The sequence below is a fragment of the Polaromonas sp. P1_F4 genome (assembly GCF_056405675.1).
The window spans coordinates 166,416-224,086 of the sequence record NZ_JBFUBP010000007.1 but is presented as its reverse complement, the minus strand read 5'-3'; the positions used below and the strand labels follow the sequence as shown (position 1 = coordinate 224,086).

General features: G+C 61.0%; 46 protein-coding genes (2 of these 46 cut by a window edge). 28 read left to right on the top strand and 18 right to left on the bottom strand.

From position 1 onward, the window contains the following. The 5 genes from phnA to AC1DYQ_RS15835 all read left to right on the top strand — a co-directional run. Positions 1–387 carry the final stretch of a phosphonoacetate hydrolase gene (gene phnA / locus AC1DYQ_RS15855; protein ID WP_477687558.1) on the top strand. Its footprint begins 852 nt before the window's first position, so 387 of the gene's 1,239 nt are visible here — the last part of the coding sequence; its start codon lies beyond the left edge, outside the window; the stop codon is at positions 385–387. A 99-nt stretch (positions 388–486) separates the two neighbouring features. Beyond that, the gene (gene phnY, locus AC1DYQ_RS15850; protein WP_477687602.1) at positions 487–1,908 is read left to right on the top strand and encodes a phosphonoacetaldehyde dehydrogenase; all 1,422 of its coding nucleotides are present in this window, start codon (positions 487–489) and stop codon (positions 1,906–1,908) included. A 16-nt stretch (positions 1,909–1,924) separates the two neighbouring features. Next, positions 1,925–2,494: a phosphonate degradation HD-domain oxygenase gene (locus AC1DYQ_RS15845; protein ID WP_477687557.1), complete on the top strand. Its 570-nt coding sequence runs from the start codon at positions 1,925–1,927 to the stop codon at positions 2,492–2,494. After that, the gene (locus AC1DYQ_RS15840; RefSeq protein WP_477687556.1) at positions 2,484–3,341 is read left to right on the top strand and encodes an EamA family transporter; all 858 of its coding nucleotides are present in this window, start codon (positions 2,484–2,486) and stop codon (positions 3,339–3,341) included. Before AC1DYQ_RS15845 ends, AC1DYQ_RS15840 begins: the two co-directional genes overlap by 11 nt. 117 nt (positions 3,342–3,458) lie before the next feature. Then, a complete protein-coding gene (locus AC1DYQ_RS15835; RefSeq protein ID WP_477687555.1) occupies positions 3,459–5,873 on the top strand; it encodes a GcvT family protein in 2,415 nt (804 codons plus the stop codon). Positions 5,874–5,978: 105 nt separating this feature from the next. Here AC1DYQ_RS15835 and AC1DYQ_RS15830 read toward each other — a convergent pair whose 3' ends face one another. From AC1DYQ_RS15830 to AC1DYQ_RS15820, 3 genes are all read right to left on the bottom strand, one after another. Beyond that, positions 5,979–7,490, bottom strand: coding sequence for a sensor histidine kinase N-terminal domain-containing protein (locus tag AC1DYQ_RS15830; RefSeq protein ID WP_477687601.1), 1,512 nt, complete (start codon positions 7,488–7,490; stop codon positions 5,979–5,981). Positions 7,491–7,641: 151 nt separating this feature from the next. Then, positions 7,642–8,316, bottom strand: a complete 675-nt coding sequence (locus AC1DYQ_RS15825; protein ID WP_477670586.1) for a response regulator — start codon at positions 8,314–8,316, stop codon at positions 7,642–7,644. Positions 8,317–8,522: 206 nt separating this feature from the next. Next, positions 8,523–9,032: a MarR family winged helix-turn-helix transcriptional regulator gene (locus AC1DYQ_RS15820; RefSeq protein WP_477687554.1), complete on the bottom strand. Its 510-nt coding sequence runs from the start codon at positions 9,030–9,032 to the stop codon at positions 8,523–8,525. Between the two features lie 165 nt (positions 9,033–9,197). Here AC1DYQ_RS15820 and recA point away from each other — a divergent pair, with 165 nt between their 5' ends. Further along, on the top strand, positions 9,198–10,334 hold the full coding sequence (gene recA, locus AC1DYQ_RS15815) for a recombinase RecA (protein ID WP_477687553.1): 1,137 nt from the start codon (positions 9,198–9,200) through the stop codon (positions 10,332–10,334). 104 nt (positions 10,335–10,438) lie between these two features. Continuing rightward, positions 10,439–10,930, top strand: coding sequence for a recombination regulator RecX (recX, locus tag AC1DYQ_RS15810; protein ID WP_477687552.1), 492 nt, complete (start codon positions 10,439–10,441; stop codon positions 10,928–10,930). A gap of 2 nt (positions 10,931–10,932) precedes the next feature. Here recX and argC read toward each other — a convergent pair whose 3' ends face one another. Continuing rightward, positions 10,933–11,844: an N-acetyl-gamma-glutamyl-phosphate reductase gene (argC, locus tag AC1DYQ_RS15805; protein WP_477687551.1), complete on the bottom strand. Its 912-nt coding sequence runs from the start codon at positions 11,842–11,844 to the stop codon at positions 10,933–10,935. Between the two features lie 238 nt (positions 11,845–12,082). Between argC and sucC the strand changes: the two genes are divergently transcribed. From sucC to AC1DYQ_RS15745, 12 genes are all read left to right on the top strand, one after another. Next, complete coding sequence (gene sucC / locus AC1DYQ_RS15800; RefSeq protein WP_477687550.1) at positions 12,083–13,243, top strand: ADP-forming succinate--CoA ligase subunit beta; 1,161 nt, start codon at positions 12,083–12,085, stop codon at positions 13,241–13,243. Between the two features lie 16 nt (positions 13,244–13,259). After that, entirely contained in the window at positions 13,260–14,153 is an 894-nt protein-coding gene (gene sucD, locus AC1DYQ_RS15795) for a succinate--CoA ligase subunit alpha (protein ID WP_477687549.1), read from the top strand. A 146-nt stretch (positions 14,154–14,299) separates the two neighbouring features. Next, positions 14,300–15,001 carry a TerC family protein gene (locus AC1DYQ_RS15790; protein ID WP_457282071.1) on the top strand — a complete coding sequence of 234 codons (702 nt, stop codon included), beginning with the start codon at positions 14,300–14,302 and terminating at the stop codon, positions 14,999–15,001. A gap of 323 nt (positions 15,002–15,324) precedes the next feature. Beyond that, the gene (locus AC1DYQ_RS15785; protein ID WP_477687548.1) at positions 15,325–18,054 is read left to right on the top strand and encodes a CHASE2 domain-containing serine/threonine-protein kinase; all 2,730 of its coding nucleotides are present in this window, start codon (positions 15,325–15,327) and stop codon (positions 18,052–18,054) included. A 13-nt stretch (positions 18,055–18,067) separates the two neighbouring features. Continuing rightward, positions 18,068–18,853 (top strand): Stp1/IreP family PP2C-type Ser/Thr phosphatase, encoded by a 786-nt coding sequence (locus AC1DYQ_RS15780; protein WP_457282073.1) that lies wholly within the window; start codon positions 18,068–18,070, stop codon positions 18,851–18,853. 37 nt (positions 18,854–18,890) lie between these two features. After that, a complete protein-coding gene (locus AC1DYQ_RS15775) occupies positions 18,891–19,550 on the top strand; it encodes an FHA domain-containing protein (RefSeq protein WP_477687547.1) in 660 nt (219 codons plus the stop codon). A 59-nt stretch (positions 19,551–19,609) separates the two neighbouring features. Beyond that, entirely contained in the window at positions 19,610–21,859 is a 2,250-nt protein-coding gene (locus AC1DYQ_RS15770; RefSeq protein ID WP_477687546.1) for a CHASE2 domain-containing protein, read from the top strand. Positions 21,860–21,895: 36 nt separating this feature from the next. Then, a complete protein-coding gene (locus tag AC1DYQ_RS15765) occupies positions 21,896–22,687 on the top strand; it encodes a 3',5'-cyclic-nucleotide phosphodiesterase (protein WP_457282076.1) in 792 nt (263 codons plus the stop codon). Further along, positions 22,684–25,089 (top strand): GspE/PulE family protein, encoded by a 2,406-nt coding sequence (locus AC1DYQ_RS15760; protein ID WP_477687545.1) that lies wholly within the window; start codon positions 22,684–22,686, stop codon positions 25,087–25,089. Before AC1DYQ_RS15765 ends, AC1DYQ_RS15760 begins: the two co-directional genes overlap by 4 nt. A gap of 172 nt (positions 25,090–25,261) precedes the next feature. Beyond that, positions 25,262–25,741: a pilin gene (locus tag AC1DYQ_RS15755; protein WP_477687544.1), complete on the top strand. Its 480-nt coding sequence runs from the start codon at positions 25,262–25,264 to the stop codon at positions 25,739–25,741. Between the two features lie 268 nt (positions 25,742–26,009). Continuing rightward, positions 26,010–27,680, top strand: a complete 1,671-nt coding sequence (locus AC1DYQ_RS15750) for a PglL family O-oligosaccharyltransferase (RefSeq protein ID WP_477687543.1) — start codon at positions 26,010–26,012, stop codon at positions 27,678–27,680. Positions 27,681–27,832: 152 nt separating this feature from the next. Further along, a complete protein-coding gene (locus AC1DYQ_RS15745) occupies positions 27,833–29,269 on the top strand; it encodes a PglL family O-oligosaccharyltransferase (RefSeq protein WP_477687542.1) in 1,437 nt (478 codons plus the stop codon). Here AC1DYQ_RS15745 and moaC read toward each other — a convergent pair. Beyond that, positions 29,241–29,741: a cyclic pyranopterin monophosphate synthase MoaC gene (gene moaC, locus AC1DYQ_RS15740; protein ID WP_477687541.1), complete on the bottom strand. Its 501-nt coding sequence runs from the start codon at positions 29,739–29,741 to the stop codon at positions 29,241–29,243. The two genes, AC1DYQ_RS15745 and moaC, sit on opposite strands and share 29 nt — an antisense overlap. Positions 29,742–29,782: 41 nt before the next feature. Between moaC and tfpZ the strand changes: the two genes are divergently transcribed. Both tfpZ and AC1DYQ_RS15730 read left to right on the top strand, forming a co-directional pair. Then, entirely contained in the window at positions 29,783–30,559 is a 777-nt protein-coding gene (tfpZ, locus tag AC1DYQ_RS15735; protein ID WP_477687540.1) for a TfpX/TfpZ family type IV pilin accessory protein, read from the top strand. A 64-nt stretch (positions 30,560–30,623) separates the two neighbouring features. Next, positions 30,624–32,177, top strand: a complete 1,554-nt coding sequence (locus AC1DYQ_RS15730; RefSeq protein ID WP_477687600.1) for a M48 family metalloprotease — start codon at positions 30,624–30,626, stop codon at positions 32,175–32,177. Here AC1DYQ_RS15730 and AC1DYQ_RS15725 read toward each other — a convergent pair. From AC1DYQ_RS15725 to AC1DYQ_RS15715, 3 genes are all read right to left on the bottom strand, one after another. Next, positions 32,133–32,486: a phage holin family protein gene (locus tag AC1DYQ_RS15725; RefSeq protein ID WP_477687539.1), complete on the bottom strand. Its 354-nt coding sequence runs from the start codon at positions 32,484–32,486 to the stop codon at positions 32,133–32,135. The two genes, AC1DYQ_RS15730 and AC1DYQ_RS15725, sit on opposite strands and share 45 nt — an antisense overlap. A 167-nt stretch (positions 32,487–32,653) precedes the next feature. Further along, entirely contained in the window at positions 32,654–33,103 is a 450-nt protein-coding gene (locus AC1DYQ_RS15720; RefSeq protein ID WP_457282443.1) for a hypothetical protein, read from the bottom strand. 79 nt (positions 33,104–33,182) lie between these two features. Next, positions 33,183–33,911, bottom strand: coding sequence for a TerC family protein (locus AC1DYQ_RS15715; RefSeq protein ID WP_477649041.1), 729 nt, complete (start codon positions 33,909–33,911; stop codon positions 33,183–33,185). Positions 33,912–34,423: 512 nt separating this feature from the next. Between AC1DYQ_RS15715 and AC1DYQ_RS15710 the strand changes: the two genes are divergently transcribed. Both AC1DYQ_RS15710 and AC1DYQ_RS15705 read left to right on the top strand, forming a co-directional pair. Beyond that, the gene (locus tag AC1DYQ_RS15710; RefSeq protein WP_477687538.1) at positions 34,424–34,888 is read left to right on the top strand and encodes a DUF3717 domain-containing protein; all 465 of its coding nucleotides are present in this window, start codon (positions 34,424–34,426) and stop codon (positions 34,886–34,888) included. Positions 34,889–34,965: 77 nt separating this feature from the next. Beyond that, positions 34,966–35,283 carry a putative signal transducing protein gene (locus AC1DYQ_RS15705; protein WP_477687537.1) on the top strand — a complete coding sequence of 106 codons (318 nt, stop codon included), beginning with the start codon at positions 34,966–34,968 and terminating at the stop codon, positions 35,281–35,283. A 180-nt stretch (positions 35,284–35,463) separates the two neighbouring features. Here AC1DYQ_RS15705 and purB read toward each other — a convergent pair whose 3' ends face one another. Beyond that, complete coding sequence (gene purB, locus AC1DYQ_RS15700; RefSeq protein WP_477687536.1) at positions 35,464–36,855, bottom strand: adenylosuccinate lyase; 1,392 nt, start codon at positions 36,853–36,855, stop codon at positions 35,464–35,466. A 176-nt stretch (positions 36,856–37,031) separates the two neighbouring features. On the opposite strand from purB, the gene AC1DYQ_RS15695 reads away from it, so the two are divergent. Continuing rightward, the gene (locus AC1DYQ_RS15695) at positions 37,032–37,649 is read left to right on the top strand and encodes a glutathione S-transferase family protein (protein ID WP_477687535.1); all 618 of its coding nucleotides are present in this window, start codon (positions 37,032–37,034) and stop codon (positions 37,647–37,649) included. 630 nt (positions 37,650–38,279) lie between these two features. Here the strand turns inward: AC1DYQ_RS15695 and AC1DYQ_RS15690 are convergent. Then, entirely contained in the window at positions 38,280–38,882 is a 603-nt protein-coding gene (locus AC1DYQ_RS15690; protein WP_477687599.1) for a glutathione peroxidase, read from the bottom strand. A gap of 416 nt (positions 38,883–39,298) precedes the next feature. Here AC1DYQ_RS15690 and AC1DYQ_RS15685 point away from each other — a divergent pair, with 416 nt between their 5' ends. Both AC1DYQ_RS15685 and rfaE2 read left to right on the top strand, forming a co-directional pair. Next, positions 39,299–40,168: a ferritin family protein gene (locus AC1DYQ_RS15685; protein ID WP_457282437.1), complete on the top strand. Its 870-nt coding sequence runs from the start codon at positions 39,299–39,301 to the stop codon at positions 40,166–40,168. 77 nt (positions 40,169–40,245) lie between these two features. Beyond that, positions 40,246–40,752 (top strand): D-glycero-beta-D-manno-heptose 1-phosphate adenylyltransferase, encoded by a 507-nt coding sequence (gene rfaE2, locus AC1DYQ_RS15680; protein WP_477687534.1) that lies wholly within the window; start codon positions 40,246–40,248, stop codon positions 40,750–40,752. A 77-nt stretch (positions 40,753–40,829) separates the two neighbouring features. On the opposite strand, the gene AC1DYQ_RS15675 is transcribed toward rfaE2, so the two are convergent. The 8 genes from AC1DYQ_RS15675 to glnE all read right to left on the bottom strand — a co-directional run bounded on the left by AC1DYQ_RS15675 (position 40,830) and on the right by glnE (position 53,147). Further along, on the bottom strand, positions 40,830–42,062 hold the full coding sequence (locus AC1DYQ_RS15675; RefSeq protein ID WP_477687533.1) for a beta-ketoacyl-[acyl-carrier-protein] synthase family protein: 1,233 nt from the start codon (positions 42,060–42,062) through the stop codon (positions 40,830–40,832). Positions 42,063–42,088: 26 nt separating this feature from the next. Further along, positions 42,089–42,328: an acyl carrier protein gene (locus AC1DYQ_RS15670; protein WP_457282434.1), complete on the bottom strand. Its 240-nt coding sequence runs from the start codon at positions 42,326–42,328 to the stop codon at positions 42,089–42,091. 114 nt (positions 42,329–42,442) lie between these two features. Then, positions 42,443–43,489, bottom strand: a complete 1,047-nt coding sequence (locus tag AC1DYQ_RS15665; RefSeq protein ID WP_477687532.1) for an SDR family oxidoreductase — start codon at positions 43,487–43,489, stop codon at positions 42,443–42,445. 144 nt (positions 43,490–43,633) lie between these two features. Continuing rightward, positions 43,634–46,768: an efflux RND transporter permease subunit gene (locus AC1DYQ_RS15660; RefSeq protein ID WP_477687531.1), complete on the bottom strand. Its 3,135-nt coding sequence runs from the start codon at positions 46,766–46,768 to the stop codon at positions 43,634–43,636. An 11-nt stretch (positions 46,769–46,779) separates the two neighbouring features. Then, on the bottom strand, positions 46,780–47,958 hold the full coding sequence (locus AC1DYQ_RS15655; RefSeq protein WP_477687530.1) for an efflux RND transporter periplasmic adaptor subunit: 1,179 nt from the start codon (positions 47,956–47,958) through the stop codon (positions 46,780–46,782). Positions 47,959–48,007: 49 nt separating this feature from the next. Next, on the bottom strand, positions 48,008–49,534 hold the full coding sequence (locus AC1DYQ_RS15650) for an efflux transporter outer membrane subunit (RefSeq protein ID WP_477687529.1): 1,527 nt from the start codon (positions 49,532–49,534) through the stop codon (positions 48,008–48,010). Continuing rightward, complete coding sequence (locus AC1DYQ_RS15645) at positions 49,521–50,279, bottom strand: CerR family C-terminal domain-containing protein (RefSeq protein WP_477687528.1); 759 nt, start codon at positions 50,277–50,279, stop codon at positions 49,521–49,523. The genes AC1DYQ_RS15650 and AC1DYQ_RS15645 overlap by 14 nt, the downstream gene beginning before the upstream one ends. A 45-nt stretch (positions 50,280–50,324) precedes the next feature. Then, positions 50,325–53,147: a bifunctional [glutamate--ammonia ligase]-adenylyl-L-tyrosine phosphorylase/[glutamate--ammonia-ligase] adenylyltransferase gene (gene glnE / locus AC1DYQ_RS15640; RefSeq protein WP_477687527.1), complete on the bottom strand. Its 2,823-nt coding sequence runs from the start codon at positions 53,145–53,147 to the stop codon at positions 50,325–50,327. 73 nt (positions 53,148–53,220) lie between these two features. Here glnE and AC1DYQ_RS15635 point away from each other — a divergent pair, with 73 nt between their 5' ends. Beyond that, positions 53,221–57,426 (top strand): YhdP family protein, encoded by a 4,206-nt coding sequence (locus AC1DYQ_RS15635; RefSeq protein WP_477687526.1) that lies wholly within the window; start codon positions 53,221–53,223, stop codon positions 57,424–57,426. A 2-nt stretch (positions 57,427–57,428) separates the two neighbouring features. Next, on the top strand, positions 57,429–57,671 hold the 5' portion of the coding sequence (locus AC1DYQ_RS15630; RefSeq protein WP_477687525.1) for a carbon-nitrogen hydrolase family protein. It continues 564 nt past the right edge of the window; the window shows 243 of its 807 coding nt (coding positions 1–243); its start codon is at positions 57,429–57,431; its stop codon lies off the right edge, out of view.

Below are 57,671 nucleotides of genomic sequence, written 5' to 3'. Positions count from 1 at the left end.
GACCCCTATGTGGTGCATCACGGCGCGCTGGGATCCTTCGCCACGGTCTACCTGCCCGAGGGCACAAACATCGAGGCCGCCCGCAAACGGCTGGCGGGGCTCAAGGGCATGGAGCTGGTGCTTTCGCGTGAACAGGCCGCCGAGCGCTTCGAACTCCCGGCCGACCGGATCGGCGACATTGTGGCGGTGTCCGAGCGCTTCACTGTGATCGGCACATCGGCCTCGCGCCACGATCTTTCTGCGCTCGAAGTGCCTTTGCGGTCCCACGGCGGCATGAGCGAGCAGCGTGTGCCGCTGATCGTGAACCGGGACTTGCCGGGCCTGAACCGCAACCGGCGTTTTCGCAATTTCGATGCCTTCGACCTGGCGCTCAATTACGCCCAATAGATATCCGGCAACAAAACGCAAGAAACATGTCCGCACATACCCTGTCCTGAAAGCCGCAGAGTGATTGACCAGTACATCCGCGACCATCAGCTCAATGCCATGCGACTGGCTGGCCGCAAGGTTGGCACCGGCCGGACCGGTGACCGTGCCATCGAGGTGTTCGATCCGTACACGGCCAAGCTGCTGGGGAGCGTGCCCAAGGCCACGCTTGAAGAAGTCCGTGAGACTTTCGCCAAGGCGCACGCCTGCAAGCCCCAGCTGAGTCGCTATGAACGCGCAGCCATCCTCAACCGTGCGGCGGCCATCGTCCAGTCGCGGTTGATGGAGGTCGCGAATCTCATCACGGCGGAGGCAGGGCTGTGCCTGAAGGACTCCATCTACGAAGCAGGCCGTGTCAGTGACGTGTTGCTCTTCGGTGCAACCGAGGTGCTCAAGGACGACGGCCAGATCTTCAGCTGCGACCTCACGCCGCATGGAAAGAAGCGCCGCGTCTACACGCACCGCTCCCCGCTCCTGGGCGTGATCACCGCCATCACGCCTTTCAACCACCCGATGAACCAGGTGGCGCACAAGGTGGTGCCCAGCATTGCGACCAATAACCGCATGGTGCTCAAGCCCTCCGAGAAGGTGCCTTTCTCGGCCCTCCTGTTCGCCGACATCCTGTACGAAGCGGGCCTGCCGCCCGAGATGCTCAGCGTGATAACGGGCGACCCGCGCGAGATTGCGGACGAATTGATCACCAATCCGCTGGTCGACCTGGTGACATTTACGGGTGGCGTGGCCATCGGAAAGTACATTGCAGGCAAGGCCGGTTACCGGCGCGTGGTGCTGGAGCTGGGCGGCAACGACCCCATCATCGTGATGGAGGATGCCGATCTCAACGAGGCCTCCACGCTGGCCGTGCAGGGTTCTTATAAGAATTCGGGCCAGCGCTGCACGGCCATCAAGCGGCTCATGGTGCATGAGGCGGTGGCCGGCGAATTTGTGGAGCAGGTGCTGGCCAAGACCCTGGCCTGGAAACACGGCGACCCGGCCGACAAGGCCAACGACATGGGCACGGTGATTGATGAACCGGCAGCCATGCTGTTTGAGTCGCGTGTGAATGAAGCGGTGGCGCAGGGCGCGAAATTGCTGGCTGGCAACCACAGGCGCGGCGCGCTTTATTCACCTACGCTGCTGGACCATGTGTTGCCGCAGATGACGGTGGCGCGCGAGGAGACCTTCGGGCCCGTCTCTCCGGTCATACGTTTCAAAAACATCGACGAAGCCATCCAGATTTCGAACGGTACGGCTTATGGCCTTTCAAGCGCCGTCTGCACCAACCGCCTGGACTACATCAACCGGTTTGTCAGCGAGCTGCATGTCGGCACCGTCAATGTGCGCGAGGTGCCTGGGTATCGCCTGGAGCTCACGCCCTTCGGCGGCATCAAGGACTCAGGCCTGGGCTATAAAGAGGGCGTGCAGGAAGCGATCAAGAGTTTCACCAACCTCAAGACCTACTCGCTCCCCTGGAATGCCTGACCTGTGAGGAATCTACATGCTGAACTTTGACGACATCGAACACCTCTTCAAGGAGCGCGGCGGCGAACAATACAGCGGCGAGCCCGTGACGCAATTGCAGCACGCGCTGCAGACTGCGGCACTCGGCGAAGCCGAAGGCGCGAGCGATGCGCTGGTGACCGCGGCGCTGTTGCATGACCTGGGGCACCTGTTGCATGACTTGGGCGAAACGCCGTCGCTGCGTGGTGTGGACGACGTGCATCAGTACCGCGCACTGCCTTTTTTGCGGGGTCTTTTCCCCGACGAAGTGCTGGACGCCATCAAGCTGCATGTGGACGCCAAGCGCTATCTGTGCGCAGCCCGGCGCGGCTACCATTCAAGCCTTTCGGTGGACTCCAAGCGCAGTCTGCAGCTGCAGGGCGGCATCTTTTCCGCTGAAGAAGCGGCGCGCTTCATCGCGCAGCCCGGTGCCGGGGATGCGGTGAAGCTGCGCCTCTGGGACGATCTCGCGAAAGATGCGCACAAGGCTACGCCGCCCCTGGCGCACTACCTGGCACGGGCCAGGCGCTGCACCCTTCCCGCCGCAGAGCCCTCGCTTGCCGCCTGAAATTCTTGCGCTGACCTGGCCGGTGCTGGGCGCTGTGCTGTTTGGCGCGCTGCTGCATGCAGGCTGGAATGCCCTGGTGAAGTCCAGTGCCGACAAAGCGCTGGACATGGCGGTCATTCACCTCATTGGCTCTGTGCTGGCGTTGCCGCTGGTGCTGCTGGTTGGCTGGCCGCGGGCTGAGGCCTGGCCATTCATCGGCGCATCGGTACTGATTCACATCGGCTACTACATTGCCACCACGCGCGCCTACCAGCATGGCGACCTGGGCTTGACCTACCCGCTGATGCGCGGCGTGGCGCCGTTGCTGGTGGCGTTGTCAGCCAGCTTCACTCTCGGTGAAACGCTCACGCCGCTGGCTTGGGCAGGCATCCTGGGTATTTGCTGCGGCGTGCTGGTACTGGGCCTGAGCCGCCACGCCCTGCATGCGCCCAAGGCCGTCGGTTTTGCGCTGGCCAACGCCGTCATCATTGCCGTCTACACCGTCGTCGATGGGCTGGGCGTGCGCGCTTCAGGAAACGCGTTGCAATACGTTGCGGCTCTCTTCCTGTTTGATGGCTGGCCATTCGGCCTGCTGATGATGGCGCGGCGGGGGCGCGCCATGGGCCACTATGCGCTGCATCGCTGGCCGGTGGCCACGGGCGGCGCGCTGGCCTCGCTGGGCTCCTACGGCATTGCGTTATGGGCCATGACGCGCGCGCCGGTAGCCACTGTCGCGGCGCTGCGCGAAACCTCGGTGCTGTTCGCGGTGCTGCTGGGTTGCTGGCTATTGAAAGAAGTTTTTACCGTGCGCCGATTCATCGGCACCTGCGCCATCGTCGGCGGCGTCATGGCCATACGGTTAGCCTAGATATGAGTTCTCCCCCAAAGCGCCTTCGGCGCCTCCCCCTCAAGGGGGCGCAGCCTGCGGCCCGGCAAAGCCGGTTCCGCGGCAGCCGCTGATTTCATACCGTAGAGGATTGCACGCATGAATATCCCGACTCAAGCGCAGATCGTCATTGTGGGTGGCGGCATCGCCGGGTGTTCCGTGGCTTACCACCTGGCCAAAATGGGCAAGACCGACGTGCTGCTGCTCGAGCAGGGCAAGCTCACCAGCGGCACCACCTGGCACGCGGCCGGCCTGGTCGGCCAGATGCGGCCCAACCGCAACATGACGCAGATGAGCAAGTACGGCATCGAGTTGTATGCCTCGCTTGAGGCCGAAACGGGCCTGGCCACCGGGTGGAAACAATGCGGCAGCGTCAACGTGGCGCGCACGCCCGAGCGCATGAAGGTGCTCAAAAAGCAGGTCGCCATGGCCAACAGCTTTGGCGTGGAATGCCATGAGATCTCGCCGCAGGAAGCCGGCGAGAAATACCCCATCATGCGCACAGACGATTTGCAGGGCGCGATCTGGCTGCCGGGCGACGGCAAGGCCAATCCGGCAGACCTGTGCATGTCGCTGGCCAGGGGCGCGCGCAACCGCGGCGTGAAGATGGTTGAAGGCATCGAGGTGACCGGCGTCATCATTGAAAACGGCAAGGCCGTGGGCGTGAAGACTGCGCAGGGCGATGTGCGCTGCGAAGTCCTCGTCAATTGCGCCGGCCAGTGGGCGCGGCAGTTCGGCAAACTCGCGGGCGTGAATGTGCCGCTGTATTCGGCCGAGCATTTCTACATCGTCACCGGCAAGATTCCGGGTGTGCACCCCATGCTGCCGGTCATGCGCGACCCGGACGGCTACATCTACTACAAGGAAGAAGTCGGCGGACTGGTGATGGGCGGCTTTGAACCCCAGGCCAAGCCCTGGAAGATGGACCCTATTCCGGCGACCTTCCAGTTCGAGCTGCTCGACGAAGACTGGGACCAGTTCGAGCCGCTGATGACTGCGGCGATGCACCGCACGCCGTGCCTGGAGACGGCTGAAGTCAAGATGCTGCTCAACGGGCCGGAGAGTTTTACGCCCGACGGCAACTTCATCCTCGGCGAGGCGCCCGAGTTGCGCAACTACTTTGTCTGCGCGGGTTTCAACTCCGCCGGCATCGCCAACAGCGGCGGTGCGGGCCGGCTCATGGCTGAATGGATTGTGGGTGGCGAGCCCAGCACCGATTTGTGGGACGTGGACATACGCCGTTTCGGCAGCTTCACCGGCAACCGCAAGGCCCTGGCGGAACGCACCGGCGAGACTCTGGGTCTGCACTACGCCATGCGCTGGCCGCGTCAGGAACTGGAAACGGCGCGGCCGTTGCGGACTTCGCCGCTGTACGACATCCTGGCCGCCAGAGGCGCGGAGTTCGGCAGCAAGAATGGCTGGGAGCGTGCAAGCTATTTCAGGCCGGAGGGGCAGGCGCGCCCGGAATACTCCCTCGATAAACCGGTCTGGCTACCCTGGATGATTGAAGAGCAAAAGGCCACGCGCGAAACCGTGGCGCTCTACGACCAGACCTCGTTCTCCAAATACCTGTTGCAGGGCTGCGATGCGCTGGCCGTGCTGCAGCGCCTGTGCGCCAACGAGATGGACGTGGCTGTCGGCAAGATGGTCTACACCGCCATGCTCAATGAGCGCGGCGGTTTTGAAAGTGACTTGACCGTGATGAGGCAGGCCGCGAATCAGTTCCTCATCATCACCGGATCTGCGCAAACGGTAAGGGACTTCGACTGGATCACGCGGCATATCGGCGAAGCGGAACATGCCGTGTTGACCGATGTGTCGACGATGTACTCGGTGCTGTCGGTGATGGGGCCGAAGGCGCGCGAGCTGCTGGCGCTCGTTAGCCCGGACGACCTGTCGCCCGAAGCGCTGAAGTTCTCATGGATGAAGGACATCGACGTCGGCTTTGCCCGCGTGCGCGCCGCCCGCATGAGTTATGTGGGCGGGCCGGGCTTTGAGCTGTACACGCCGATCGAAATGGCGCGCCATGTGTACCTGGCACTGATGGAGGCCGGCAAGGCGCTGGGCATTCGCGATGCGGGTTACTACGCGCTGGATGCGCTTCGCATCGAACAGGGCCGGCGCGCCTGGGGCGCAGAGCTTGGCCCGGACGAAACGCCGTGGGAGGCCGGGCTGGCCTTCAGTGTGAGGCTCGACAAGCCCGCTGACTTCATCGGCAAGGCCGCGTTGCTCAATTCACAGGGGCTGGCCCTGCGCAAAAAGCTGGTCACGCTGGTGTTTGACACGCCGGACGTCTTTGCCTGGGGCGGGGAAGCGATTGTGATGGGCGGGCAAACGGTGGGCGAAATCTCGTCGGTCGGCTGGAGCCCGCTGGCCGGCGCCTGCGTGGCGCTGGGTTATGTGCGCGGCGGCAGCGCCAACCAGCTGCATGCCGGAACGCCCGCGCAAATCGAGCTGTGGGGCGAGTGCATCGGTGTGAAGCTTTACGACAAGTGGCCGCCTGCCAAACCCTGATTTGCTATCATTTCAGGAGCTGTTCGCGCCCGTTTTGTATGATTTGCAGGCCCATTTTATTTATGGATTCCCGGCGTTCAAGGGCATCGGCGCAGGCACAGGCTACTACTGGCCGTCAGGCAAATCCATGCCGACAAAACGCACCGTGACGCGTGTGCCCGGTGTCTGTGGGTGGCCCGGCAGGGCCGCATCTTCAATGGTGATGGTGGCGCCATGCTGCTTGGCGATTTCCAGCACGATGGCCAGGCCCAGGCCGGAGCCGTCGACGTTGGTGCCCAGCGTTCGGTAGAACGGCTGGAACACCAGCTCGCGCTCCGACTCCAGAATGCCCGGCCCGGAGTCTTCCACCAGCAGCACCAGCACGCCGCTGAAGCGGTCGGTCATGAGCCGCAGCGTGACCTGTCCTTTTTCGGGCGTGTAGTTGATGGCGTTGTCCAGCAGGTTGCGCACCAGCTCCTTGAGCAGGGTCGGGTTGCCTTCCAGCTGCGTCGCCTGCTCGCCGGCGGCGGGCCCGTCGTAGCCGAGGTCGATCTGTTTTTCAAGGGCGCGGGGGACCGAGTCGGCCATCACTTCCGACACGATGTGCACCAGGTCGATGTGCAGCTTGGCGAGGCTGCGGCCCGTGGTTTCGGCGCGCGCCAGCGCCAGCAGCTGGTTGACGGTGTGGGTGGCGCGTATGCTGGCGCGGCCGATGTGCTTGAGCGATTTTTTGAGTTCGTCGGCATCGGTTTCGCGCTGCGCCAGGTCGGCCTGCATGCGCAGGCCCGCCAGCGGTGTCTTCAACTGATGCGCGGCATCGGCGAGAAAGCGCTTCTGCGTGGTCAGTGAGACCTTGAGCCGGCTCAGCAAATCGTTGATGGAGGACACCAGCGGTGCTACCTCTTCCGGCACCGCGGTTTCATCGAGCGGGCTCATGTCGTCGGACTTGCGTGCGCGGATGCGCTTTTCAAGCTGGGCCAGCGGCTTGATGCCGCGCACCAGTGCCAGCCACACCAGCAGTACGGCCAGCGGTAGCGTTACGAACTGTGGCACCATGGTGCCCTTGACGATTTCAGTGGCCAGGGTCTTGCGCTTTTCCAGTGTCTCGGCCACTTGCACCAGCACCATCTGGGCGGACACGGCTTCGGGTGCACCAGCGCCCTTATCGCTGCGCGGCGCAGCCGCCTTGCCTGTCGGCGCCGGGGCTTTGACTTCGACCTTGAGCCAGGTGTAGGCCACGCGCACATCTTCGCCCTGGATCAGGTCTTCGCGCAGCCGCACCTCGCCGTTGGTGGGCTTGTCTTCATCGGGCGGCAGGGGCAGATCGTGCTCGCCGCTGAGCAGTTCGCCTTGCGTGCCCACGACCTGGTAATAGACCAGATCGGTGTCATCGGCGCGCAGGATCTCGCGCGCCGGCGCCGTCAGGTTGAATTGCACCTGGTTGTTTTTGACCGCCACCAGCTTGGCCAGTGCCTGCACGTTGTATTCAAGCGCACGGTCAAACGGCTTGCCCGCGATGTTCTGCGCCACCAGCCAGGTCAGCGCCAGGCTGATCGGCCACAGCAGCAGCAACGGCGTGAGCATCCAGTCGAGGATCTCGCCGAAAAGGCTTCGGCGCTCGCGCTGGAAGAGTCTCAGAGCCACAGGTCAAGAAGCGTGCGGGACGTCCGTCCGGCGCGCATGCTCTTCATGCCAGCAGGGGCCGCGGAACCGGCTTTGCCGGGCCGCAGGCGCAGCGGCCCCCTCGGGGGGCAGGGCGCTACACGCAGTGAGCAACCGTGGGGGCTCATCAATTTGGTATTTTTTCGAGGCAGTAACCCAGGCCGCGAACTGTTGCGATCCGCACCGGGCCTTTTTCAATCTTCTTGCGCAGCCGGTGGATGTACACCTCGATCGCGTTGTTGCTGACTTCTTCGCCCCATTCGCAGAGGCGTTCCACCAGCTGGTCCTTGCTGACGAGGCGGCCGGCGCGTTGCAGCAGCACTTCGAGCAAGCCGAGTTCGCGCGCCGACAGCTCCAGCATCTGGCCGTCAATGGTGGCCACGCGTCCGGCCTGGTCGTACACCAGCGGGCCGTGCTTGATGGTGCTGCTGGCGCCGCCCATGCCGCGGCGGATCAGCGCACGCACACGGGCTTCCAGCTCTTGCAGCGAAAACGGTTTGGCCATGTAGTCGTCGGCGCCGTAGTCCAGGCCCTTGACGCGTTCTTCCACGCTGTCGGCGGCGGTCAGGATCAGCACCGGCATGGCCGAGCCGCGTGCACGCAGGCGCTTGAGCACTTCCAGCCCGTGCATGCGCGGCAAGCCCAGATCCAGGATCAGCAGATCGAATTCTGTGTTGGTGAGCAGCGCGGCGTCGGCTTCGGTGCCGCTGGCCACGTGGTCGGCTGCCGCACCGGAGGCGCGCAAAGTGCGCAGCAGGCCGTCGGCCAGGACCTGGTCATCTTCGGCAATCAGGATACGCATGGTTGTCTCCGGGGGATTGGTCCGCATTAAGGGGCTGTGGGCCAGTTTTACTTGTTCGGCAAATTTTAGGCTGGAACAGGGCCCCCACGGTCGCTCACTTCGTGTAGCTTCCTGCCCCCCGAGGGGGCCGCTGCGCCTGCGGCCCGGCTAAGCCGGTTCCGCGGCCCCTGCTGGTTGGGTATGCAGATCTGCTCTGGGCCGTTTCGTTATGCCCCAGCATACGCTTCCAGCCCTAGCGCCACCACCGTGGCCACATCATGCCCCACAGCCTGGCGGAACTCATCCTCGGCTTGCCGGACCGCCCGGTGAAAGGCTTCCAGCCAGAGCAGGCCTGATTCGGTGAACAGCACCTGGCGGGCGCGTTTGTCGTGCGGGTCGGGCTGGCGCGTCACCAAACCCCAGGCTTCGCATTGGTCGACGAGGTCGCCCATGGCCTGCTTGCTCATGCCGGCGCTTTGCGCGAGGTCCGTCAGGCGCGAGCCGCCCACGGCCAGGTGGCGTGTGATGTGGATATGCGCAGCGCCGACCTGATTGCGCGCCGCGAGGTTGGACAGCGCCAGCGGTACCTCGATGCTGCTGGCCATCAGCGACAGCACGCGCTCGTCGAAGCGGCGCAGCGCGTGGCCCATCAGCCGGCCGAAGTGGGTCTGCCGCCAGCTTGCTTCGGTGGCGCCAAAGGGGCTGGACAGGGGCGGGGAAATGGGCGTTTCAGCCATGAAATCATGGTAACCCAATTGATCAGGCAAACTGACTAAAAATAGGGTTTACTTATTTCAATGGTGCCCATAAAGTACTGGTCATGCATCCAGCGCTGTGATTAAAAGCAGAGACTGGAAATCAAAGCAAAAAGTTTTATATCATTGATTTTCAAGGAGTTTTTCATGGAACTGACCAGCAAACTGAACCCCGCCCAAAACCCTGTACAAAGCGCCGCCCTGAACACCGAAAAGGCCAAGGCCCTGCAAGCCGCCCTGGCCCAGATCGAAAAGCAGTTCGGCAAAGGCACCATCATGAAGCTGGGCGACGGTGAGGTGATCGAGGACATCCAGGTCGTTTCCACCGGCTCCCTGGGCCTGGACATCGCCCTGGGCGTCGGCGGCCTGCCGCGCGGCCGTGTGGTTGAAATCTACGGCCCGGAGTCGTCGGGCAAAACCACGCTGACCCTGCAGGTCATCGCCGAAATGCAAAAACTGGGCGGCACCTGCGCCTTTGTCGATGCCGAGCACGCCCTGGACATCCAGTACGCGCAAAAACTGGGTGTCAACCTGCAAGACCTCCTGATCAGCCAGCCCGACACCGGTGAGCAGGCGCTTGAAATCGTTGACTCGCTCACCCGCTCCGGCGCGGTCGATTTGATCGTGGTGGACTCGGTGGCGGCACTCACGCCCAAGGCAGAGCTTGAAGGCGAAATGGGCGACTCGCTGCCCGGCCTGCAGGCCCGCCTGATGAGCCAGGCGCTGCGCAAGCTCACCGCCACCATCAAGAAGGCCAACTGCATGGTCATCTTCATCAACCAGATCCGCATGAAGATCGGCGTGATGTTCGGCTCGCCCGAAACCACCACCGGTGGCAATGCACTGAAGTTCTACGCCTCGGTGCGCCTGGACATCCGCCGCATCGGCTCCATCAAGAAGGGTGAAGAGGTGATCGGCAACGAAACCCGGGTCAAGGTGGTCAAGAACAAGGTGGCCTCGCCGTTCAAGACGGCGGAGTTCGACATCCTCTACGGCGAGGGCATCAGCCGTCTGGGCGAAGTGCTGGACCTGGGTGTGGCCGGCCACATCGTCGAAAAAGCCGGCGCCTGGTATGCCTTCAACGGTGAAAAGATTGGCCAGGGCCGCGACAACTCGCGTGAGTTCCTGAAAGAAAACCCCGAACTCGCCATCGAGATCGAAAACAAGGTGCGCGAATCGCTGGGTATTCCGCTGGTGCAAGCCGCGGCCGGTACCGAGCCAGCACCGGCTGAAAAGGCTGCCAAGGCCGAAAAACCCGAAAAACCCGCCAAAGTAGCCGCCTGAGCCTGTTTTTTGAATGCCAAATAAGGCGACAGACCAATCGGAACGGGCGCAAGCAGCTATCAAAAGAGTAGCGCTTGCATCTCAACCTGGCTGGATCCTTTGACATGGAAAACCCGGCAGACAGCTCCTCCGCCAAACCCGCCCGCCGTGCGGGTTTTGGCCTTTCCCTCAAGGGCCGCGCATTGCGTTACCTGGCCGCGCGCGAACATTCACGCGCCGAACTCGAACGCAAGCTGGCCCCGCATGAAGAAACACCGGGCCAGTTGGCCCAGGTGCTCGATGACCTGCAGGCCAAGGACTTCATCAGTGAAGCGCGCGTGGTGGAGTCGGTGATCAACCGGCGTGCGGCCAGATTTGGCGCAGCGCGCATCAAGCACGAGCTGCTGACTAAGGGGCTGAGTGCCGATCTCGTGGCGGGAGCGATGAACAGCCTGAAGGGCAGCGAACTTGAACGCGCCCGCGATATCTGGAGCAAGAAATTTGAGGGGCCTGCGTCCGATGCCGCCAGCCGTGCGAAACAGATGCGTTTTCTGGCTGCGCGCGGTTTTGGCGGGGATGTGATCCGCCGCGTGGTGTCGCAGGCTGACCAGGACTGAGCTTACAAGCTCAGCATCAGCTTCAGGTTTTGTACTGCAGCGCCGGATGCGCCCTTGCCCAGGTTGTCCAGCCGCGCCACCAGCACCGCATGGCGGTACTCTTCATTGGCAAACACGCGCAACTCCATCTTGTTGGTGTCGTTCAGCGCCAGCGCATCCAGCTTGCCTGACTCGGGCGCGGCCTCCGCGGTTACCCATTCGCTGCCGGCATAGTGTTTGGCCAGTATGTCCTGCAACTGCGCCCCGGTTGGTTTGCCGGGCAGCAAGTCAAGGTGCAGCGGCAATTGCACCAGCATGCCCTGCTTGAAGTTGCCTACCGACGGAATGAACACCGGGCGGCGTGTGAGCCCTGTGTATTTCATGATTTCGGGCAGGTGCTTGTGTTTCAGGCCCAAGCCGTAAAGTTCAAACAGGGGAGCGGTCCCGGCTTCGTAGTCTTCAATCATCTGCCGGCCGCCGCCGGAGTAACCGCTCACGGCGGGAAGGCTCAACGGGAAGTCGGCCGGGATCATGCCGGCGTCAACCAGCGGGCGGATCAGCGCGATCGCACCGGTGGCGTAGCAGCCGGGGTTGCCCACGCGGTCGGCAGCGGCCACGGCGGCGCGCTGGGTCTGGGTCAGTTCGGGAAAGCCATAAACCCAGCCGGACACGGTGCGGTGAGCCGTGGAGGCGTCAATGATTTTGGGCTTTTTGCCGGTCAAGCTGTCAATCATGGCGACCGACTCGCGTGCCGCGTCGTCGTGCAGGCACAGGATCACCATATCCACCCGCGCCATCAGGGCGCGCTTGGCGGCTGCGTCCTTGCGCAGCTCGGGCGCGATGCTGACGAGTTCGATCTGCGGCATGGCTTGCAGCCGCTCGCGGATTTGCAGGCCCGTGGTGCCGGCTTCGCCGTCAATAAATACTTTAGGCATGAGCTTCCAGGTACAAAAAAATTGGGCGGCTGGGGCCCCCAGAGGTCAATTTCGGCCCATTTCGGGGTGTAAGGCGGGCACAAGAGTTGTGCGTCGCACCATGATACAGTTCTGCGTTGCTGCCTGCAGTGACCGCCGACGTGGTTTTTTGGGCCGGTGTGGCCTGTTTCCGACACCCCATTCCTCTGCCCAAATCCCTGTTGCACCCCCCTCTTTTACTGAATTCTGAAGGTCTTTCATGAAAATTCACGAGTACCAGGGCAAGGAAATCTTGCGCAATTTTGGTGTGCCAGTGCCGCGCGGCATCCCGGCCTTCACGGTGCAGGAAGCGGTGGAAGCCGCCCAGAAGCTAGGTGGCCCGGTGTGGGTGGTCAAGGCCCAGATCCACGCGGGCGGCCGCGGCAAGGGTGGCGGCGTGAAAGTTGCCAAGACCATCGACGACGTCAAGCGCATTGCCGGCGAAATCCTCGGCATGCAGCTGAAAACGCACCAGACCGGCCCTGAAGGCCAGAAAGTCCGCCGCCTCTATATTGAAGACGGCGCCGACATCCAGAAGGAATACTACGTTTCGGCCGTGACCGACCGTGAGTCGCAAAAGGTGGCCTTCATCGCCTCCAGCGAAGGCGGCATGGACATCGAAGAGGTGGCTCATTCCAACCCTGAAAAAATCATCAAGGTGTTTGTCGATCCGCTGGTCGGTATGACGGATGCCCAGGCGAAGGAAATCGCCGCCGGCATCGGCATGCCTGCGGACTCCGTGGCGCAAACCGTCGATATCCTGCAAAAGCTCTACAAGTGCTACATGGAAACCGATGCGTCGCTGGTTGAAATCAACCCCCTGAACCGCAACGGCAAGGGCGAAGTCATGGCACTGGACGCGAAGTTCAATTTCGATGCCAACGCGCTGTTCCGCCACCCCGAAATCGTGGCCTATCGCGATCTGGACGAAGAAGACCCGGCCGAAGTCGAAGCCAGCAAGTTCGACCTGGCTTACATCAGCCTGGACGGCAACATCGGCTGCCTGGTCAACGGCGCAGGCCTGGCCATGGCGACCATGGACACCATCAAGCTGTTCGGTGGTGAGCCGGCCAACTTCCTGGACGTGGGCGGCGGCGCAACGGCTGAAAAAGTCACCGAAGCGTTCAAGATCATGCTGAAGAACCCTGATGTCAAAGGCATCCTGGTCAACATCTTCGGCGGCATTATGAAGTGCGACACCATCGCCGACGGCGTGATCACCGCCTGCAAGGCCGTGAACCTTTCGGTTCCACTGGTCGTGCGCATGAAGGGCACCAACGAAGACCTGGGCAAGAAGATGCTGGCCGATTCTGGCCTTCCCATCATCGCCGCAGACACCATGGCCGAAGCCGCGACCAAAATCGTCGCTGCTGTCAAATAAGCCCGGAGCCAAGAACATGTCCATCTACATCAACAAAAACACCAAAGTCATCACCCAGGGTATCACCGGCAAAACCGGTCAATTCCACACCCGCATGTGCCGCGACTACGCGAATGGCAAAGAAGCTTTTGTGGCCGGTGTGAATCCGAAGAAAGCCGGCGAAGACTTCGAAGGCATCCCGATTTTTGCCAACGTGACCGAAGCGGCTCAGGCCACGGGTGCGACGGTTTCGGTGATTTATGTGCCGCCCGCAGGCGCTGCCGCCGCCATCTGGGAGGCTGTTGAAGCCAACCTGGACCTGGCGATCTGCATCACCGAAGGCATTCCGGTCAAGGACATGCTGGAAGTGCGCAACCGCATGAAAGCCAAGGAAGCTGCCGGCGGCAAGAAAACCCTGCTGCTGGGCCCCAATTGCCCCGGCCTGATCACACCTGAAGAAATCAAGATCGGCATCATGCCCGGCCATATCCACCGCAAGGGCCGTATCGGCGTAGTCAGCCGCTCCGGCACGCTGACCTATGAAGCTGTGGCGCAATTGACCGAAATCGGCCTGGGCCAATCGAGTGCTGTCGGTATCGGCGGTGACCCGATCAATGGCCTCAAGCACATTGACGTGATGAAAGCCTTCAATGACGATCCGGACACTGACGCCGTCATCATGATCGGCGAAATCGGCGGTCCCGATGAAGCCGAAGCCGCCCAGTGGTGCAAGGCCAATATGAAAAAACCGATCGTTGGCTTCATTGCTGGTGTGACTGCCCCTGCCGGCAAGCGTATGGGTCACGCGGGTGCGCTGATCTCCGGTGGCGCCGACACGGCGGATGCCAAGCTGGCCATCATGGAGGCTTGCGGCTTCACCGTGACGCGCAACCCGTCGGAAATGGCCAAATTGCTTAAGGCGCTGCTGTAAGCCACCAACGAAAAAGTGATTTAAAAACTTGACCGCGGTCAAGCAGGTAAGCAGTAATACCAATCGGGATTGGCCTATTGCGGCTTAGACTCTCCAAAACAAAAAAGCGCTTCCCGGCGCTTTTTTAATTCATAACAGGAGCTGCCATGTTTTTCGGACTGGACCTCGCGTCCCCCCTCTTCTGGAGTGCTTTCGGCTCCATCCTTCTTGCCAACATCGTGCTGTCTGGCGATAACGCCGTGGTAATTGCCATGGCTGCGCGCACACTCAAACCCGAGCAGCGCGGCAAGGCGATCTTCTGGGGCAGCGCCGCCGCGATCGTGATGCGTATCGTGCTGACCATCGTGGCCATTCAGCTGTTGAGCTTGCCGTACCTGAAGATGATAGGTGCGGTTCTGCTGGTCTACATTGGCGTGGACCTGCTCAAGGGCGAAGAAGATGAAGACGGCGAGGGACACGAGATCAATGGCATGGCTGCAGCCATCCGCACCATCCTGATTGCCGATCTTGTGATGAGCCTGGACAACGTTCTGGCAGTCGCAGCAGCCGCCAAGGGCAACCTCCCGTTGCTGGTACTGGGTCTTCTGGTGAGCATCCCGCTGATTATTTTCGGCGCCACCTTGTTGACCAAGGTGATGGAGCGCTTCCCCATCATCATTACCATCGGCGCAGCTCTTTTGGGCTTTCTGGCGGGTGAGATGCTGCTGACGGATCCCGCGGTAGTGAGCTATTTTGGTGCCGTTAGCGACCATACGGTGACTGCCGGTGGGATTGTGGGTGCCGTGCTTGTGGTGGCTCTGGGCACCTACCTGACCAAACGGCAGCAGACAAAGGCGCCTTCCGCCTGAACTGGCGTACGGCCCAGCCGCCGCAGCCCCCCCTTTGGCGGTTAGGGTCGTTTCTTAGCGTTCGCCACCTGCTGCGGACCGGATGCGCACCGCGCATACCAGAAAACCACTTATTTGCAACAGTCGGCACGCTTGCGGTGCAGAAGTCGCTTGTCCAGCTGCACCCCGTCTGTTAATGTCCATTGTCAGGAGACTTGTAACCTGCCGAAACAGTCGGCGGGTGGTATCCGGCGCACGAAATTTGCTGCCGGAGGAGCGATAGTACAAAGCAATTACAAAAATGGCTGGGGCTATGCATAGCGAATCAGGACAAGGGACGGGAAGTGGCCAAAACATCTAGGAAATTGAGTCAGTTCTGGCGGGCCGACTGGTTTGTGGGCGTTCTGGTGGTGCTGGCCGTCCTTTTTTTGCATGGCCTGACGGATTTTTTCGGCACACTTGAGCGCCGTTACTATGACTTTGCAAGCACCAGCACTTCGCGGCAGCCCTCGGACCGCATAGCCATCATTGCGATCGACGACCAGAGTATCGCCAACATAGGTCGTTGGCCCTGGCCGCGCGACGTGCATGCGCAGCTGATCGACCAGCTTTCGGCCGCCAAGGCCAAAACCATTGCGCATACAGCCTTCTTTTTTGAACCGCAAACCGATAGAGGCTTGGTGTTCATCCGCAAAATCAAGGAGGCCCTTGGTCCAGTAGCCGATCCGGCAGCCGCTCCAAGCGGTGGGCTGCCTGAACAATTGGGTAAAGTCATCGCCGAGGCTGAAATAGCCCTGGACACTGACGCCAAGCTCGCGACCAGCATGACCAAGGCCGGCAATGTCTTGGTACCTTCGGTTTTTTCGCTGGGAGTGCCGCAAGGGCGTCCGGACAATCCGCTCCCGGCTTACGCGCTGAAGAGTGCTGTAGACGAGCTTAATGGGTTTTCCCTTCCGGCCATCCGCGGTCAACAACCTATTGAGTTGATAGGTGCGGCGGCGGCGGGTATTGCTCACCTCAACCAGTTGCCCGATGTGGATGGTGCCGTTCGGCAAGAACCGTTGCTTATCAATTATTACGGGAAAGCCGTGCCTTCCATGAGCCTGCTCACCGCGGCCAGGAGCCTGAACCTGGGGCCTGCCGACATCAAACTCAATGTGGGTGAGTCTGTGCAGATCGGCAAGCTGATGGTCAAAACCGACGAATCAGCCTTGATGCTTCCACAGTTTTACAAGGGCAAGGACGGTCGGCCAGCCTTTGCCGTTGATTCATTCTATGACGTGATTTCCGGCAAGATTCCGGCTGCCAAATATGCCGACAAGATCGTAATCATTGGCGCCACTGCGGCGGGGGTAGGCACCCAGTTCCCGACGCCAGCGGGTCCGGGGCTTTCGCCAGCAGAAACCATCGCGCACATTACCTCCAGTATCTTGAGTGAGCATTTCATCGTGCAGCCCGGCTGGGGCGTCTGGGTCACTCTGGGTGTGCTGCTGGTGGTTGTGGCTTATCTGGTTGCCGGCCTGCCACGGCTGTCGGCTGGCAAGGCCGCGATCATCACACTGCTGTTATTCGTGGTGTTGCTGGTGGTCGAGTTCGGCCTGCTCTCGGCGGCCGCGACCTGGCTCAAATTTGTCTTTCCCGCGGCCCTTCTGGTGATCGGCCATCTGGCACTGACCACCAAGCGCTTCCTTATGACCGAGGCCGGGAAGCTCAAGTCCGACGAGGAATCGGCCGAGACCAATCGCATGATGGGTCTGGCGCTGCAAGGTCAAGGCCAGCTCGACATGGCGTTTGACCGCTTTCGCCGCGTGCCCTTCACCGATGCGCTGATGGACAACATGAACAACCTGGCGCTGGATTTCGAGCGCAAGCGCCAGTTCAACAAGGCTCAGGCCGTGTACGAGTACATGGCCACCTACAACAAGAACCACAAAGACCTGCAGTCCAAGCTCAATCGGGCCAAAAACCTGTCGGAAACCGTCATTTTGGGCGGTGGCGGCGCGCACCCGGGCGGGACCATGCTCCTTGACGGCGGGGGTGTTGAAAAGCCCATGTTGGGTCGCTATCAGGTTGAAAAGGAATTGGGCAAGGGTGCCATGGGCGTGGTGTACCTCGGCAAGGATCCAAAGATTGGCCGTGTCGTCGCCATCAAGACCATGGCCTTGAGCCAGGAGTTCGAGGGCGAGGAGCTTGACGATGCGCGGGAGCGCTTCTTCAGGGAAGCCGAGACCGCTGGCCGGCTGCAGCACCAGAACATCGTCACGATTTTTGATGCAGGTGAAGAACACGACCTGGCATTCATTGCCATGGAGTTTCTGAAGGGCAAGGATCTGGCAGATGTCACCAAGGACGGCCATTTGTTGCCGGTCCCGAAGGTCCTGTCCATCGTGGCACGGGTGGCTGAAGCCCTGGCTTACGCGCACAAGCAGAATGTGGTGCACCGGGACATCAAACCGGCCAACATCATGTATGAAATCGAAAGCGATACGGTGAAGGTGACCGACTTCGGCATCGCCCGCATTACGGATTCAAGCAAAACAAAGACCGGTCTTGTATTGGGGACGCCCAGCTTCATGTCGCCGGAGCAGATTGCCGGTAAAAAGGTCGACGGGCGCTCGGACTTGTATTCGCTGGGTGTCATGCTCTTTCAGATGCTGGCTGGCGTGTTGCCATTCCGTGGCGATTCCATGGCCGAACTGATGTACAAGATCGCGAACGAAGAAGCCCCCGATATCCGTATCATCCGTAAAGAGCTGCCGGCGCGGCTGGCCGAGATTGTTGCGCTGTCTCTGGCCAAGAAGCCGGAGTTGCGGTATCAGGATGGCGATCGATTGGCGACAGATCTGCGCGCTGTCATTGCCACAATGGAAGGTACTGCACCGGCCCCATCGTTTGCGCCTCAACAGGGTGCGCCAGCAACCCAATTTGACGCCACAGTCGTGCAATCAGCGGCTATACCAGCTGCTGGCCCGAAGACCTATGATGCGACCCAGGCCGTGAATGTCGACGGCACGCAGACATTTGAGAAAACCGTGGTTTCCAAAGCACCTGCTGCCGATACCGACACCCAGTGATCACACGAACAAGATGAACTACGAGATTTGTACACATACCGACCCGGGGTTGACGAGGGACAACAACGAGGATGCGGTTGCTTTTGATGCTGCGACGCGGCTTTGCATCCTGGCGGACGGAATGGGTGGCTATAACGCAGGTGAAATTGCAAGCGGCATGGCTGCCGCTTTCATCAAGTCGGAAATGGGCCGTTGGCTTTCCCAGGCGGGCAGGCATGCCAATGCCAAGGAAGTGCGCCGGGCTCTGGAAATCTGCGTGGAAAATGCCAATCATTCGATCTTCAACGCGGCGAACTCCAACCCCCAGTACGCGGGTATGGGTACCACTCTGGTGGTGGGGGTGTTCCAGGACGGGCGACTGATGCTGGGTCATATTGGCGATTCCCGTTGCTATCGCCTGCGCGGCCAGGAACTGCAGCAAATCACCAAAGACCACTCGCTGTTGCAAGAACAGATTGACGCCGGGCTGATAACTCCCGAGCAGGCGCTGACTTCCCTGAACAAGAACTTGGTCACACGCGCCTTGGGCGTCGAAGACACGGTGCTGGTTGAGGTCAACGAGCATCGTGTGGACGCGGGGGACCTTTATCTGATGTGTTCGGATGGGCTCTCGGACATGGTTGCGGACCCGGGCATTGCGGCTATCCTTACAGGCGCAGGGACCTTGGAGCAAAAAGCGAAACAGCTGATTGTTGCGGCGAATGAGGCTGGTGGACGCGATAATATTTCCGTACTGTTGGCATACGCGAAAGAAGACTCGACCAAGCGCGGCCTTTTGTCCAGAATGCTGGGAAAATAGCGATGACTGAAATATTACAAACAGACAGGAGTCGGCCATGCCGAAAATGATCGTCTCTATTGACGGCGTTGTGATCAAGGAAGTCCAGTTGACGAAAGACCGGACTTCTTTGGGCCGTAGGCCCTACAACGACATCGTCATCGACAACCTAGCTGTCAGCGGGGAGCATGCCGTTTTGCAAATGACCGGCAACGAGGTCTATCTAGAGGATCTCAACAGCACCAATGGCACCTATGTCAACGGGAAGGCCGTCAAAAAGCTGCTGCTGCAGAATAGCGATACCGTTGAAATTGGCAAGTACAAAATCAAGTACGTCAACGAAGCTGCGCCCGCAGGCTTTGAGAAGACCATGATTATCAAAGCCGGCTCTGCCGGTCTTGCGCCCCCGGCGCCGACAGGTTCGCCGGCGGCATCAACTGAAGCCGGTGGTGCGGGCCTCACGGCGGCGATCAAAGTGATGTCAGGCGCCGCAGCTGGCCGTGAAGTGGCATTGGTGAAGGTAGTCACAACCATCGGAAAGCCCGGGGTCGCAGTGGCCGCCATTACCAAGCGGCCTCAGGGTTTTGTCGTTGCCCATGTGGAGGGCACAGGCAAGCCGACGCTTAACGGAGCCCCCATCGGGGCAGAGCCGGTTGTCCTGAAAAATGGGGACATGCTTGAGCTGGCCGGAACGCAAATGCAGTTCGTCCAACACTGACATTGGTGTTGAGCGGTCTCGCACCAAGCGGACCGCAAGCACCCTTCAAACGAGGTCGCATGAGACTCCTCTCCCGGCACTGGCCTCGTATCGCCGTCACGCTGATTCCGCTGGTGTTTGCATTGATGCATGCCAGTGGGGTCGCTCGCATTGGCGTTCTGCAAAGGTTGGACGACATCATCTACGATGCACGCCTGCGCGCGACCATGCCGCATACGCTGGACGAACGCATTGTTATCGTTGACATCGATGAGAAGAGCCTTGCGGAGGTGGGGCGGTGGCCTTGGGGCCGTAACAGGTTGGCGGAGCTGGTCGAAGAGCTGCAGGATCGTCAAAAAACGGCGTTGTTGGGGTTTGACGTCGTATTTGCCGAAGCCGACGAAAGCTCGGGTCTAAAGCGGCTCAAGCAGCTTGCACAGGCGGAACTGAAAGATCAACCGGGTTTCTCGGAAAAACTCAGCCAGCTGCAGACCAGCCTGGATTACGACGCGGTTTTCGCGAAAGCGATCGAAAAACGCCCCGTCGTAATGGGGTATTACTTCACCAGCGACAGAGATGGCCGGGTCAATGGAGTTTTGCCGCCACCGGTTATGGGCAGCGATGCGCTTGGTGGCCGTCCTATCAAATTCACCAGCTGGAACGGATACGGGGCCAACATAGAGTTGCTGGCCAAAGCGGCCCCTTTGGGAGGTTTCTTCAACTCCATTACCGAGGGCGACGGTGTGGTGCGTTCTATTCCCTTGCTGGCGGAGTTCAAGGGGCAGTACTACGAGTCATTGGCGCTCGCCATGTTTCGCACGCTTGCGGGTTTACCCAAGGTCGAGCCTGGTTTTCCGCAGGAAAAATTCCTGACCCGAAACTATCAAGGGCTGGAAAGCATTCTGCTCAAGCAAGGCAACAAAACCCTGGCGATTCCGGTCGATGATCGCGTAGCCACTTTGGTGCCCTTCAGGGGTAATGGTGGTGCCAACGGCGGCTCTTTTCGGTATATCTCCGCGGCGGATGTCCTTGCCAAACGCCTTGCGCCTGGCACGCTGAAGGATAAGATCATCCTGGTCGGCACCACAGCGCCCGGCCTGCTCGATTTGAGAGTGACTCCGGTGGGGGAAACCTATCCGGGGGTGGAAACGCATGCCAATGTCATCTCCGGTTTCCTTGACGGGAAGGTATTCGTCAAGCCCGACTACGCCATCGGATTCGAGGTAGTCATCCTGCTTTTTTCGGGGCTGACGCTGGCTTTTGCACTGCCCCTGCTTTCAGCATCCCGTGCGGTGCTGGTCAGCCTGGCGGTGATTGCCGCCATAGCCGGCTTGAATTTCTGGCTTTACTCTGGTTACGGTCTTGTGCTGCCGTTGGCCAGTGCGCTGGTTATGGCTTTGACCGCATTTGCGTTGAACATGAGTTATGGATATTTCGTGGAAAGCCGATCCAAGCGGGAGTTGGCCCATCTGTTCGGCACCTATGTACCCCCCGAACTGGTTGACGAGATGGTGAAAGATCCCGACAGCTACAGCATGAAGGCAACGACCAAGGAGTTGACTGTCATGTTTTGCGACATGCGCGGGTTCACCAAAATGTCGGAGTCGATGGAGCCTACCCAACTACAGGCATTGCTAAACAGTGTTTTCAGCCGGCTGACAGATTTGATTCGCAGCAATCGAGGCACCATTGACAAATACATGGGTGACTGCGTGATGGCTTTTTGGGGGGCCCCTGTCGATACGCCAGATCATGCTGGTCTTGCAGTCAAAACGGCACTCGAGATGTCGAATGCAGTCAAGAAGATCAACGAGGAACACAAAATCAAGGGTTTACCCGAGATTGGCATAGGTATCGGTGTCAATACAGGCACGATGTGTGTAGGTGACATGGGTTCGGATATCCGCCGCAGTTACACCGTGATTGGCGATTCCGTGAATCTGGGTTCGCGTCTGGAGGGGCTGTCAAAAACCTACGGGGTGGACATTGTGGTCAGTGAGTCAACCCGAAAGCAGGCGAATGATTTTGCATGGCAGGAACTCGACAAGGTTCGCGTAAAAGGCAAAGATCAGGCGGTTTCCATTTTCTGGCCGTCGGTGCCGGTAGACCAGATCGATAAGGACATTGCGGCTGAGCTGAAAACCTGGGGAATGGCGCTAAAAGCTTACCGCGCGCAGGATTGGGATCAATGCGATGTGCAATTGCTCAATTTACATCGGATAAATGGCAAAAAGTTCCTTTACCGGCTGTATGCGGAGCGTGTAGCCTCTATGAGGCTGTTGCCTTTTGATCCGGAATGGGATGGCGCAACCAATTTTGAAACCAAATAGCACAACCCTCCAAGTCAAGGCCAACCGGAAAATCTCATGAAAGTACGTGTACTCGGCTGCTCGGGAGCCATTGCCAAAGACTGCCGGACCACGTCTTTTTTGCTTGACCATGATTTGTTGGTTGATGCCGGTACGGGAGTTGGAGATCTCACGCTGGATGAGATGGCTGGTGTTGACCATGTTCTGTTGACGCATTCGCACCTCGATCATGTGGCCGCGCTACCGTTGATGGTGGACGCCATTGCCGCCCGGCGCACAACACCTATCCAGATTCATGCGCTGCAGGGCACGATTGACGCACTGAAGGCGCATATTTTCAATAACACCATTTGGCCCGATTTTTCCCGCATTCCCAGCCCCGAGGCCCCGTTTGTCAGTTTTCACCCTCTCGAAATCGGACAAACCTTGTTATTGGCTGGTAAGCAAATAGAGGTTCTACCTGCCGTGCATACCGTTCCGGCTGCAGGCTACGCGGTGGCCACGGGCAAGGGATATTGGGTGTTCACGGGCGACACAGAGCAGAATCCGGCCCTGTGGGCCCGTATTAATCAGATAAGGGTTGCCATGCTGGTCATCGAAACGGCATTTAGCAATCGCGAGCGCGACCTTGCCAAGCGGAGCCTTCATCTTTCTCCTCATGCGCTTGCCAATGAACTCGATTGTATCGAGCGAGGAAACAGTTATCCCATCTACATTACCCATACCAAACCGGCCGAGACCGACCTGATCATGGCCGAGATACAGCGTTTTGACCAAACCCGCCCGTTTGGCCCGAATGTATCGCACGACATCCGGTGGTTGAGGGCGGGTCAGGAGTTTGAGCTATGAGTGCCGTATTGCAACGTGACCCCCAGGATGAGTTTTTTGACTCGCAGATGCTGCCTCCTCAGGAGCGCGGCGTTACTTTTGAGGCCTTGTATTTTCGGCAGCTACAGCTGGTCACCACACGGATTCACGAGACGGAAAATGTTGAGCAGATCATGCTCGAAGCCAGCCAGGACATCTGCAAGCTTTTTAATGCAGACCGGTTGACGCTTTATGCTGTCAACGAAGATCGCAGTTCCATTGTTTCCAAGGTCAAAACGGGGCTCAATACCAGCCGTGACCTGAAACTCCCGGTCAGTGCGCAGAGCATTGCGGGCTACGTTGCCATGGCTCGCCAGATGGTGAATATTGCGGACGTCTACGATGAAGAGGCGCTGAAGAAAATTCATCCTGCGTTGAGTTTTCTCCAGGAAGTTGACAAGCGATCCGGGTACAGAACCAAGCAGATGCTGGTGGCTCCCGTCATGGACGGAGATACGTTGTAYGGCGTGCTGCAGGTTATCAACAACCGGAGCGATCAGCCTTTTGGAAAGCTTGAGGAAGACGGTGCACTGCAGCTGTGCAAGACCTTGGGCATTGCCATACGCCAGCGCATGCAAAGAGCAGGGGACAGTCAAAGGCGCAAAGCCACCAAATACGACGGTCTCGTGACCGAGGGCGTGTTGTCCCAGGAGGAGCTGCAGCAATGCATCTCCCAGGCTAGGGAGGAAGGCAAGTCGGTCGAGCACATGCTGATGGCCAGTTTCCATATCCGGCCCATTCAGATCGGTGCTTCGCTCGCCAAGTTTTTCGGCGTTCCCTACGAGCCATTCAATGCCGGGCGGATCCGTTCGGAAATGCTTCACGGGGCATTGAAACGGGACTTCATTGAACAGCAGGGCTGGATTCCATTGGAAGAAACCACGGACGGCTTGGTGATCATGTGTGTGGATCCAGAGGCCGTGCGGGGTGCACGCGTAGTTCCGCAGGTGTTTCCCCGTGTCTCCAAATTTTCCTATCGTGTCGCAACCCAGACGGAATTTGAAGAAACACTGGGGCAGCTGTTTGGTGCGGCTGCAGAAGGCAGCTCCATCGACCAGTTGCTCGCGGACATGGACTCGCCACTGGACAGCGAGTCTGGTGATGACTCTTCCCTGGAGTCTGCGGCGGCCGACAACGAGCTGGTCAAGTTTGTCAACAAGGTCATCATCGACGCGTATAACCAGAAGGTGTCGGACATTCATATCGAGCCCATGCCCGGAAAAGCCAAAACCGGTATCCGGTTTCGCATTGATGGTACCTTGCAGCCCTACATCGAAGTGCCGGCGCAGTTTCGCCAGGCCATGGTCACGCGGCTCAAGATCATGTGCGATCTCGATATCTCTGAAAAACGCAAACCGCAAGACGGGAAGATCAAGTTCAAAAAATACGGCCCACTCGACATCGAATTGCGTGTGGCCACGATTCCCTCAGCCGGTGGCGTGGAAGATGTGGTTATGCGGATTTTGGCCGCGGGCGAACCAATTCCACTTGAAAAACTCGGGCTGACGGCGCACAACAAAGAGCGACTGGAAAAAACCGTTTCTAAACCCTATGGCCTTTTCTATGTATGTGGTCCCACGGGCTCCGGCAAGACAACGACGCTGCATTCCATCCTGAAATTTCTCAACACGCCGGATACCAAAATCTGGACCGCCGAAGACCCCGTGGAAATTACCCAGAAGGGTTTGCGCCAGGTGCAAATCAACCGGAAGGCAGGCATCGACTTCGCGCTGGTCATGCGTGCATTCTTGCGGGCTGATCCCGACATCATCATGGTCGGTGAGTCTCGGGACAAGGAAACCGTGGCCATGGGGGTGGAAGCCTCACTGACGGGTCACATGGTTTTCTCGACGCTGCACACAAACTCTGCCCCTGAATCCATCACCCGCTTGTTGGACATGGGCATGGATCCCTTTAATTTTGCGGATGCACTGTTGGGCATCCTGGCCCAGCGCCTGGCTAAAAAACTCTGTGATTGCAAAGAGGCCTATCAACCAAGTGCGCAGGAAGTCAAGGATTTCATCAAGGAATACTCGGAAGAACTGCGCAATACCGAAGCATGGAAGGCCGATCCCGGTGGCGAGTCACAAAAGCTTTATGAAGACTGGATGGAACGATACGGAAAAGATGACAAATTAACCTTGTACCGAGCGGTTGGCTGTGACAAATGCAATAAAACCGGCTACAAGGGCCGCGTGGGTCTGCATGAGCTGATGATTGCTGACGATGCTGCCAAAAAACTGATCCAGGAGCGGGCTCGCGTAGCGGAGCTATTTGCAAGCGCGGTTAACAGCGGCATGCGCACGCTCAAGATGGACGGCATGGAAAAAGTACTCATGGGCCTGACAGATTTGAAGATGGTCCGATCTGTCTGCATCAAATGACGAAAATGTCGTTGAATTTAGAGACGTGAGTCAAAAGGGTAAGTTTTGGGGTCTTTTGAAGCCCAAAGTCACGAAAAAGAAGATATTTCAATATTGGTATAAAAACTGCTTTAACTGTTTAACTTGCTGTAATTATTTAAATTGATGTGACCATCCTTACCCAGGAGTATTTATGAAACGTTCAATGCAAAAGGGTTTTACCCTGATCGAATTGATGATCGTCGTGGCGATCATTGGTATTTTGGCCGCTGTGGCTCTGCCTGCTTACCAGGACTACACCAAGCGCGCCAAACTGTCGGAACTGATTTTGGCCGCGTCTTCGTGCCGTACGTCGATCACGGAAACCTTCCAGTCCGCCACCAGCACGGCGCTGCCAGCCGCTGGTTCGTGGGGCTGTGAAGTTGCCGCTGGTTCGGGCAACAGCAAGTACGTCAATGCGATCACGACCAATGGTGGCGGCATCATCAGCGTTCAGGCTTCGACGACGATGAACGACTCGTTGATCAACAGCCAGTGGCTGTCGCTGGTTCCTTACTCGCAAGGCGCCAGCACGGGCCTCGCACCTGGTTCGCTGATCAGCGAATGGCGCTGCGGCCCAAGCACGGCCTCAGGCATCCCTCTCAAGTTCCTGCCAGGTTCTTGCCGCGGCTAATCGTTTCGCAGATTTACTAAAATCCGCAAGGCACCTTTGGGTGCCTTTTTTTTTGTAAGTCTCAATGGGAGCATATGTGAGCGTATTCAACCGGCCATGGACATGGCATGGAAAGTCGGCGATGACCAAGCCAGTCGACCCAGAGGGTCACACGCGCATCATTGCGTTGACCTGCTTTGTCGCGCTGGCTTCGCCTTTCCTGTTCGGCTATGGCACCTTGCCACTGACCAACTTTGTCGCCGAAATCGTTAGCGTCGTCGGCTTCGCAATGCTGCTGGTACTGGCTTCGCAGTATGGCGAGTCGCGCGCGTCGACCGCCGAGCTGCGCAACGTCGGGCTGGCGTTCGGCCTGCTGGCGCTGACGGTGGCCGTGCAATACCTGGTGTTTGGCCGTCACAACCCGGTCAACTGGTTTTTTGTCTTCGGTTACCTGATGCTTGCGATGATGGCGGCCTGGGTCGGTTATCTGGCCAATACGCGCGCCAACGGCCTGCGCTGGTTACGCGGCATGACCTTCGCTTTTGTCGCTGGTTGCGCGATCGCTTCGCTCGCCGCGATCGCGCAGTATTTCAGTATCGATGGCAGCGGGGTACTCTTGTCGCCGGTCGTGCAGTCCGGCCGAACTTTCGGTTTTATCCGGCAGCCCAACCATCAGGCCACGTTCATCTGCCTCGGCGTGGTCGCGCTGCTTGCGCTGCAGGCTTTAGTCGGCCGCACCAAGGCGGCCTGGGCCTTGCTGCTGCTGGCTCCGCTGTTCGCATTCGGCATAGTTTCCACGGGTTCGCGGACGGGGCTGCTCGAGCTGGGCTTCGTCTCGGCGTTTGCGATCCCTTTTATGCGGCGCAATGGCCTGGGCGTCTGGAAAGCGTTCTATCCGCTGCTTTGTGCCGCACTGCTGTGGGTTTGTCTTTACCGGCTCAGCCAGGGTGGCGGCGCGGGTTTCTACGGTGCTGACAAGCTCGCGCAGACTGCATCCGAAGGTGTAGGCCTGCGCGCCGAGGCCTGGCGCCAAACCTGGCAGCTGATTCTGGAGCGGCCTTGGTTCGGTTGGGGGTTGCCGCACTACGCGGCTGCGTTTTTTCTGAGTGGCGGTGCGGCCAAAGCGGGTATTTTCATGACGCACTCGCACAACGGGTTTTTACAGCTCGCCTTCGGGTTCGGCATTCCGGTTGCACTGGTGTTCATTGGGTTGATGACATGGGTGTTGTTGCGGCTCTGGCGACAGGCGCTGAACACGGGCGGCTTTTTCTCGTTCGCGCTGATCGGCTGCCTGCTGATCCACTCGCAGGTCGAGTTTCCCCTTTGGTACACCAATTTCCTGCTGCCGGCCTGCTGGGCCCTCGGCTGGTTGTGCCACGGCGATGCACCGGCCAACGCCGCAGGTGTCGCCACGACGGCGGGCGCTTCGGCCGGTGCGCCTCGTGCAGTCTGGCGGACCTGGTTTGTTGCAATGATCGGTATCGGGCTATTTGTGATGGCCGCGTCAATGAATCGGGATTACTACAAGGTTACGCCGGTGTTCACGCCCGGTCTAGCCACCGACCTGGAGCCGCGGCTCGAAGTGGCACGCAGCGGTTTCTGGTTCCGGCAGTATGTCGACTTCCTTGAGCTCTACCGAGGCAAGGTTACGCCTGCAAACTATCGGCAGCATCTCGAGCAGGCGGCCACCCTCGGTTGCGTGATCTATGAATCCTGGTATCAACCGAATACCGTCGTGGCGCTGATTTTTGCGGATCGCATCGATGACGCCAAATGGATTCTGCATTCTTACCGGCGTCTGGAAAAACAAGGGCGAGTCGGGCAGTTCAGACAGGCCATCATGGATGCGAATCCGCCGCGCGGCCCCGAGGTGCTGGCCTGGCTCGACACCAAGGAGTCCGCACCGCGGTCGGCCACGATGTTTGAGAAGACCTGTTATGACGTCAAGGATGCCCGCTGAACCGGACCGCGCGAGAGTTGCGGGCTTGTGGAACTCAGCAAGTGACTAGCGCGCCGGCTGTCTCCGGATCAGTAGTCGCCCGCGTCGGGTTCGTCGCGCTACTCGCGTCGCCTTGGCTGATTCCATTCGCACCAGGCCCGTCGCCGGCGGTGGTGCCGTGGCTGGTCTCGCTGGTGATCGCCTGCACGTCGCTGCTCTTGGCCGTCACATTCGGTTCTCGTATGGCGATCCCCGCCAGCGAACGCTGCCGCAATGGTGTGTCGCTGCTGGCCTGGTCGTGGCTGGTCGCAGGGCTGGTCAGCAGCGTGATCGGCCTGCTTCAGTACTATGCCGCCGCCGACACGTTTTGGCCCTGGCTCAGCCGGGCGAATGCTGGCGAAGCCTATGCGAACCTTCGGCAGCGCAATCAATTTGCGACTTTGACAAGCATCGCACTGGCTGCGCTGCTTTGGCTCGGCGTCGGCGCGGGAGCGGGCGGGCGCCGCGCTTGGTGGCTGATGTCGGCCGCACTGCTACTGGTGGTGGGCAATGCCGCTTCGTCATCGCGAACGGGCTTCGTGCAACTGCTGCTGCTTTGCTGCGTGCAGCTCGCCTGGAGCAGGCACGACGGTGCGACACGACGAATCCTCACCGTGGCGCTGTCTGGCTATGTGGCAGCGACCCTGTTGCTGCCGTGGTTTGCCGGCATGGATCCCTCCCTGCATGGTCTGATATCGCGTCTGCGTGCGGGTGATGAGGCCTGTACGAGCCGCATCGCACTCTGGTCTAACGTGCTCGAGCTAATCGCGCTGAAGCCCTGGACAGGCTGGGGCTGGGGTGAGCTCGACTATGCACACTACACGACCGTCTTCGACGGGTTGCGGTTTTGCCAGATTCTCGACAATGCGCACAACCTGCCGCTGCATCTTGCGGTGGAACTCGGTCTTCCGTTCGCATTGCTCGCCTGCGGCGGCCTGCTCTGGTGGATATGCCGCAACCGTCCGTGGTGTGAGAGCGACACAGGCCGGCAACTGGCCTGGTCTGTGCTGGCAGTGATCGGTTTGCACAGCCTGCTCGAATACCCGCTCTGGTATGGGCCGTTTCAAATTGCCGCCGCCGGCGCGGTGGCGATCCTCTGGCGCCACGGCGCGGCGACTGCGGTCGGGCCGCGCGCGCGTGCCGGCTTGGCCGGGCTCGCGGCGACGGGACTCGTGCTCTGCGGCTATGCGCTGTGGGACTATCACAGAGTTAGTCAGATCTACCTTCCGTCCGAGAATCGCAGCCCTGCTTATCGCACCGACACGCTGGCGAAAATTCAAGGATCGTGGATCTTCGCCAATCAGGTAGCCTTCGCCGAGCTCACCATCTCGCCATTGACATCGGCCAACGCGCAATGGACATATGACACAGCAAAGCACTTGTTGCACTATTCGCCCGAGCCTCAGGTCATTGAAAAGGTAATTGAAAGCGCGACGATGTTAGGTTGGGAAGATGACGCGGTGGAACACCTTGCGCGGTATCGCGCCGCATTTCCAGATGACTATGCTCGTTGGACCGCCTTAAATTCTTTCAGGTTTCCGGCTATTCGGTCCGGCTACCCGAACCAATAAAGCTTCCAGATTTTCCGCCATGTTTTTCGACTACCTGTACTTCAGTGATGATCATTGCGCGATCGACTGCCTTGCACATGTCGTAAATTGTCAACAAGGCAATCTGCACCGCGGTTAGTGCCTCCATCTCAACACCCGTGGGTCCAAGTGTCTCCACGGTTGCCGTGCATGTTACGGTGCTGTCGGTTTCGTCAGGCGCGAAGTCAACATTTATATGGGTCAACGCCAGCGGATGACACAGGGGAATTAAATCGCTGGTCCGTTTTGCCGCCATAATGCCGGCGATTCTGGCGACACCCAGCACATCGCCTTTTTTGGCCGTGCCCTCTAGAATCAACACCAGCGTGGACGGATTCATGACAATCCTCCCCTGCGCAACGGCAATACGATGCGTCGCGGCCTTTGCACCTACGTCAACCATGTGGGCCTGGCCGTTCGCATCAAAATGAGTCAGTGGTGAAGTCGTTGTCATACCGTTACAAAACCTTTACAACCAACCCTCATCATAAGAGCATGTTTACCAAAGAAAGTCTTTTAAAGAGCCGGTTTTTGGCTGCCGGTATTCATCTAGGTGTCAGCCTTGCTGTCGCATTTATGGCGGCAGCCCTCGTCTTTGAAGTCTGGTACCCCTATCCTTATCGAGAAATATCCGGCGGCCGCGAACTGTTTCTGTTGCTTGTGGCTGTCGATGTTGTCATGGGCCCCTTGTTAACGCTGGCGATTTTCGACCGAAGGAAGTCCAACAAGGTATTGCGCCGGGATCTCACGGTCATCGGCCTGCTGCAAATGGCGGCTCTTGCCTATGGCCTGTGGACCATGATGCTGGCGCGCCCTGTGCACCTGGTCTTTGAGCTGGACCGATTCCGCGTAGTGCACGCCGTTGATGTGCAGCCCGGATCCCTGGCACAAGCTCCTGCGGAGTTCCAGCGGTTGCCGCTCGCAGGACCCACACGGCTGTCTCTGCGTGAGTTCAAGGACTCCAAGGAGAGCTTTGACGCTACCATGGCCGCGGTGCAAGGTTTGACGTTAAGTGCGCAGCCGCAGTTGTGGCAAAGCTACCAAAAGGCACAGGCTCAGGTCGTCCGCGTGAGCCGCCCTCTGGCGGAATTGAAAAGCCGGTTTCCTGGCCGTGTGGCCGATATTGACGCTGCGTTGAAAGCGCAACTGCCCTCGCATCCGACCGAAGTCATAGGCTACGTCCCCATGATCGGCAGGCAGACCTTCTGGACAGCGTTCATCGATACCAAAACGGCAGAGGTAATTGGATTTGTACCCATTGACTCCTTCTAGGCGAACTGTGTCCGTGAAGCCGCGTTCGGCCCTGAACCGCCTTGCTCTGGCCTGCATTGTTTTCATGGCTTTGGGCGGTTCCTCGCTGGCTCAGGCGCCCGTCGGTACGGCCGGAGGCTCGACGGGTTCATTGCCATCGCTGGGTGAAACTTCCGACCTCGCAGCGGCTGCAGAGCGCCGTATTGGAGACCGCATCGCCGTCAGCATCTACCGCGACCCTGACTACATTGATGATCCGGTGCTCGGCGATTACCTCCAGAGTATCTGGTTGCCACTGGTGGCCGCCGCAAGGGCCCGGGGCGAGCTCAATGCCGAACTTGAAGAGCGTTTTGCCTGGCAGGTTTTCCTGATCCGGGACCGCAGCATCAATGCCTTTGCATTACCCGGGGGCTACTTTGGCGTGCACCTGGGCCTGCTGGCCGCGGTGAGCAGTTCCGATGAGGTGGCCGCAGTAATGGGCCATGAACTCAGCCATGTGACCCAGCGGCACATTGCGCGCATGCTGACGCAGCAGTCGCGCCAGACCCCCTGGATGATTGCCGCCATGATCCTCGGCGTGCTGGCTGCCGGGAAGAGCAGCAATGCCGGCAGCGCCGCCGTGGTCGGCGGGCAGGCGGTCGCGATGCAGAACCAGCTCAACTTTTCCAGGGACATGGAGCGGGAGGCTGATCGCGTGGGTTTCGGGGTCATGACCGATGCGGGTTTTGAAAGCCGCGGTGTTTCGGCCATGTTCGAAAAGCTGCAGCAGGCCTCGCGCCTGAACGACAACGGCTCCTTTCCCTATTTGAGATCCCATCCGTTGACGACCGAGCGAATTGCCGAAGCGCGGGCGCGCGTGCAACTGTCTTCAACGGACGCGGCAAAACCCTCGCGCGAAAAAGAAACCGAGGCCGGCAGAGCCCGGGTGTTACACGCCATGATGGCATCGCGGGCACGCATCCTGGCAGCCCCGGGGGTTGATGTTCTGCGCTCCATGGTGGCTGACGCCCAGCGCCAGACAGGCCCTGTTGCCGCACTGCAACCGCTTCCCACGGCCGACAATGTGCGTGATGCTGGAGTTTTGTATGGTGGCGCTTTTGCGGCGGCCCGGCTGCGCGATTTCACCACGGCGAAAGGCTTGCTGGAACGGTTGAAACCGCTTGCTGCGGGTGCGCCGCATGTCGCCAATGCGGTGGATCTGCTGGCCGTTGAAATCGACCTGATGGCCGGCTTGGTTCCCCCGACAGCGGCATCTGCCGACATTTCCAGGGCGACATCTCGCGCTGAGGTACTGCTGCAGTCCCAGTCGTTGATGGCCGCAAACCGTGCGCAGGACGTTTCGGGCCGGCTACAAAGCTGGGTGACGCTGCATCCCAAGGACGCGATGGCCTGGCAGTTGCTTGCAGTGGCGTACGGCAAGCAAAACAAGCAGGTTCAGGCGATTCGCGCTGATGCGGAAAGCCGTGCCGCCCAGCTGGACTACCCGGCAGCGCTGGACCGCTTCAAGGCGGCGCAGGGCTTGATGCGCAGCAGCCCCGGCAGCGCAGACTATGTGGAGGGTTCGATCATCGACACACGAACCCGCCAGACGGAACTACTTGTTAAAGAGCAGGCGCTCCAGGACAAAGTCGATCGCTAGCTGCAGCACCGAATAAATCAGCGAGCCTATCAGCGCGGCGGTAAAACCCGTGACATTCAGGCTGCTGATCAGGCTGGCCGCGGCCCAGAACATCAGTGCGTTGATGACAAACAGGAACAAGCCCAGCGTCACCAGCGTGACGGGCAGCGTCAGCAGAACCAGGATCGGGCGCACCACCATGTTGAGCGCACCGAGCACCGCCGCGGCAATCAGCGCGCCGGTGAAGCTGGTCACTACCACCCCGGGGTAGAGGTAGGCAACGGCCAGCAAGGCCGCCGCGCTTAAAAGCCAATTGAGGATAAGTTTCATGGGCAAAGAATACCACCTGCCTACCCGATTCGGCCCCTCATCCTTCTGGCGAGCAGAAGCTGCATTCCCGGGCGGAACAGGCTTTTTCAGCCAGCGCGCAGCCCGATTTCAGCGAACCAAACCGGGGAAGTAATCCTCCCCGGGATTCCAGCACGAGGTGAAAGCCGTCAGTCGCTTGCGACCAGCAGCCCGGCACCTGCCAGTGCCGTGGCATAACCCAGGATGCCGTGGCTTTCCTGGGCCTGCGTTGCCGTGACCGGTTGCATGTCCTGGCCGAATTTCGGCCGCCGGGCATCCAGCACGCGTGCAACGCCATACTGCTTGATGAGGCCCTCGGTCTGGGTGATCAGAGTGGCCTGCGCCAGCTGGGTCAACACGGTGTTGCCCTCTTTCTGAAGAAGGGGCGTCAGCTGCGCGAATACCTTCTCGGCCCATTTGCCGCGCCAGCTTTCGCGCGCACTGTGCGTCACCCATTTGCTCACGCGGTGCGTCACGCGGGGTGCGCAGCCGACCACGATCCAGCGAGTAGGGCTGTGGGCCTCGCCGGCAGGCAGCATGGGTTGCAGCATCTGCAGGGCATATGCGGCATCGTCAATGTACACAATGATGTTGTCCATAAAGTTCTCCTTGAGTTGTCGTCGTTTTAGAAGCTTGCTGGCTGAAAGAGGGGCATACGCCCCCCACGGGTTGCTGGTTTCAATGTGGAATCAGGTCGGCATCTTGCGCGGACCGCGAGCGTCGTGTGGCCCACCATCCGGCGCCCAGAACGCCTGCCACTGCAAGGGCGTAGGTTGCCCACTGCGCGGCAAGGTGCAGGGTTTCAGCCGAAGGCATGGTGCCCGGGCCGCCGTAGATCGGGTCGAGCAGCTGCTCGCTCACAATCATCTTCGCGGCGGTGAAGGCCAGAACAGCAGCGCCGACATTGATGATGATGGGGAAACGTTCCACCAGCTTGAGCACCATGGTGCTGCCAAACACCACGATCGGGATGCTGACCAGCAGGCCGATGACCACGAGGTCAAACGAGCCGTGCGCGGCGCCGGCCACACCCAGCACGTTGTCGATGCCCATCAGGGCGTCGGCCACCACGATGGTTTTCATGGCGCCCCAAAAGGTGTGGGCAACCGGGCCGTCGTGCTCCTTGTCACCCTGGTCGGCCAGCAGCTTGTAGGCAATCCACAGCAGCCCCAGGCCGCCCACCAGCATCAGGCCGGGAATTTTCAGCAGCCACACCACGCCAACCGTCATGGCAGAGCGGACCACAATGGCGCCGACCGTACCCCAGACGATGGCTTTTTTCTGCAGATGGGATGGCAGGTTGCGCGCGGCCAGTGCAATCACGATGGCGTTGTCGCCGGCGAGCACCAGGTCGATGAGGATGATCGCCAGCAGGGCGGACCACCAGGGGGCAGTAAATAGTTCCACGTCACACTCCATGTCAAGTTTCGACTTGGAAATCCGCGTGACGGCGCACGACGGATTTCCGGCTTCGTGAAACCGGAACGGGTGTGATGGGTGGCTGGGGTCGGCGCCCGTGGACGCCGCAGATACCTCGATCTAACCTGTTCAGGTTTCAATCGAAGGTCTGGCTCGACATGCAGTGTCGCTGCATGCCCAACAAGCCGGAAGTGTCAACTTCGTAATGACGACTTGTTGTTAGCGATTTTGCTGTGGTGTCTGTTTTCGTATATTGCAGCAAAACGAGGGAGTTACTCCCCTTCGTCTGGGTATTTGACAATAAAAAAAGATTTTTTGCAACCCGGTCTTGCCGCGCAGCGGCGCGATGCGGGGACATGCTCCATTTCCCCCATAGACGGCTGGCCCGCCCATCTGGCTGATAATGAACGGCCCGGCGCTGTCACTTCGCTTCCTCGCCTTTCTTCGCCTCCTTGCGCTCGCTCCATCCGCTCAGCGGCAGCCCTTAGACCCACCGTTCCATGCCCGGCATCCACATCACCGATATTGAAGCCGCCATCAACTACTGGCGCGACAAAAAGCCTTCGCCCGACGGGGTGACGCTGGCCCCTGAGCTGCGTGCGCTCGCTGAGGTCTACGCGCTCCTGGTTTTCTACCATGAGGACGAGGCCGACGAAAAAAGCTTTCCGCCCAAGGCGCTGGCGGCGTGGCGGACCTGGTACGACACGACAGCCGACACGCCCTGCATTGCCATTTGCTCAACCAGCCAGGGGGACGCCCTGTGCAAGGGCTGCGGCCGCACGTTTGACGAAGTGCAGCACTGGCCCGAGATGACGCCTGCCGAGAAGCGCGGTACCTGGCGGCGCATCACGCAGGAAGCAACTGCCTGGCGGTTTGGCCGCTACGCTGACCGCGCGCTTGAGAACAAGGACAAGGACGCGCAGAAAGACGCGGCACCCGCCCCGGTCGCCACGCCAAAAATCTAAGCCTTTTGGGCTTGCAGCCCATAAACGGCGAGCGCGAGCAGCTATGAATTTGATAGTGATTTCGCTACACTGACGGCATGCTCAGACTGACGCGTGCCCCCAATATCGCCATCGCTGCGCTGTGGGTCGACCTGTTGCAGCAGGCCGGTATTGCCGCCAGCGTGCAGCGCTATTTTCTGGGCAGCGTCGCCGGGGAACTCCCGCCCGACCAGTGCCAGCCCGAAGTCTGGCTCACCCACCATGAAGAAGAACCCCGCGCACGGGAGTTGCTCGACAACCTGCAGAACATGCCGCAGCGGCGATGGCTGTGCGTCTGCGGCGAAATCGTCGAGGGCGGATTTGAGCAGTGTTGGAACTGTCAGGCTGTAGCCCCCACGGTCACTCACTTCGTGTAGTTCCCTGCCCCCCGAGGGGGCCGCCCGCCTGTGGCCTGGCAAAGCCAGTTCCACGGCTCATGCTTGGTTGAAGAGTTCTGTGGGCACAACCAAGGGTGCCGCGGGACTGGCTTTGCCAGACCGCAGGCGCCGCCCCCTTGCAAGGGGGAACAGGCTACACGCAGTGAGCCTGGACGGGGGTTAGACCCTCTTGGCCAGCTCGGCCGCCATGCCGACATAGCTGCCAGGCGTCATCTTCAGCAGGCGTTCTTTTTCCGTGTCGGGAATTTCCAGCGAACGGATCAGCGCGTGCAGGTCTTCGGCCTTCACGGTTTTGCCGCGCGTGACTTCCTTCAGTTTCTCGTAAGCGCCCTGCACACCGTAACGGCGCATCACCGTCTGGATCGGTTCGGCCAGCACTTCCCAGGAGGCGTTCAGGTCGTCGCCCAGCGCTTCGCGGTTGAGTTCAAGCTTGTTCAGCCCCACGCCCATCGAGTTGTAGGCCAGCACGGCATAGCCGAGCGCCACGCCCATGTTGCGCAGCACGGTCGAGTCGGTCAGGTCGCGCTGCCAGCGGGAAATCGGCAGCTTTTCGCTCAGGTGGCGCAGCAGCGCATTGGCCAGGCCCAGGTTGCCTTCGGCGTTTTCAAAGTCAATCGGGTTGACTTTGTGCGGCATGGTCGAGGAACCTATCTCGCCGTCCTTCAGGCGCTGCTTGAAGTAGCCCACGCTCACGTAGCCCCAGATGTCGCGGGCCAGGTCGATCAGGATGGTGTTGGTGCGGGCTACCGCGTCAAACAGCTCGGCCATGTAGTCGTGCGGCTCGATCTGGATGCTGTAGGGCTGGAAGGTCAGGCCCAGGCCCAGCGGTTCCGGCGTTTCGATCACGTTGCGGCTGAAGGCCTCCCAGTCAAAGTCGGGCCAGGCCGAGAGATGCGCGTTGTAGTTGCCCACCGCGCCGTTCATCTTGGCCATCAGCTTGATGCCGGCGATCTTGTCGCGTGCATTGGCCAGGCGCACCACCACGTTGGCGATTTCCTTGCCGACCGTGGTCGGGCTGGCCGTCTGGCCGTGCGTGCGGCTCAGCATGGGTTCTTCGGCATAGATGTGGGCCATTTCGCGCAGCTGCGCAATGACCTTGTCCAGCGCCGGCAGCACCACCAGGTCGCGGCTGCTTTTAAGCTGCAGCGCGTGGCTGGTGTTGTTGATGTCTTCGCTGGTGCAGGCAAAGTGCACAAATTCGCTGGCGCCCTGCAGCTCCGGCCGGGCTTCGAACTTCGACTTGATCCAGTACTCGACGGCTTTCACGTCGTGGTTGGTGGTCTTTTCGATTTCCTTGATGGCCGACGCATCGGCCTCCGAGAAGTTTTTGACCAGACCCAGCAAATAGGTGCGGGCACCCGGGCTCAGCGGCTTGAATTCGGCGAATTTGGCATCGGACAGCGCGATGAACCAGGCCACTTCGACCTGAACGCGGCGGTGCATATAGCCCTGTTCGGACATCAGGGGGCGTAACTGGTTCAGTTTGTTCGCGTAGCGGCCGTCAAGTGGGGACAGGGCGTTGATCGTGGAAAAAGGGGGAGAAGAGCTCATGGCCCAATTGTAGGCCGGGTGCCTCCCGCGCCAGCCACGCCGCCGGCCGCTGCCGCGAGCCTGAAAAGATGTGCATATTTGCGAATCTTCTTGCCCGGCGCGTTACACCCCTGTCAGCCTGGCTGCCGGCTTACTCGATAGAATGCTCTTCCCCCGGACCACGATCTCACACCATCATGAAACTCATCGGATCCGCTACCAGCCCCTATGTGCGCAAAGTGCGCATAGTGATGGCCGAGAAAAAGCTCGACTACCAGTTCATCCTGGAAGATGTCTGGGCAGCCAACACCACCATCCAGGCTTCCAATCCGCTCGGCAAGGTGCCCTGCCTGGTCATGGAAGGCGGCGAAGCCGTATTTGATTCCCGCGTGATCGTCGAATACCTCGACACCCTGTCACCCGTCGGCAAGCTCATCCCCAGCCAGGGCCGCGAGCGCGCTGAAGTCAAAACCTGGGAAGCCCTGGCCGACGGCCTGATCGACGCCGCCATCCTGGCGCGCCTCGAAGCCACCTGGGCCGGCCGCAGCGTCAAGCAGCGCAGCGACGCCTGGATCGACCGCCAGATGGGCAAGATCGAAGCCACCCTCAAGGCCATGAGCACCGGCCTGGGCGACAAGTCGTTCTGCAGCGGCATCCACTTCAGCCTGTCCGACGTAGCGGTCGGCTGCGCACTGGGCTACCTCGATTTCCGCTTTACCCAGATCAACTGGCGCGAGATGTACCCCAACCTGGCCAAGCTGCAAGACAAGCTGATGCAGCGGCCGAGCTTTGCGGAAACGATTCCGCCGGGTTGATGCGAGGGTGGTGGAGGAGATGGCACTACTCGCCGACGCCAAATCACCAAATCGCATATAAACGCAAGAGACCACCGGCTGTTGCTATGTATTTAATAGCTGCTTGCGCCCGTCTTTATTGGGCTATGGCTACTATTCGCGCTTGAAGGCGATCCAGAAACAGGCTCAAGGCCTCTTTTAACGTCTTCTGGTCGGGCCTTTTCAGGTGTTTTGCGGCCGGGCAGCCTGATTTCAAGCATCAAAAAGGCCTCTGGCCCAATCAGAACGGGCGCAAGCAGCTATCAAAATAATAGCGTTTCCGGGGCTTCACGGGTTTCCCGGTCATCACGATGGATGTCCACCAGGCCATCGGCAGTGAACTTCAGGCGGGCGCAATGCAGGCGTTGGCCCTGGCCCGGCAAGGGCCGGAATATAAAAATGCTGCGAAGCGCCCCGGCGCGAACGAGGGAGGGAGGGAGGAGGAGGAGCGCCCCGGGATTGCAGCTGAACCTGGACGGCTCAGAAGGCTTCGCAACAATGAAACTGTTTTTTGCCAGCGCTACCGGTGAAGGCAAATCGCGCTTGCAGAAGTATGAGAGCACAAGTGCGGGGTAGTTCCCGCAAATAAAAGATCCCTCAGGTAAATTTTTGTTAACGGGCCGCGGGCTTGATGGCCAGCTGTTTTTCGATTTCTTTGACCAGCGCGCCGCCGGCCGGGTCGGCCATGGAGTTGAAGCTGGTGACGCTGGCGCCGTCGCGTGCAATGACGTATTTGTAAAAATTCCAGCGCGGCGTGGTGCCTGTTGCGGCCGCCAGCTTCTGGAACAGTGGGTTGGCGTCCTTCCCGGTCACGCTGGTCTTGGTGAACATGGGGAACTTCACGCCGAAGGTGTTTTCGCAGAAGTCCGCGATCTCCTTGTTGCTGCCCGTTTCCTGCGAAAAATCATTGGATGGAAAACCCAGCACCACCAGGCCCCGGTCTTTGTATTTGGCGTAGAGCGCTTCAAGCCCCTGGTACTGCGGGGTAAAGCCGCAAAAGCTGGCGGTGTTGACCACGACCACCACTTGTCCACTGTATTGGCAAAGCGTCTGGGGCTTTTCGTCCTGCAGCCGTAAAAACGTCTGCTGCAGCAGCGCGGGGCAGGTTGCTGGTGCGGGGCCGGCGGGCGCTACGGCAGGTGCCGGTGGCGCAGCCAGCGCGCCGCGGGAGGCCAGCAGCGCAGGGGCGGCCAGCAGCGCAGGGGCGGCCAGCATGATCAGCAAAAGGAACTGGGCCGCCTGGCGAGGGGCGCAAAAAGAGGCAGAGGCAGTCATTGGCTAAACTCGCGGGCTGGTGATCGGGCCGATTCAGGTTTATTCTGGCGCTGTCATACATGTTTCACAACATGCCCTGACGATACGCCCGTATCGCGGTGAATGGATTCAGCGGGAATTCAGCCCCGGACTATCCGGGGTCTGCGTGGCTTTATTTGGCACAATGCAGTCCGAAAAAGAGCACTTGTGTGGTCCAACACGCCGGAATGGGGTCCGAATTACCCTGATTTGCCGGTAAATGGCGCATAAGTCGCCCGTTGTCACATTAGCCGCCTAAAATCGTTACAAGTACCCAGGATGCTCCCGCAGGACATCCGAGGCAGATATATCTGCATATCCCTTGCGAAGGAGTTCTCATGCTTTATCCCGAACTGTTCAAACAACTTGAATCCGTCCGCTGGGACATGGACAAGGACATTCCATGGGCAAGTTTTGACGCGTCCAAGCTGACCGACGAGCAGGCCCAGACCATCAAGATGAATGCCATCACGGAATGGTCTGCGCTGCCCGCCACGGAAATGTTCCTGCGCGACAACAAGGACGACAGCGATTTCTCGGCCTTCATGTCCATCTGGTTCTTTGAAGAGCAAAAACACTCGCTGGTGTTGATGGAATACCTCAAGCGCTTCCGCCCGGACCTCGCTCCCACGGAAAAGGAATTGCACGAAGTGCGTTTTGAGTTCGAACCCGCACCCGCGCTGGAAACGCTGATGCTGCATTTCTGCGGCGAGATCCGCCTGAACCACTGGTACCGCCGCGCCAGCGAATGGCATACCGAACCCGTCATCAAGCAGATTTATACCCAGCTGAGCCAGGACGAAGCCCGCCATGGCGGCGCTTACCTGCGCTACATGAAGCGCGCCATCAACAACTTCGGCAATGAAGCCAAGTCCGCCTTCACCAAGGTGGGCGTGCTGATGGCCAGCGCACGGCGTACCGCCCAGGCACTGCATCCGACCAACCTGCATGTGAACAAAAGCCTGTTTCCGCGCGACACCATCCAGAGCCGCCTGCCCAACCCCGAGTGGCTGGAGCACTGGCTCGACACGCAGATCAAGTTTGACGCGGTGTGGGAGGGCAAGGTGGTCGAGCGCATCCTGCACAACCTGAGCCTGCTGCTGAACCAGAGCTTCAAGACCGTGCAGGAACTGAACCGCTACCGCAAGGAAGTCGCCAAGGAACTGGCGGAGTCCATCGCCGCCAAGCCGGCACCTGCCGGCGCCTGATGCACGACGTCCGCTGGCCGGGTGCCTCGGGCGGCAGAAGCCGGGTGGTAACCCGGGCCTTCCGTTAAAGTGGCGGCATGCCCAGCGAGCTCCCTACCCCCTCCTCTGCCCACTTCCTGCAAAAAATAGTCCCCCGCGAAGAAGCGCGGCAGCGGCTTGCTTCAATGCCGCATCCTGTTGTCTTTACCAATGGGGTGTTTGATGTCTTGCACCGCGGGCATGCCACCTACCTGGCCGACGCACGCGCGCTGGGCGCGAGCCTGGTGGTGGCGCTGAACACCGATGCCTCGGCGCGACGGCTGGGCAAGGGCCCTGACCGGCCGCTCAACAACGAACACGACCGCGCCGCCATGATGGCTGCGCTGGAGTCGGTGAGCCTGGTCACCTGGTTTGACGAAGACACGCCGCTGGAGCTGATCCGTGAGCTCCAGCCAGATCTGCTGGTGAAGGGCGGAGATTACGACATGGACAAACTGGCGGAGACCGCGGTAGTCAAGGCGTATGGCGGCAGTGCGCGGGCAATCCCGTTTGTGGATGGCTATTCGACGACGGCCCTGGTGAAAAAAATCCGCGCTGCGCGCTGATCTGCTGATACCAGCCGGTATTGGGTATTTGGGTATTGGGAGAGCCCGGCCCGCTTTTCTCCGGAGGGAAAGCGCCCTCAGGCGGACTTCGCCACCAGCACGGCGTTGGAGCCGCCAAAGGCAAACGAGTTGGACATCACCGCGCGCAGGCCCTTGGCATCGCGTGCCGTCAGCGGTATGTAGTCCAGGTCACAGCGCGGGTCAGGGTTCTCCAGGAAAGCCGTTGGCGGCAGTTGCCCCGCGCGCAAGGCCAATACGCTGGCAATGAACTCCATGGCACCGGCGGCACCCATGGCGTGTCCGTGCACCCCTTTGCTGGAGCTGATGGGCAGTCGCCCGGCCAGATCCTGGAAGGCCAGCTTGATGGCGCTGGTCTCGACCACATCGCCGACATCGGTGGCGGTGCCATGGGCGTTGAGGTAGCCGATGTCGACTGCCTGCAATCCCGCGTCTGCCAGCGCCAGCGTCATGGCGCGCGCCTGACCTGTGGCGTCGGGCTGCGTCAGGTGGTGGGCGTCGGTGGTCGATGCGTACCCGCAGAGTTCGGCCAGTATGTTGGCGCCGCGCCTTTTGGCGCTTTCCCACTCTTCCAGGACCAGCATTGCGGCGCCTTCGGCCAGCACCAGGCCGGAGCGGTCAACGGAAAACGGACGGCATGACGTTTCGGCGCCGTCGGCATGTGGCCTGGCCAGCGTGTGCATGGCTTGCCAGGCCTTGATGGTGCCGCGGTTCAGCAAGGCTTCAGAACCACCGGCCAGCATGGCGTCGGCATAACCGTGGCGGATCTGCCGGAAAGCTTCTCCAATGGAGGTGGCCGACGATGCGCAGGCATTGGAAACTGTGCTGCTGGGGCCCTTCAGCCCGAACTCCATGGACACATGCGCGGCAATGGCGTTGTGCATGGCCAGCACGACCGTCATGGGGCGCAGCCGCGCCACTTTTTGCTCCAGCAATGCCGTGTAAGCCACATCCGTGGATCCTGCGCCGCCGCTGCCTGTGCCCAGCGAGACGCCGAAACGCTCGGGTGCGAAGCCACCCTCAGGGCCCCATCCAGCCTGCGCCATGGCTTCGCGGCCAGCCACCACCGCGAGCTGGCTGACCCGGTCCATGGTCAGGAGACGGGCGCGGGGGAAATGCTGGTCCGGGTCGAACTGGATGGCGCCGCCCAGCACGCTTTCGCTGCCGGTGGGAAAGCCAATGTCAATGCCCCGGATGCCGGAGCGGGCGGAAAGCAGGGACTCGAAGAATGCGGGAGTGCCGGTTCCAACGGCGGAAACAACGCCAAGACCCGTGATGGCTACGCGACGCATGGGCGGTTTGGCGGGCCCGACAGGGCTCAGGCGGCGGGCTTGCCTGATGGCAGCAGGGGTTCAATCAGCTGGACCATTTCGGCGAGGGTGCGCGGCGGGCTGGCCTGGTCCGGAATCTGAATGCCAAACTGGTCTTCAATCTGGAACAGAAATTCGATGACGGCGAGGGAGTCAAGGCCCAGGCTCTCCAGCGTGGCATCCGGCAGCAGTTTTTCTTCGCTGATGCCAAATGTCTCGGCAAAAAGATTAATCAAATCAGAATTCATCACGAACCAGTAAATATGTAATGCGAACCGCCATTGTCCCACCATCGATATGACGGCCGGCCTCTTCGGGCCTGTAGGGGCATTTTACAAAAGCAGCCGCGTTGTTTTAGCGCCTCAAGGCGTGTACATCTGCCTGACGGCGTCCGACAGGCTGAAGGTTCCCAATAACTCACCCAGGTAACTGATGGGCGCCGGCGCAACGGCTGCTGCACCGATTTCTGCCCGCAGGCGGGCATTGCTGAACACCGCGTCGGCCGTCAGGAACGGCAAATACGGCTGCAGCGCTTCAAACATCCAGCGTTGGCGCGCAAACTTCGGTGTGGGCACGAAATCGCGGCCGCGCATCACCATCTTGCCGATGCCGGGCATGCTGGCTTTCAGTTCTTCGGCCAGCGCCGCGAACGTCATGGAGTCTTCGCCCGTGGACACGTGATAACAATCGTGCCGGAGCTCGTCCTTGAGCAGCATCTCGGCGAAGGCGCTTGCGATGAAATCCACCGGCGCGAAGTCAAGTTTGCCCAAGGGGTCCAGCGGTACGTCGCCGAGTTCGGCCATGACCGGGATGGACCACAACATGTTGCGTGCCAGTTTGGCGTCGTCAATACCGCGCGACAGCACAATGCCTGGGCGCAAGCTGACAAAAGGATGGCCCTTGCCGCGCAGCAGGGTTTCCGCATCGCGTTTGGAGCGGATGTAGTCGTTGGCATAGCCGGCAAACGGCATGTCCTCGGTGATCATGCCGCGCGGCTCGGTGGTCACTGCCGCCGTTCCGACAAAAAAACCGCGTTGTGAGGGCCGCAGGTCTTTCAGGATGCTGGAAAAATGCTCGGCGGCCTTGAGGTTGATCGGGTAGACCCCGGCGCCGGGCTTGAACGAGGTGCTGGCAGCCGAATGCAGGATGACATCGGCAGACTGAAGGACCGCTGAACTGAGGCCAAAACCGGGCTCGACCACATCGCCGGCCTCGGCGGACACCATGTCGGCAAATTCGGGCTTCCAAAGGACGCTCTTTTTCAGGCGGTCCAGGAGGCGGTCGCGGGCTTGGTTCGAATCGGCGGCACGCACCACAGCGGTGCTGTAGACGCCGCGCGCAGCCAGAAGAAGCATTAACTCGCCGCCAATCAGGCCGGTTGCGCCCGAAAGCAGTACGCGTTTTGACATGTTAAGAAATGTAAAGCTGAGCCCGCAAGTATAAGCGAGGGGTATGGGACGGCCCACCCTAAATCGCTGGGGCGGGCCGGTCTAAATCAGCAAAATTACACGTCCTGGTTGTCTTTTACAAAGCGGTACGCGGCAATGCGTGCATTATTTCGCGGCCGGTTGCGTGCCGGGTTCGGCTGCCAGATGGCCATTTTTTTCTGTTTCACCCTTGTGCCCGCGCAATCTTGCCGCCATGCGCTTGATCAGCCGCTCAAGGTCATCGATATAGGTAAACACGGCAGGCACCACCAGCAGGCTGAGCACGGTGGAAGTAATCAGGCCGCCGATCACCGCAATTGACATCGGTGAGCGAAAGCTGGAATCGGCCGCACCGAAGCCCAGGGCAATCGGCATCATGCCCGCGCCCATGGCCAGCGTGGTCATGATGATGGGCCGGGCGCGCTTGTGGCAGGCATCCAGCAGTGCATCCCAGCGCGACAGGTTGTGGTCGCGTCGCGCGACGATGGCGTATTCCACCAGCAGGATGGAATTCTTGGTCGCGATCCCCATCAGCATGATCAGCCCGATCAGCGAGGGCATGGAAAAGCTCTTCTGCGCGATCAGCAGGCCGACGAAGGCGCCGCCCAGCGACAGCGGCAGCGCCGCAAGGATGGTGACGGGATGCAGGAAATCCTTGAACAGCAGCACGAGCACGATGTAGATGCAGAGCACACCCGTCAACATGGCCAGGCCAAAACTGGCGAACAGCTCGCCCATGACCTCTGCGTCACCGACTTCCACCACCTTGACGCCGGCCGGCAGGCTCTTGACGGACGGCAGCAATTTCACGGCTTCGGTGATGTCACCCAGCGCCCGACCCGACAGCTCTATCTCGAACTTGACATTGCGGGAGCGGTCGTAGCGGTCAATCACGGCCGGGCCGGCCGTGATTTCCAGGCTCGCCACCTGCCCCAGCATGACGGGCCCGACGCCTGGCTTGACGCTTGGAACCGCGAGGCGCTCTAGCACGCTGAGGTCCTTGCGCGCTGCCTCATCGAGTTTGACGACGATGGGCACCTGCCGCTGCGAAAGATTGAGCTTGGGCAGCGACTCTTCGTAGTCTCCGACCGTGGCAATGCGCAGGGTTTCGCCCATGGCTGAACTGGTCACGCCAAGGTCTGCTGCCCGGGCGAAATCCGGCTTGATGGCAATCTCGGGGCGTACCAGGCTGGCACTGGACGAAATATTGCCCAGGCCGGGAATGGTTCGCAGGTCCTTTTCAATCGCGAGCGCCGCAGTTTGCAGGGCATTGGAGTCTTCGGCGGTCAGCATGAGGATATAGGCCTCTCCCGAGCCACCCAGCCCCACCTTGCTGCGCACGCCTGGAAGGGTTTCCAGTGCCGTCCGCATCTTGCTTTCAATGCCCTGTTTGCGCGGACGTTCGCTGCGTTCGTCCAGCAGCACCGTGAGCGTGGCCTTGCGGGTTTCTGCCGCACCCTGCATGGCAAACGGGTCTGTACCAGCTGAACCGCCACCGATGGTGGTGTAGACGCTCTTGACGTGCTCGACCTTGCTGATCAGCAGCCGCGCGTGTTCGGCAGAAGCCTTGGTCTGCGCAAGCGACGCGCCCGGGGGAAGTTCCAGGTAAACCTGGGTTTGCGAATTGTCATCGGGCGGGATGAAACCGGTCGGCAGCAACGGGATCAGCATCACCGAACCGAAGAAAAACACCGTGGCGGCTGCCATGGTGGCGACGCGGTGTTTCATGCACCAGGCAGCTGCGCGCATATAGGTGTTCATCCACTTCGGGTCGGAATGGGCGCCCACCACCGGCTTGAGGATGTAGGCCGCCATCATGGGGGTCAGCACGCGGGCCACCACCAGCGAGGCAAACACCGCCAGCGAGGCCGTCCAGCCGAACTGCTTGAAGAATTTTCCGGCCACGCCGCTCATGAAGGCGGTGGGCAGGAACACGGCGATCAGCGTGAACGTGGTGGCCACCACGGCCAGGCCGATTTCGTCAGCCGCTTCCATGGCGGCTTCGTACGGCGACTTGCCCATGCGCAGGTGCCGCACGATGTTTTCGACCTCGACGATGGCATCGTCGACCAGGATACCGATCACCAGCGACAGCGCGAGCAGCGTGATGACGTTGATCGAAAAGCCGAGCAGGTGCATGCCGATGAAAGCCGGGATCACCGACAGCGGCAGCGCAACGGCCGACACAAAGGTGGCGCGCCAGTCGCGCAGGAATAGCCACACCACCAGCACCGCCAGAATGCCGCCTTCATAAAGCAGATGCATGGAACCGTCGTACTCTTCCTGCACCGGCGTGACGAAATTGAAGGCTTCGTGGACTTCCACTTCAGGGTACTGCTGCTTCAGCTCGGCCAGTGCCGCCTGCACTGCGGCGCCGACCGCCACTTCGCTTTCTCCCCGGCTGCGGGACACCTCAAAGCCCACGACTGGCTTGCCGTCAAGCAGCGCGGCGGCGCGCGGCTCGGCGGTTGTGTCGCTCACGGTGGCGACCTCGCTGAGGCGAATGCGCCGTCCGTCGCTGAGCGCCAGCTCAAGCTGAGCCAGCTCCTGCGCGGACTTCACCGTCGCCAGCGTCCGCATGGGCTGCTCGCTGCCGCCCAGGTCGGCGCGCCCACCCGCGCTTTCAGTCTGCACCTGCCGCAGTTGGCGGGAAATGTCTGAAGCCGTGGCGCCCAGGGCCTGCAGCTTCGAAGGGTCCAGCGCAATCCGGACTTCGCGCGAGACACCGCCCACGCGGTTGACCGCGCCGACGCCGCGCACCGCCAGCAGCTTGCGGGAGATGTCGTTGTCAACAAACCAGGACAACGCCTCGTCGTCCATGCGCGGTGAGCGGATGGTGAAGGCCAGCACCGGCTGGCTGGCCAGGTCCATCTTGCTGACCACCGGATCGCGCACGTCGCCGGGCAATTCGCTGCGGACCTTCGACACGGCCGCGCGTACATCGTCCACGGCTTCCTGTACCGGCTTTTCAAGCCGGAATTCGGCGGTCACGGTCACACCTCCGTCCTGCACCTTGGTGTAGATGTGCTTGAGGCCCTGCACGGTGGCAATGGAATTTTCAAGCTTGCGGGCCACTTCCGTCTCGAGCTGGGCGGGCGCGGCACCCGGCAACGACGCCGCAACCGTCACGGTCGGCAGGTCGATGTCGGGAAAATTCTGCACCTTCATCGCCTTGAACGACAGCATGCCGGCGAACGTCAGCAGCACAAACAGCATGACGGCGGGGATCGGGTTCTTGATTGACCAGGAGGAGACATTCATTGGGTCGCTCCTTATTTGATAGCTGCTTGCGCACGACTGGCAGGTGCTACGGCCGGATTTGCCGTAATTCCAGGAGTGGCGTCGCTGACCCGGACCAGGTCGCCATCGTTGAGGAAACCCGCCCCGCTGACGATCACTCTTGTATCGGCGGTGAGGCCGGAGGTAATTTCGACCCGGTCGCCCGCGAGCCGGCCGGTCTGCACCTTGAGCTGGCTGATGCGGTTGTCCGGGTTGAGGCGAAAGACGTAGTTGAACCCGTCGCGCACGACCAGCGCAGGTTGCGGGATGGTCAGCGCGGAGGTGCTGCCCAGATCGAATTCGCCGCGGGCAAACATGCCGGCCTTGGCCGGAGAGGCCATGCCAGCCGAAACCGGAAGGTCCACATAGACCAGCGCCGCGCGGGTCTGCGGGTCCACGCTCGGAGCGATCATGCGCACCCGGCCTTTGAGTTCGGCGCCGCTGGCAGCCATCACGCTGGCAACCGTGCCGGCCTTGATCCGGCCCAGCTCGGCCGAGGTGACTTCCGCGCGCCATTCGAGGCGGCCGCCCCGGATCAGGCGGAACAGCTCGGTGCCTGCCGGCACCACCGCCCCCACCGTTGCGGTGCGGGCGGAGATCACGCCGTTGTCGGGCGCCAGCACCTGCGTGTTTTTACCGCGCACCTGCTGAACCTCAAGGAGCGCCCTGGCGGCCTCGACACGCGCCTTGGCGGTTTGCTCGGCGGTGTTGTACTGGTTGATCTGCTGCTCGCTTAAAGCGCCCGAATTCGCCAGTGTGCGAGCACGCGCTGCGTTGTCTGCTGCATCGGCCGCATTGGCCTGGGCCTCGATCAGGCTGGCTTTGGCCTGAGCCGTGTCCGCCTGCACACTGTCGCCAGAGAACACCGCCAGCACTTGACCGGCCTTGACCTGGTCGCCCACGTTGGCCTGCACCTGCACCAGCCTGAGGCCGTTCGATTCGGAGCCGATCACGGCTTCCTGCCAGGCGGTGATATTGCCGTTGGCGCTGAGCTTCACCGGCAAGGTCACTTGAGACGGCAGCGCGGTTGCGACAGTCAATGCCGGCTTTGCAGTGGCAGCCTTGTCTTCTTTTGCGTCGGCCTTCAGAAGAAAAAAGGCCGCAGCTCCGGCAATGAGCACGGCACCAGCGATCACAGCGAGAGCGACGGGTTTGAGTTTGAAGTTTGGCATGGTGTTCAAAGGATCTGTCATAGGTGTGGCAGGGTCGGCAAACCGCGCCTCAGGGGGCGGTGAGGGCAGCAGGGGTGAAAGGTGCCGGCACATCAGAGACCAGCGGCGGCACAGGGGGTTCGGCGGTGGACCAGCCGCCGCCGAGCGCCCGGTACAGCGCAACCCAGGCGCTGCGCCGGTCGCGTTGCAACGTGACCAGTGCGCTTTGTGCGGCCAGCAGGGTGCGGCGGGCGTCTTCAAGCTCGACCAGGCTCGCCAGCCCGCTTTTGTAGCGGGCTTCGGTGCCGACGAATGACGCGCGGTAGCCTTGTGTGGCGACCAATGCATCCTGGCTGCGCTCGGCGGTGCTTTGCAGGTTGACCAGCGCTTCCTCGACTTCCCGCACGGCCTTTCGCACGCTGCCGCGGTATTGGGCGGCGGCGTCCTCGTAGCGCGCCTTGGCGGCTTCTACATTGGCCTCGCTGGCGCCGCCGTCAAAGATCGGGATGGTCAGCTGCAGCGGCCCGACGGTCCAGGTGTCAAAGCGCTGTGTGGTGCTGGCGGTGTATGACCTGTTGGCCGCAACCGAGCCGCTCAGGTTGAGCCTTGGAAAGCGTTGCGCGCGCGCGCTGCCGACTTCCAGGTGAGCGGCATCCACTTCGCGTGCCGCATTGAAGATATCGGGCCGCTGGGCCAGCACTTCCGCCGGCACGCTGATGACAGGCGCTACCGATTCCAGAGTCAGGTCGACCGGTGTGCTGGCCAGTTTTTGCCGCAGTGCGGGTTCATCGATGGCAGTCAGGGCCACCAGTGCCTTGACATCCAGGTCGCACAGTGCGCGCTGCTGGATGGCGTTGCTGTTGCCTTCGGCCGCGCTGGCCCTGGCCAATGCCGCGGTGGCGGGCGCCTGAAAACCTGCCCTGGTGCTGAGTTCCGCCAAACGTGCAGTTTCACCCCGGGATGCGGCATCGGAGCGCGCAACCTCGAGCAGCTTTTCGCAAGCGCGCAGGCTGTAGTACTGGGTGGCGACCTCGGCGGCAACCGATACACGCGCCGAATGCCACAGCGCCTGGGAGCCTTCCAGCCGCTGCTGATCGGCATCCCGGCTCGCGGCGTACTGACCAAAGAGGTCGATTTCCCAGGAGGTCTGCAACCCCACCTGGGTGGTTGTGGAAATGGGCGGCGCTGTGCGGTTCACGGGCGCCGAGCGTCCGCGACTGGCGCTGGCGGTGCCATCGAGCGTGGGCAACATGGCTGCGCCGGAAGCCACGCGCGAAGCCCGTGCCTGCTCGATGTTGGAGCGCGCTGTTGAAACGGACGGGCTGACCGATTCCGCCGCCATGATCAATTCCACCAGCAAGGGGTCATTTTGCTGCTGCCACCATTGCGACAGCCCTTTCAGGCTGCCGCCGTGGGGCAATGCGGCCGTGGTGCCCGCCGCCGGCAAAGGCGTTTGCCATTGCGCGGGAATCGAGATGGCAGGCGGTGTGTGCGGATTGTCGGAGGCGCAGCCGCCCAGCAACAGCGCACACGCGCCGAACAGCGGCCCCGCTGTCAGCCAGCGCAAGCGTTCGCATCCGGAGTCAGTTTTTTTCATGGTGTGCTGTTTTCAGTCGTGGCCTGTCAGCCGCGGGGTGATCGGAAAGGTGATTTCGGCGTGCCATTTCGACACCTACCATGGCTTCGGCATATGCCACCAGGCTGACAGCCCACTGTTCCAGGGCTTCAGGTGTTCCGAACAGCTGGGGCCGGATCGCTTCCACGACCTCGCGGCTCAGGAACATTTGAAGTGCCAGCCCGGTGATGGAAAACGCCAGCCTGTGCACCTCGTCGTCGGCTTTGGTGAGGCCTAAATGGCGGCAAAGCACGGTGACCAGCGCGGTATGCGCCGGCTTGATGCCCTGGTCGATTTCCTCGGCCCACAGGCCTGTGGGTTCCAGCATCTCACGAAAGTGGAGCTTCATGCACAGCTGCACCAGTTCACCCTGGCGCAAAGGTTCGAGGAAGCTCGAAAAAAAGCCTTCAAGGGACTGCCGCAAGGTGAAGTGGGGCTGGTTGTACAGCGCAATGTCATCGCGCGCGCTGCCCAGCGGTTCGGTGAAAACAGCCCGGTACAGGCCGGCTTTATCGCCGAAGTAATAGCTGATCGCCGCCACGTTGGCCCCCGCTGCATGGGCGATATCGCGAATCGAGGTTTTGGTAAACCCTTTTTCGGAAAACAGCCTGAGTGCCGCGAGCAACAGGTGCGCCCTGGCATGGGCGCCGTCGGAGCGCTGTTTTCGGCTTTCCCCTTCAGGCTTGGCTGGGTGCGAAGGTGTTTGAGAGGGCGGGTCGGGTGTCATGTGCCCGGATTAGAGCACATTAATCAAACAATCGATTGAATTAAATCAATTGTTTGATCTAAAAGTGGCAACCCACAGTTGCTGGATCGCGCCGCGCTCTGCCTCAAGCGCAGGCGGGTTGACCTGGGTGGGTTCTTCGTTGAGGCGTGCGCGGTGCTGGACACGCCGCAGTTCGCGGTAGGCGCTTGCCGCCCGCTGGCCGACGCCGGCCGGCAGCAGGCCGGCCGTTTCTGCGCGTTGCAGGAGCGAGATGTTGCCGACGTTGTCCCTCAATTCCGGGTGCCGGGCTGATTGGGAAAGCACCAGGAACTGCACGGCGAACTCGGCGTCCACCATGCCGCCCGCGCTGTGCTTGACGTCAAATTTTTCAGCCTTGAGCGGAGGCGGGCCTGAGACGGATCCGCCTGTGGGGTTTGGCGTTGCGTGGAGGCTTTTGACCGGATGGGCGTCGCGAACCTTTTCGCGCATGGCCACAATTTCGTTGCGAAGCGCAACGATGTCGCGCGGGGCGGTGATGACGGTCTGCCGGACCTCGTCAAACCGCAGGCGCAGCGACTCGTCACCCAGCACGAAGCGCGCACGTGTCATGGCCTGGTGTTCCCAGGTCCAGGCGGTATTGCTGCCACGCTGCTGCTGGTAGCGGGTATAGGCCTCAAAACTGGTGACCAGCAGGCCTGAATTGCCATTGGGCCGCAAGGCGGTGTCGATTTCAAACAGGTCGCCTTCGCCGGTCTTGATGGTAAGCCAGTTGATCAGCTTGCGCACAAACGCCGCATAGACTTCGGGCGCCCGCTCATCGTCGTCCTCATAGACGAACACGATGTCGAGATCGCTGCCGTAACCCAGTTCTTTGCCGCCCAGTTTGCCGTAGGCAATGATGGCGAACTGCGGTGTTTCACGGTGCCGGTTTTTGAGGCGTTGCCAGCACCAGTCGGTGGTGATGCTCAGCACCGCTTCGGCGAGAGCCGTCAGATCGTCGGCCACCTGCTCGACCGTAAGTACGCCTTCCAGGTCGCGTGCCAGGGTGCGAAACACTTCCGCATGGTGGGCGCGGCGTAGCAGGTTCAGGCAGGTTTCCTCGTCGTCCTCGCCCGTGCTCCTGAGCGCGGCCAGCCGCTGTTGCAGGTCACGCGCGAAGGCTGTGCCGTCAAAGCGTTCCTTGAGCAGCTCGTCGCTGGCCAGTTCATCAATAACGCCGGGGTGCTGCAGCAGGTAGCGCGCGGGCCATTTGGCGGCCCCCAGCAGGCGCAGCAGGCGCTCATGCACCGCAGGGCGCTCCAGCAGCAGTGCCAGGTAGCTCTCCCGCCTCAGGAGCGGTTCTATCCAGTCGATGATGCGTACGGCTGCTTCTTCGGTGACTGCGCCTTCCGCCAGCCAGGCGGCTGTGCGTTGCACCAGCCGTGTCAACCTCGCCCGGGAGTCTTCGCGCAAGGCCAGCACCCGCGGGTGCTGGCGCCACAGTGTCAGGCGCGCGCGAAACTGTTCCGGCCACTGTTCCGACAATTGCTCCAGCAGGTCTTCGAGCTGCTGCGGCGCCGCCTTGGCCGTTTTGCCGCAGCCTTTGCAGTCGGGCTTGCCGCCCAGCAATTTGTCGAATTCCCCGGCCACCAGCTCCCGGTGGGTGTCCAGTTCGCTGAGGAAAAGGCAGCAATTGCTGTAGCCCAGCGTTTCCGCGATCCATGCCAGGTCGTCATCGCGTGTCGGCAGGACGTGGGTCTGCTGATCATCGAGGTACTGGATGCGATGCTCCACCCGGCGAAGAAAATCATAGGCCCGCGCCAGCGCATCGGCGGTTTCCTGCAACATCAGGCCCGCGCGTGCCACGCGCTGCAGGGCGTCGACCGTGGGGCGGGTGCGCAACTCGGGAAACTGTCCGCCGCGCACCACCTGGAGCAATTGCACGGTGAATTCAATTTCGCGAATGCCGCCGCGCGACATCTTCACGTCGTTGGCCCGCTCCGGGTGGCCGGCGCAGCGCTTGGCGGCATGCTCGCGGATTTGCCGGTGCAAGGTGCGCAGCGCATCGAAGACGTTGTAGTCAAGGTAGCGCCTGAAGACGAAGGGCAGCACGGAGCCGCGCAGGGCCTGCGCCGAGCCGTCCTGCACGCATTCAAGCGGCGCCACCACCCGGCTCTTGAGCCAGGCAAAGCGTTCCCATTCACGACCCTGTGCCTGGAAATACTCCTCAAGCGCGCTCAGTGAAGTGGCCGCCGGCCCGGAGCTTCCGTTGGGCCGGAGCGCCAGGTCCACCCGAAACACAAAACCATGCTCCGTGGCATCACCAATCAGGCTGAAGACGGCTTTGACCTGGTGCGCGAAGTACTCGTGGTTGGATATCTGCCCGCGGCCATCGCTGCGCCCCCGGGTTTCGCCGTCGTGGTCGTAGACATAGACGAGGTCGATGTCGCTGGAAACGTTGAGTTCGCGCGCACCCAGCTTGCCCATGCCCACGACCCACATCCGGGCGCGCTCCCCGTCGGGGCCTTGCGGTGCGCCATGCAGCCCGTCAAGTTCGGCGCCCGACTCGCGCATGGCGACATCCAGGGCCAGCTCGGCCAGCTCGGTCATGGCGCAGGTCACCACGGCAAGTGGGGCCTGGCTTTCGAGGGCACCGTCACAGTCGAGCACCACCAGTCTTTCCATGACCAGCTGGCGAAGCACCCGAAGCGCCGCGCCTGTCGCCATGCCCTGCGCCAGCAGCGCGTCCAGCGCGACCTGCATGGCGGCGCGCACGGGGGCGCCCGCAGGCAGGAGGAAGAGTTGATCGGCGTAGCGGCGGCGGATGCGCTGGACGAACCGTGAATAGTCCGACGCGGCCGGCCCGGCGGCGAGTAAGGTATCAGGGCAGGCGGTTTGGGCGACGGTCATCACACTACTTCACAAAACTTCATGGTTCACTGCCGGGCGAACGCTGGCCCCGGCGGTCATAATTCTCATGTCAATGGAGCCAACGATCCCCAGCCTGCCTACCCCGCCGCCGCAACGACTGCGATGGCTTGCTCTTACCCTGCGCGTGTTGCTGTGGCTTGTTGCCACGGCCTGGGTGCTCTTTGGCCTGACCTGGTTCGTGCTGCATGGCTGGATTGTGCCGCGAATCGGGGAGTTCCGTCCGCGCCTGGAAATAGAGGCCAGCAAGGCTTTGGGGGTGCCTGTTCGCATTGGCGGAATCACCGCACATTCCCAGGGGATGATTCCTTCGTTCGAGTTGCGCGACGTGACCCTGCTCGACGCCCAGGGGCGCGAGGCCCTGCGGCTGCCGGTGATTCTCGGCGCCCTGTCCGCTTCTTCGATCTGGGGGTTGGGCTTCGAGCAGCTTTATATCGACAAGCCCGAGCTGGACATACGGCGAACCGCTGACGGAAAGATCTATGTCGGCGGCCTCGATGTTTCGCAGGACCGGGCGGCCGGCGAGAGCGCCGCTGCGGACTGGTTCTTCTCGCAGACCGAGTTTGTCATGCGAGGCGGCACCGTGCGCTGGACAGATGAAATGAATCCGGCACCACCCTTGGCGTTGACGCAGGTCGACTGGGTGATGCGCAATACGCGGCGGCGCCACCTCATGCGCCTGGATGCCACACCCCCCGCAGAATGGGGTGACCGTTTCACTGTCCGGGGCATCTTCCGCCAAGCGCTGTTGTCAAGCAGCGCCGGTGATTTTGATGCCTGGACAGGCCAGCTATTTGCCGGGTTCGACCGGGTGGATGCGTCCCGCATCAAGCCGTACCTCAACCTGGACGCACTGGGCATTGAGCTGACACGCGGGAATGGCGCGCTTCGCGCATGGGCAGATATTTCCCAAGGCCGGGTGACCGGCGGCACGGCCGATGTGGCACTGCAGGATGTAGATGCCCGCCTGGGTGCCAAGCTGCAGCCTTTGGCCTTTGATTTTGTCGCCGGGCGTGTGGGTGGCGGCCAGCGTACCAATGGTTTTGATTTCAATACCGAAGGCCTGCGCTTTCGTACCCGCGACGGCCTGCAGTGGCCAGGTGGCAATGTGGCGCTGGTGCACACAGGGGACGAGGCCGGCGTTGCGCAGCACACCGAACTCAAGGCCGACAAGCTCGATCTTGCAGCGCTCGCACAGATTGCCAATCGCCTGCCGCTTGATGCTCCCGTCCATGGGCTGATCGCTTCATTTGCCCCGAAGGGGCTGGTCGAAAGCGTTGAGGCCCGCTGGCAGGGACCGCTGGATGCCCCTGCCGCCTACGCCGCAAAAGGGCGCGTCGCCGGGCTGAGTATTGCTGCCCTGCCCGCGCCGCCCAGCCCAGCGTCAGTGCATCCCAAGCCTGGCAGGCCGGGAATCAGTGGCGCCACCATTGACTTTGACCTGACGCAAGCGGGTGGACGGGCCGGGGTCAAGATACTCAACGGCTCGCTCGACCTGCCGGGCGTGTTTGAGGATTCGCTGGTGCCGTTTGACCAGCTTTCCGCCGAGACGCAATGGAAGTTTGCGGGCCGGAAAATCGAAGCGCAGCTGAACAACCTGCGATTTGCCAATGCCGACGCGCAGGGAGAAGCGCAAGCCGCATGGCATACCGACGATGTGGTTTCCAGCAAGCCGCATGCTGCAGATGCAGCAGACCCCAGATTCCCGGGTGTGCTGGATCTGCAGGGCGTTTTGAGCCGCGGTGATGGCGAGCGGGTACACCGTTATTTGCCGCTGGTATTGCCGGACCGGGTGCGCCACTATGTGCGTGACGCGGTCGTGCAAGGCCAGGTCAGCGACGTGAAGTTCAAGGTCAAGGGGCCGCTGGCGCAATTGCCTTTCACCAACCCGGCGCAAGGGGACTTCCGGGTGACCGCCAAGGTGCGGAACGGGCACTATGCCTATGTGCCCAAATCCATACAACCGGCCGGAGCGGCGGGGTGGCCGGCCTTGACGGAACTCAACGGCGAACTGGTGTTTAACCATGCGGCACTTGAGGTCAACGACGTCACCGGCAAGGTCAATGGCCTGCCGGGTTTGCAGCTGGTCAAGGGTAATGCGCGTATCCCTGACCTGACACATGACACCACTGTCGAGGTGAACACACACCTCAAGGGGCCGCTTGCTGATGCGCTGGGGTTCGTCAACCAGTCCCCGGTTGCCGGCATGACCAGCCATGTGCTGGCCAAAGCGGTTGCGGCCGGGTCGGGCGAATACCGGTTCCGGCTGGACTTGCCTATCCACACCATCGATAAGTCCCGGGTGGACGGTACCGTCACGCTGCCCGGCAATGACCTGCAATTTGGCCTGGATACCCCAGCGCTGACAAAACTCAAGGGCGTTGTGACCGTGAGCGAACGCGGTTTCACCGTGACAGGTGCTCAGGCACGGCTGCTTGGCGGCGACGTCCGTTTTGACGGTGGCACGCGGGTGCAGGCGCGATCACCCGGCAATGCAGAGCCGGAAAGCCTGGTGGCATTCAAGGCGCAAGGCGTTGTCACCGCTGAAGGGTTGCGCCAGGCCAGGGAGCTCGGCGCGCTTTCGCGCATGGCCCAAAATGCCACGGGCAGCACTGCCTACACCGCCTCATTGGGTTTTCGCCGTGGCGTGCCTGAGCTGGTTGTCGCCAGCAGCCTGCAAGGCATGGCGCTTAACCTGCCCGCGCCCCTGAGCAAGACAGCGGAAGCGGCATTGCCGCTGCGGTTTGAGAATTCGCTTTTGCCGACCTCCATGGGGCCAGGGCAAAAGCTGGAGGACCAGCTGTCGGTGACCATCGGCCGTGTAGCGTCCATCATGTATGTGCGCGACGTCAGCGGCAGCGAACCTCGTGTGATACGGGGCGGAATTGGCGTCGGACTTGAGCCGGGGGAGACAGTGCCTGTGCAGGAGGCCGGTGTGGCGGCCAATATCAACCTGGCCCACGTGGACCTCGATGCCTGGCAAAAAATACTGGCAGATTCTTCTTCCGGCAGCGCGCTCCAGACACCTCCGCCGGTGGCTGCCACTGCGGCGACCAATCGGGCCGCCGCGAACGCGTCCCTGACTTATCTGCCGACCTCGATGGCCATTCGCGCAAAGGAGCTGGTGGTTGAAGGGCGCAAGCTGAACAACGTGGTGGTGGGCGGCTCCCGTGAAGGCCTGACATGGCGTGCAAATATCGACGCGTCGGAGCTCAATGGATATGTCGAATTCCGGCAGCCTGGCGGCATAGGCGCCGGGCGGGTCTATGCGCGGCTTTCCCGTTTGAGCCTGGCGCCAGGTACGGCCAGTGACGTGGAAGCAATCCTGAACGAGCAGCCTGCCAGCATCCCTGCCCTGGACATCGTGGTGGAAGACCTGGAACTGCGCGGCAAAAAACTGGGGCGGGTCGAGATCGACGCCGTCAACCGCGGAGCGTCTGCCGCGGCCCGCGAGGGCGTGCGCGAATGGCGCCTGAACAAGTTCAATGTGATCCTTCCCGAGGCGGTGCTGACGGCAACGGGCAACTGGGTGGCGATCAATGCCCAGAGCGTTGTGGCAAATGCGCCGCGTGCCGCGCGCGCGGCTGCCGAGCGCCGCCGCACCGTGATGAATTTCAAGCTGGACATCGCCGATTCGGGTGAGCTGCTCAAGCGCTTTGGCATGGGTGAGGTCATTCGCCGCGGCAAGGGCAAGCTGGAGGGGCAGGTCGCGTGGATGGGGTCACCTCTCAGCCTGGACTATCCCAGCATGAGCGGACAGTTCAACGTCAACGTGGAGTCGGGGCAGTTTGTCAAGGCTGACCCGGGCATCACAAAACTGCTGGGCGTGCTGAGCCTGCAGTCTTTGCCCAGGCGGCTGACCCTGGATTTTCGGGACGTTTTTTCCGAAGGCTTTGCCTTTGACTTTGTCCGCGGCGACATCAATATCAACCAGGGCGTTGCCTATACCAACAACCTGCAGATGAAGGGCGTGAATGCGGCCGTGCTGATGGAAGGCAGTGCCGATATTGCCAAGGAGACGCAGAACATCAAGGCGGTCGTGGTGCCGGAAATCAATGCCGGTACGGCTTCCCTGATTGCCACAGTCATCAATCCGGCCATCGGCCTGGGCAGCTTCCTTGCCCAGATGTTCCTGCGCAGGCCTTTGATGCAGGCGGCGACCCAGGAATTCCACATTGAAGGAACCTGGTCTGACCCGAAAATCATCAAGGTGGATCGCAAGGCACAGGCTGCAGCAGAGCCTGTTCAGGAGGTTCGGTAACCATGAAGATAGCTGCCATCCAGATGGTCTCAGGTGCGCGCGTGCAGGACAACCTTGCCGCAGCCCGCAGCCTGCTTGAGCAGGCTGCGGCCCAGGGCGCCGAACTGGCCGTGCTGCCGGAGTATTTCTGCATCATGGGCTTCAAAGACACCGACAAGCTGAAAGTCCAGGAGAGCGTCGGAACGGGCTTGATACAGGACTTCCTGGGCCGGTCGGCGCGTGAGCTCGGCTTGTGGATCGTGGGC

Bases quoted from the DNA above. Each gene is read 5' to 3' on its own strand.
- sucD (WP_477687549.1), top strand. From the start codon at position 13,260: ATGTCCATCTACATCAACAAAAACACCAAAGTCATCACCCAGGGTATC.
- AC1DYQ_RS15705 (WP_477687537.1), top strand. From the start codon at position 34,966: ATGCTCAGACTGACGCGTGCCCCCAATATCGCCATCGCTGCGCTGTGG.
- AC1DYQ_RS15675 (WP_477687533.1), bottom strand. From the start codon at position 42,062: ATGCGTCGCGTAGCCATCACGGGTCTTGGCGTTGTTTCCGCCGTTGGA.
- recA (WP_477687553.1), top strand. From the start codon at position 9,198: ATGGAACTGACCAGCAAACTGAACCCCGCCCAAAACCCTGTACAAAGC.
- AC1DYQ_RS15820 (WP_477687554.1), bottom strand. From the start codon at position 9,032: ATGGCTGAAACGCCCATTTCCCCGCCCCTGTCCAGCCCCTTTGGCGCC.
- AC1DYQ_RS15670 (WP_457282434.1), bottom strand. From the start codon at position 42,328: ATGAATTCTGATTTGATTAATCTTTTTGCCGAGACATTTGGCATCAGC.
- AC1DYQ_RS15765 (WP_457282076.1), top strand. From the start codon at position 21,896: ATGAAAGTACGTGTACTCGGCTGCTCGGGAGCCATTGCCAAAGACTGC.
- AC1DYQ_RS15685 (WP_457282437.1), top strand. From the start codon at position 39,299: ATGCTTTATCCCGAACTGTTCAAACAACTTGAATCCGTCCGCTGGGAC.
- AC1DYQ_RS15790 (WP_457282071.1), top strand. From the start codon at position 14,300: ATGTTTTTCGGACTGGACCTCGCGTCCCCCCTCTTCTGGAGTGCTTTC.
- rfaE2 (WP_477687534.1), top strand. From the start codon at position 40,246: ATGCCCAGCGAGCTCCCTACCCCCTCCTCTGCCCACTTCCTGCAAAAA.
- AC1DYQ_RS15655 (WP_477687530.1), bottom strand. From the start codon at position 47,958: ATGCCAAACTTCAAACTCAAACCCGTCGCTCTCGCTGTGATCGCTGGT.
- AC1DYQ_RS15710 (WP_477687538.1), top strand. From the start codon at position 34,424: ATGCCCGGCATCCACATCACCGATATTGAAGCCGCCATCAACTACTGG.
- AC1DYQ_RS15690 (WP_477687599.1), bottom strand. From the start codon at position 38,882: ATGCTGGCCGCCCCTGCGCTGCTGGCCGCCCCTGCGCTGCTGGCCTCC.
- AC1DYQ_RS15750 (WP_477687543.1), top strand. From the start codon at position 26,010: ATGCTGCTGGTACTGGCTTCGCAGTATGGCGAGTCGCGCGCGTCGACC.
- AC1DYQ_RS15725 (WP_477687539.1), bottom strand. From the start codon at position 32,486: ATGAAACTTATCCTCAATTGGCTTTTAAGCGCGGCGGCCTTGCTGGCC.
- tfpZ (WP_477687540.1), top strand. From the start codon at position 29,783: ATGTTTACCAAAGAAAGTCTTTTAAAGAGCCGGTTTTTGGCTGCCGGT.
- sucC (WP_477687550.1), top strand. From the start codon at position 12,083: ATGAAAATTCACGAGTACCAGGGCAAGGAAATCTTGCGCAATTTTGGT.
- AC1DYQ_RS15660 (WP_477687531.1), bottom strand. From the start codon at position 46,768: ATGAATGTCTCCTCCTGGTCAATCAAGAACCCGATCCCCGCCGTCATG.
- purB (WP_477687536.1), bottom strand. From the start codon at position 36,855: ATGAGCTCTTCTCCCCCTTTTTCCACGATCAACGCCCTGTCCCCACTT.
- AC1DYQ_RS15835 (WP_477687555.1), top strand. From the start codon at position 3,459: ATGAATATCCCGACTCAAGCGCAGATCGTCATTGTGGGTGGCGGCATC.
- AC1DYQ_RS15775 (WP_477687547.1), top strand. From the start codon at position 18,891: ATGCCGAAAATGATCGTCTCTATTGACGGCGTTGTGATCAAGGAAGTC.
- argC (WP_477687551.1), bottom strand. From the start codon at position 11,844: ATGCCTAAAGTATTTATTGACGGCGAAGCCGGCACCACGGGCCTGCAA.
- recX (WP_477687552.1), top strand. From the start codon at position 10,439: ATGGAAAACCCGGCAGACAGCTCCTCCGCCAAACCCGCCCGCCGTGCG.
- phnY (WP_477687602.1), top strand. From the start codon at position 487: ATGCGACTGGCTGGCCGCAAGGTTGGCACCGGCCGGACCGGTGACCGT.
- AC1DYQ_RS15645 (WP_477687528.1), bottom strand. From the start codon at position 50,279: ATGACACCCGACCCGCCCTCTCAAACACCTTCGCACCCAGCCAAGCCT.
- AC1DYQ_RS15635 (WP_477687526.1), top strand. From the start codon at position 53,221: ATGGAGCCAACGATCCCCAGCCTGCCTACCCCGCCGCCGCAACGACTG.
- AC1DYQ_RS15730 (WP_477687600.1), top strand. From the start codon at position 30,624: ATGGCTTTGGGCGGTTCCTCGCTGGCTCAGGCGCCCGTCGGTACGGCC.
- AC1DYQ_RS15665 (WP_477687532.1), bottom strand. From the start codon at position 43,489: ATGTCAAAACGCGTACTGCTTTCGGGCGCAACCGGCCTGATTGGCGGC.
- AC1DYQ_RS15845 (WP_477687557.1), top strand. From the start codon at position 1,925: ATGCTGAACTTTGACGACATCGAACACCTCTTCAAGGAGCGCGGCGGC.
- AC1DYQ_RS15825 (WP_477670586.1), bottom strand. From the start codon at position 8,316: ATGCGTATCCTGATTGCCGAAGATGACCAGGTCCTGGCCGACGGCCTG.
- AC1DYQ_RS15720 (WP_457282443.1), bottom strand. From the start codon at position 33,103: ATGGACAACATCATTGTGTACATTGACGATGCCGCATATGCCCTGCAG.
- AC1DYQ_RS15770 (WP_477687546.1), top strand. From the start codon at position 19,610: ATGAGACTCCTCTCCCGGCACTGGCCTCGTATCGCCGTCACGCTGATT.
- glnE (WP_477687527.1), bottom strand. From the start codon at position 53,147: ATGACCGTCGCCCAAACCGCCTGCCCTGATACCTTACTCGCCGCCGGG.
- AC1DYQ_RS15650 (WP_477687529.1), bottom strand. From the start codon at position 49,534: ATGAAAAAAACTGACTCCGGATGCGAACGCTTGCGCTGGCTGACAGCG.
- AC1DYQ_RS15755 (WP_477687544.1), top strand. From the start codon at position 25,262: ATGAAACGTTCAATGCAAAAGGGTTTTACCCTGATCGAATTGATGATC.
- AC1DYQ_RS15780 (WP_457282073.1), top strand. From the start codon at position 18,068: ATGAACTACGAGATTTGTACACATACCGACCCGGGGTTGACGAGGGAC.
- AC1DYQ_RS15695 (WP_477687535.1), top strand. From the start codon at position 37,032: ATGAAACTCATCGGATCCGCTACCAGCCCCTATGTGCGCAAAGTGCGC.
- moaC (WP_477687541.1), bottom strand. From the start codon at position 29,741: ATGACAACGACTTCACCACTGACTCATTTTGATGCGAACGGCCAGGCC.